The organism is Kurthia sibirica, assembly GCF_003143975.1.
Classification (GTDB): domain Bacteria; phylum Bacillota; class Bacilli; order Bacillales_A; family Planococcaceae; genus Kurthia; species Kurthia sibirica.
Map to the genome: position 1 here is coordinate 1 of NZ_QFVR01000025.1, position 49,691 is coordinate 49,691.

At 36.6% G+C, this 49,691-nt stretch carries 43 protein-coding genes, 1 other RNA gene and 3 pseudogenes; 12 read left to right on the top strand and 35 right to left on the bottom strand.

Features of this window, described 5'->3' with window-relative positions:
* A partial coding sequence (locus DEX24_RS17380) for a hypothetical protein (RefSeq protein WP_211310123.1) occupies positions 1–181 on the top strand: 181 nt, incomplete at its 5' end.
* A gap of 82 nt (positions 182–263) precedes the next feature.
* Here the strand turns inward: DEX24_RS17380 and DEX24_RS14435 are convergent.
* The 8 genes from DEX24_RS14435 to DEX24_RS14470 form a co-directional block, all read right to left on the bottom strand.
* Positions 264–2,165, bottom strand: a complete 1,902-nt coding sequence (locus DEX24_RS14435; RefSeq protein ID WP_109307125.1) for an ATP-dependent DNA helicase — start codon at positions 2,163–2,165, stop codon at positions 264–266.
* A gap of 88 nt (positions 2,166–2,253) precedes the next feature.
* Entirely contained in the window at positions 2,254–3,387 is a 1,134-nt protein-coding gene (locus DEX24_RS14440) for a THUMP domain-containing class I SAM-dependent RNA methyltransferase (protein ID WP_109307126.1), read from the bottom strand.
* A gap of 2 nt (positions 3,388–3,389) precedes the next feature.
* On the bottom strand, positions 3,390–5,126 hold the full coding sequence (locus tag DEX24_RS14445) for a putative bifunctional diguanylate cyclase/phosphodiesterase (protein ID WP_109307127.1): 1,737 nt from the start codon (positions 5,124–5,126) through the stop codon (positions 3,390–3,392).
* Positions 5,127–5,229: 103 nt separating this feature from the next.
* Positions 5,230–5,620, bottom strand: an RNA gene (rnpB, locus tag DEX24_RS14450) — RNase P RNA component class B.
* A gap of 77 nt (positions 5,621–5,697) precedes the next feature.
* On the bottom strand, positions 5,698–6,021 hold the full coding sequence (gene gpsB / locus DEX24_RS14455) for a cell division regulator GpsB (RefSeq protein ID WP_170112960.1): 324 nt from the start codon (positions 6,019–6,021) through the stop codon (positions 5,698–5,700).
* A gap of 83 nt (positions 6,022–6,104) precedes the next feature.
* Entirely contained in the window at positions 6,105–7,358 is a 1,254-nt protein-coding gene (locus tag DEX24_RS14460; protein WP_109307129.1) for a ribonuclease H-like domain-containing protein, read from the bottom strand.
* A complete protein-coding gene (locus tag DEX24_RS14465; protein ID WP_109307130.1) occupies positions 7,358–9,640 on the bottom strand; it encodes a DEAD/DEAH box helicase in 2,283 nt (760 codons plus the stop codon). Before DEX24_RS14465 ends, DEX24_RS14460 begins: the two co-directional genes overlap by 1 nt.
* A complete protein-coding gene (locus tag DEX24_RS14470; protein WP_109307131.1) occupies positions 9,633–9,995 on the bottom strand; it encodes a YppE family protein in 363 nt (120 codons plus the stop codon). Before DEX24_RS14470 ends, DEX24_RS14465 begins: the two co-directional genes overlap by 8 nt.
* A 264-nt stretch (positions 9,996–10,259) precedes the next feature.
* Between DEX24_RS14470 and recU the strand changes: the two genes are divergently transcribed.
* Both recU and DEX24_RS14480 read left to right on the top strand, forming a co-directional pair.
* Positions 10,260–10,871 carry a Holliday junction resolvase RecU gene (gene recU, locus DEX24_RS14475; protein ID WP_109307132.1) on the top strand — a complete coding sequence of 204 codons (612 nt, stop codon included), beginning with the start codon at positions 10,260–10,262 and terminating at the stop codon, positions 10,869–10,871.
* 28 nt (positions 10,872–10,899) lie between these two features.
* Positions 10,900–13,485 (top strand): transglycosylase domain-containing protein, encoded by a 2,586-nt coding sequence (locus DEX24_RS14480; RefSeq protein ID WP_109307133.1) that lies wholly within the window; start codon positions 10,900–10,902, stop codon positions 13,483–13,485.
* Positions 13,486–13,775: 290 nt separating this feature from the next.
* Here the strand turns inward: DEX24_RS14480 and DEX24_RS14485 are convergent, their stop codons facing one another.
* The 4 genes from DEX24_RS14485 to DEX24_RS14500 all read right to left on the bottom strand — a co-directional run bounded on the left by DEX24_RS14485 (position 13,776) and on the right by DEX24_RS14500 (position 16,437).
* The gene (locus tag DEX24_RS14485; RefSeq protein WP_109307134.1) at positions 13,776–14,120 is read right to left on the bottom strand and encodes a YpoC family protein; all 345 of its coding nucleotides are present in this window, start codon (positions 14,118–14,120) and stop codon (positions 13,776–13,778) included.
* Positions 14,117–14,776: an endonuclease III gene (gene nth / locus DEX24_RS14490; protein ID WP_109307135.1), complete on the bottom strand. Its 660-nt coding sequence runs from the start codon at positions 14,774–14,776 to the stop codon at positions 14,117–14,119. Before nth ends, DEX24_RS14485 begins: the two co-directional genes overlap by 4 nt.
* Positions 14,776–15,501 (bottom strand): DnaD domain-containing protein, encoded by a 726-nt coding sequence (locus DEX24_RS14495; protein WP_109307136.1) that lies wholly within the window; start codon positions 15,499–15,501, stop codon positions 14,776–14,778. Before DEX24_RS14495 ends, nth begins: the two co-directional genes overlap by 1 nt.
* A gap of 201 nt (positions 15,502–15,702) precedes the next feature.
* A complete protein-coding gene (locus tag DEX24_RS14500; RefSeq protein ID WP_109307137.1) occupies positions 15,703–16,437 on the bottom strand; it encodes a glucose 1-dehydrogenase in 735 nt (244 codons plus the stop codon).
* 477 nt (positions 16,438–16,914) lie between these two features.
* Between DEX24_RS14500 and DEX24_RS17385 the strand changes: the two genes are divergently transcribed.
* The 3 genes from DEX24_RS17385 (at position 16,915) to DEX24_RS14515 (ending at position 22,868) form a co-directional block, all read left to right on the top strand.
* Entirely contained in the window at positions 16,915–18,645 is a 1,731-nt protein-coding gene (locus tag DEX24_RS17385) for a methyl-accepting chemotaxis protein (RefSeq protein WP_109307138.1), read from the top strand.
* A gap of 63 nt (positions 18,646–18,708) precedes the next feature.
* Entirely contained in the window at positions 18,709–22,287 is a 3,579-nt protein-coding gene (locus DEX24_RS14510) for a non-ribosomal peptide synthetase (RefSeq protein WP_170112961.1), read from the top strand.
* Positions 22,278–22,868 (top strand): 4'-phosphopantetheinyl transferase family protein, encoded by a 591-nt coding sequence (locus DEX24_RS14515; RefSeq protein ID WP_109307140.1) that lies wholly within the window; start codon positions 22,278–22,280, stop codon positions 22,866–22,868. Before DEX24_RS14510 ends, DEX24_RS14515 begins: the two co-directional genes overlap by 10 nt.
* Positions 22,869–22,960: 92 nt before the next feature.
* Here DEX24_RS14515 and ahpF read toward each other — a convergent pair whose 3' ends face one another.
* The 16 genes and pseudogenes from ahpF to DEX24_RS14595 all read right to left on the bottom strand — a co-directional run bounded on the left by ahpF (position 22,961) and on the right by DEX24_RS14595 (position 40,212).
* The gene (gene ahpF / locus DEX24_RS14520; protein ID WP_109307168.1) at positions 22,961–24,514 is read right to left on the bottom strand and encodes an alkyl hydroperoxide reductase subunit F; all 1,554 of its coding nucleotides are present in this window, start codon (positions 24,512–24,514) and stop codon (positions 22,961–22,963) included.
* A 231-nt stretch (positions 24,515–24,745) separates the two neighbouring features.
* A complete protein-coding gene (gene ahpC, locus DEX24_RS14525; protein WP_109307141.1) occupies positions 24,746–25,309 on the bottom strand; it encodes an alkyl hydroperoxide reductase subunit C in 564 nt (187 codons plus the stop codon).
* Positions 25,310–26,220: 911 nt separating this feature from the next.
* Positions 26,221–26,979, bottom strand: coding sequence for a DUF817 domain-containing protein (locus DEX24_RS14530; protein ID WP_109307142.1), 759 nt, complete (start codon positions 26,977–26,979; stop codon positions 26,221–26,223).
* Positions 26,980–27,041: 62 nt separating this feature from the next.
* On the bottom strand, positions 27,042–28,040 hold the full coding sequence (locus tag DEX24_RS14535) for a hypothetical protein (RefSeq protein ID WP_109307143.1): 999 nt from the start codon (positions 28,038–28,040) through the stop codon (positions 27,042–27,044).
* A 282-nt stretch (positions 28,041–28,322) separates the two neighbouring features.
* A pseudogene (locus DEX24_RS14540) lies at positions 28,323–28,493 on the bottom strand (transposase); the annotation flags it as partial.
* 227 nt (positions 28,494–28,720) lie between these two features.
* Positions 28,721–30,013, bottom strand: coding sequence for an asparagine--tRNA ligase (asnS, locus tag DEX24_RS14545; protein ID WP_109307145.1), 1,293 nt, complete (start codon positions 30,011–30,013; stop codon positions 28,721–28,723).
* Positions 30,014–30,145: 132 nt separating this feature from the next.
* Positions 30,146–30,628: a cell wall elongation regulator TseB-like domain-containing protein gene (locus DEX24_RS14550; protein ID WP_109307146.1), complete on the bottom strand. Its 483-nt coding sequence runs from the start codon at positions 30,626–30,628 to the stop codon at positions 30,146–30,148.
* A 25-nt stretch (positions 30,629–30,653) separates the two neighbouring features.
* Positions 30,654–33,431, bottom strand: a complete 2,778-nt coding sequence (dinG, locus tag DEX24_RS14555) for an ATP-dependent DNA helicase DinG (RefSeq protein ID WP_109307147.1) — start codon at positions 33,429–33,431, stop codon at positions 30,654–30,656.
* Positions 33,432–33,641: 210 nt separating this feature from the next.
* Positions 33,642–34,469 carry a pantoate--beta-alanine ligase gene (panC, locus tag DEX24_RS14560; protein WP_109307148.1) on the bottom strand — a complete coding sequence of 276 codons (828 nt, stop codon included), beginning with the start codon at positions 34,467–34,469 and terminating at the stop codon, positions 33,642–33,644.
* Positions 34,469–35,284 (bottom strand): 3-methyl-2-oxobutanoate hydroxymethyltransferase, encoded by an 816-nt coding sequence (gene panB, locus DEX24_RS14565; RefSeq protein WP_109307149.1) that lies wholly within the window; start codon positions 35,282–35,284, stop codon positions 34,469–34,471. The genes panC and panB overlap by 1 nt, the downstream gene beginning before the upstream one ends.
* 90 nt (positions 35,285–35,374) lie before the next feature.
* Positions 35,375–36,355: a biotin--[acetyl-CoA-carboxylase] ligase gene (locus tag DEX24_RS14570; RefSeq protein WP_109307150.1), complete on the bottom strand. Its 981-nt coding sequence runs from the start codon at positions 36,353–36,355 to the stop codon at positions 35,375–35,377.
* Positions 36,333–37,514: a CCA tRNA nucleotidyltransferase gene (locus tag DEX24_RS14575; RefSeq protein WP_109307151.1), complete on the bottom strand. Its 1,182-nt coding sequence runs from the start codon at positions 37,512–37,514 to the stop codon at positions 36,333–36,335. The genes DEX24_RS14570 and DEX24_RS14575 overlap by 23 nt, the downstream gene beginning before the upstream one ends.
* Positions 37,511–38,644, bottom strand: a complete 1,134-nt coding sequence (bshA, locus tag DEX24_RS14580) for an N-acetyl-alpha-D-glucosaminyl L-malate synthase BshA (protein WP_109307152.1) — start codon at positions 38,642–38,644, stop codon at positions 37,511–37,513. Before bshA ends, DEX24_RS14575 begins: the two co-directional genes overlap by 4 nt.
* 17 nt (positions 38,645–38,661) lie before the next feature.
* Positions 38,662–39,069 carry a methylglyoxal synthase gene (mgsA, locus tag DEX24_RS14585; RefSeq protein ID WP_109307153.1) on the bottom strand — a complete coding sequence of 136 codons (408 nt, stop codon included), beginning with the start codon at positions 39,067–39,069 and terminating at the stop codon, positions 38,662–38,664.
* A gap of 12 nt (positions 39,070–39,081) precedes the next feature.
* Entirely contained in the window at positions 39,082–39,876 is a 795-nt protein-coding gene (gene dapB / locus DEX24_RS14590; protein WP_109307154.1) for a 4-hydroxy-tetrahydrodipicolinate reductase, read from the bottom strand.
* On the bottom strand, positions 39,877–40,212 hold the full coding sequence (locus tag DEX24_RS14595; protein WP_109307155.1) for a nucleotide pyrophosphohydrolase: 336 nt from the start codon (positions 40,210–40,212) through the stop codon (positions 39,877–39,879).
* A 178-nt stretch (positions 40,213–40,390) separates the two neighbouring features.
* Here DEX24_RS14595 and DEX24_RS14600 point away from each other — a divergent pair, with 178 nt between their 5' ends.
* On the top strand, positions 40,391–41,260 hold the full coding sequence (locus tag DEX24_RS14600) for a YitT family protein (protein WP_109307156.1): 870 nt from the start codon (positions 40,391–40,393) through the stop codon (positions 41,258–41,260).
* 48 nt (positions 41,261–41,308) lie between these two features.
* Here DEX24_RS14600 and DEX24_RS14605 read toward each other — a convergent pair whose 3' ends face one another.
* Positions 41,309–42,883 (bottom strand): class I adenylate-forming enzyme family protein, encoded by a 1,575-nt coding sequence (locus DEX24_RS14605; RefSeq protein ID WP_109307157.1) that lies wholly within the window; start codon positions 42,881–42,883, stop codon positions 41,309–41,311.
* A gap of 223 nt (positions 42,884–43,106) precedes the next feature.
* Positions 43,107–43,436, bottom strand: coding sequence for a winged helix-turn-helix transcriptional regulator (locus DEX24_RS14610; protein WP_109307158.1), 330 nt, complete (start codon positions 43,434–43,436; stop codon positions 43,107–43,109).
* A 311-nt stretch (positions 43,437–43,747) separates the two neighbouring features.
* Between DEX24_RS14610 and DEX24_RS14615 the strand changes: the two genes are divergently transcribed.
* Complete coding sequence (locus DEX24_RS14615) at positions 43,748–44,377, top strand: nitroreductase family protein (protein ID WP_109307159.1); 630 nt, start codon at positions 43,748–43,750, stop codon at positions 44,375–44,377.
* A 70-nt stretch (positions 44,378–44,447) separates the two neighbouring features.
* Here the strand turns inward: DEX24_RS14615 and DEX24_RS14620 are convergent, their stop codons facing one another.
* A complete protein-coding gene (locus tag DEX24_RS14620; RefSeq protein WP_109307160.1) occupies positions 44,448–44,972 on the bottom strand; it encodes a YfiT family bacillithiol transferase in 525 nt (174 codons plus the stop codon).
* A gap of 96 nt (positions 44,973–45,068) precedes the next feature.
* Complete coding sequence (locus tag DEX24_RS17275; protein WP_170112962.1) at positions 45,069–45,215, bottom strand: hypothetical protein; 147 nt, start codon at positions 45,213–45,215, stop codon at positions 45,069–45,071.
* Positions 45,216–45,647: 432 nt separating this feature from the next.
* On the opposite strand from DEX24_RS17275, the gene DEX24_RS14630 reads away from it, so the two are divergent.
* The 4 genes and pseudogenes from DEX24_RS14630 to DEX24_RS14645 all read left to right on the top strand — a co-directional run.
* A complete protein-coding gene (locus DEX24_RS14630) occupies positions 45,648–45,980 on the top strand; it encodes an ArsR/SmtB family transcription factor (protein ID WP_109307162.1) in 333 nt (110 codons plus the stop codon).
* A 4-nt stretch (positions 45,981–45,984) separates the two neighbouring features.
* Entirely contained in the window at positions 45,985–46,227 is a 243-nt protein-coding gene (locus DEX24_RS14635; RefSeq protein WP_109307163.1) for a hypothetical protein, read from the top strand.
* A gap of 44 nt (positions 46,228–46,271) precedes the next feature.
* Complete coding sequence (locus DEX24_RS14640) at positions 46,272–46,817, top strand: GNAT family N-acetyltransferase (RefSeq protein WP_109307164.1); 546 nt, start codon at positions 46,272–46,274, stop codon at positions 46,815–46,817.
* A 744-nt stretch (positions 46,818–47,561) separates the two neighbouring features.
* A pseudogene (locus DEX24_RS14645) lies at positions 47,562–47,672 on the top strand (IS3 family transposase); the annotation flags it as partial.
* Here DEX24_RS14645 and DEX24_RS14650 read toward each other — a convergent pair.
* From DEX24_RS14650 to DEX24_RS14660, 3 genes and pseudogenes are all read right to left on the bottom strand, one after another.
* The gene (locus tag DEX24_RS14650) at positions 47,653–48,231 is read right to left on the bottom strand and encodes a hypothetical protein (RefSeq protein ID WP_109307166.1); all 579 of its coding nucleotides are present in this window, start codon (positions 48,229–48,231) and stop codon (positions 47,653–47,655) included. The pseudogene DEX24_RS14645 and the gene DEX24_RS14650 sit on opposite strands and share 20 nt — an antisense overlap.
* Before the next feature lie 31 nt (positions 48,232–48,262).
* Positions 48,263–48,745 (bottom strand): hypothetical protein, encoded by a 483-nt coding sequence (locus tag DEX24_RS14655; RefSeq protein WP_109307167.1) that lies wholly within the window; start codon positions 48,743–48,745, stop codon positions 48,263–48,265.
* 227 nt (positions 48,746–48,972) lie between these two features.
* Positions 48,973–49,375: pseudogene (locus DEX24_RS14660) on the bottom strand (DDE-type integrase/transposase/recombinase); the annotation flags it as partial.
* Positions 49,376–49,691 lie beyond the last annotated feature (316 nt).

Here is a 49,691-nt window from a genome sequence, read left to right on the forward strand (position 1 = left end):
TGGAGTGCAGGCGGCGACTTCTGCGGGAACAGCGCGAGCGGAAGCACTCGGACTGAGCGAAGCGAGGGAGAAGGCTGGAGCCGTGCCCGCGAAAAGCGTCCGCCGGAACGGAATCAACGGCTACGAGAAAAAGCGAGGACAGGAACGAATTTCGTTCCTGTCCTCGCTTTTCTGTGCATAAGTGGACTTTTTCAGTGCCCTCGCCTGAGCAATTTCCTTTTTGTCTGAACTGGGCCTACTATATGTCCCAGACTGTTGTTATTTTAAAGTTCTTTTGGTGTTACGGCAAAAATTGGTGCAATATCTTCTTTATATTGTGCCTCTTCTTCATTCAATAAAATATGGATTGCCCCGTGATCACGAGATGTTCGGATTAGACGTCCCATACCTTGTTGTAAACGTAAAAGCATAAACGGTAATTCCACTTCCACAAATGGATCATCTGCAAATGAGCGTTTAGCATCAAATAATGGATCATTTGGAGGGAATGGTAGGTCGAAAACAATGACACGCGTCAATGCTTCCTCTGGTAAATCTAAGCCCTCCCATAGATGATATGAACTCAATACTTCCAGTTTACCACTTTGGAAATCACGTACTAGTGAGGATAGCTCATAATCGCCTTCGAAGCCGTAGCGATGTAATTGATCCGCAGGGACTTCTTCTTTAAAGGCCTGCATCGCTTGATTCGATTTGAATAGCAATAGCGTTTGTTCAGGATTTGAATCCAATAGTTCAAGTACGCGTGCTGCTTTTTCTTTTTGCTCAAGATGATGCAAATTGATGCTCATTACTTCTTCATAGTCAAATGGTGATTCCACAGAAAATGAATCATATTTTTTTATACCTAAACTATAGGCAATATAACTAAAATCTTTATTAATCGATAATGTAGCAGATGAGAATACATATGGCATTTTCTTAGAAAATACTTTTTGTTCTAATACTTCCGTAATTAGATGCGGCATAATAACAAGTGTTTCTTCGCCATCTGTTTCTTCTAACCAATCAACTGCATCGCCCTCAGAAACAAAAATACGCATTGCTGCTTCATACTGATCTAAGAATTCTTCACCCATGCGTAATTCATACTCTGGAATCACAAACATTTGTGATTCAAAAACAAATTCTTCCATTAGACGTTCAATAGTACTCACAACTTCTTTACCTAAGCTAATAAGTTTTGGACTCTTCGTAATACGTTTACGATCTTCATCGGATTCGATAACATCTTCACGCAATTGATCAAAGAATAATTCATGATCATCTTGAAGTTTCTCCATTAGATTCAATGTCACTTCACGTAAACCATCAACCATTAAACGCTCCAATAATTTGACGATTGTATAATCTTGAATTTTATTGGTCATCGCTTTTTGAGCTGCGTATTCCAAAAGATGCCCTTCATCAAATACCATCATTGAAACTTCTGGTAATAGTGGTAGTTGTCCTTCACGTTCACGTGATTCTTTTGTAGCTGTATGTTCCATAAAGAAATCCTGCGAACAAATAATTAAATCTGTCGAATCACGATAATTTTGACGGTGTAAAGTTTGACCGCAACGATTGCGTACATCACAAACTTGACACTGTTGAATTTGATTGTAATTAACATAGCTCCACTCTTCATCCGAAATGGTTGGATAATCGCTACGCGCTCCATATAACTCAAGTGATCCTACTCCATATACACCATCTGGAATAGACATCGCAATTTCATCTAAATATTCACCATCATTAAAGCGTTCTGCTTCTTCATAACGTTTTAAACATAAATATTGATCACGTGATTTTGCTAAACGCACATCAATATTCAAGTTCAACATTTTTTGCAGTTTATAGATATCGCCGCCCTCTTTTACAAGTTGGTCGATTAATGTTTCATCTGCACATGCAATCAATGCCGGCTTTCCTGTATAGCGCGCATACGAAATAGCTGGTAATAAATACGCAATTGTTTTTCCCGTTCCTACTCCTGCTTCTGCAAAAAGAACAGATTTATCTTTTAATACTTTTTCGATTTGATAAGCCATAAAAATTTGCTCATCTCTACACTCTAAGCCTTTATCAGGTAATTCATCATAAAGGACATCGCCCATCCAATCGCCTAATGATTCGAAAAATGATTTTTCTTTTGATAATTCAAATGGTAGTGATTGTCGCATATTAATTGCCCCTCTCCAAGTTCTTTCTGTGACATGAAAAATCGGAAGATGTCGCCTACATCTTCCGTTGTCAATCATTCATTTTTACTTAACGTTTTGGACGTTTACCCCAGAATTGATAGAAATCAGTACGGATAAAACCATTGAATAACTTACGTTTTTTAGTTGTTCTACGACCGTATAAGTTTTCAAAGTTTTCCATTGAAGATAACATATAAACGGACCATGATGGGTATTTTTTCATCATATCACCTAAGCCCATAATCATATCTTCGATTTCTTCGACCTCACCTATTCGCTCACCGTATGGTGGATTACCGATCATTACGCCATTTTCAGCATATGTCGCGAAATCCAATACTTGCATTTGTTTAAATTCGATAACATTACCGAATCCTGCTTCATCCGCATTTTTTTGAGCGATTTCAACCATTTTATGATCAATATCTGTTCCAACAATGTCCAAAAGTTGATCGTAATCCGCTAATTTGTCTGCTTCATCACGTACTTCTTCCCACATTTCTGGTTTCATAAAAGGCCAGTCTTCACTAATAAATTCTCTATTATAGCCTGGTGCAATATTTTGACCAATCATCGCCGCTTCTAGAGCAATTGTTCCTGAACCACAAAATGGGTCAACGAAAGGACGATTTGGCTTCCATTTCGTAATATATACTAAAGCTGCTGCTAACGTTTCTTTTAATGGTGCTTCACCTTGGTCCATACGATATCCACGTTTGTGTAAACCTGTACCAGAAGTATCGATTGTTAACGTAGCAATATCATTTAAAATAGAAATTTCTATTTTAAATTTAGGACCAGTCTCCTCTAAAAAACCTAAACGCATATACGATTTTTTCATTTGTTCAACGATTGCTTTTTTAGTGATTGCCTGACAATCCGGTACGCTGAATAAAGTAGATTTTACTGATTTGCCCGATACAGGAAATTCTGCATCAACTGGTAAAATATCACTCCATGGTAAAGCTTTAACACCTTCGAATAGTTGTTCAAACGTGCGTGCACGGAATGAACCAACGACGATTTTAACGCGATCAGCTACTCGTAACCATAGATTGGTACGTGCAATATCACGTTCATTTCCTTCGAAGTATACTTTGCCGTTTTCTGTTTGTGTTGTATATCCTAATGCCTTTAATTCATCTGCTACGATTCCTTCAAGTCCCATAGCAGATGTTGCTACTAAATTATATGTTGTCATGCTTATTTCCCTTCTATTTCCAGTTTCCAAAACTCTAAAAATGCCAATGCTTCACATATTGGCAACGGTTTAGAATAATAATATCCTTGAATCATATCACAGCCCATTCCTTGAAGCAATTCAACTTGCTCCAATTGCTCCACACCTTCTGCAATTACTTCCATATGCAATCGGTGTGCCATTTGAATAATTGCATCAACCACCGCCTGTTTCTCACTAAGTGACGTCACTTGGCGAATAAAGCTCTGATCAATTTTCAAATAATTGAGTGGGAATTGGACGAGATAGGATAGTGACGAATAGCCTGTTCCAAAATCGTCAATCGATAATTTAAAGCCTAATTGCTTTAATAACACAAGTTTTCTCGTCGTTGTTTTTTCATTATTCATAATTGTACGCTCTGTCAGCTCTAATTCAAAGCTACGTGGTGAACAATTATTGTTTTCTAATAGCTTTAATGTCGATTCTATGAAGTTATCTTGATGAAAATGAAGACTTGAAATATTAATAGCAATTGTTAAATGCCCATATCCTCGCGCTTCAAGAGCAAGCCAATCTTTACAGGCTTGATCAATAATTAATTCACTTAATGGAATAATCAAGCCTGTTTCCTCAGCATATGGAATAAAATCCGCTGGTGACACAAAGCCCAATTGATCGTTCTTCCAACGCACAAGTGCTTCAAAGCCAGTAATTATTTTCTTTTTCGCATTGACCTTGGGCTGATAGTGCAATTCGAACGCTTTACTTTTTATTGCTTGGCGTAATTCATGGTCCAATACAATGCTACGATGCGTATCTAACTTCAGGTCTTCAAAGAAAAAGGCAAATTGATTACGACCATTTTCTTTGGAGTATTCCATTGCTTTAACTGCTTTATTGATAAGAATTTCTGTGTGGTCACCATCATTTGGGAACAGACTTATGCCCAATGATGCCGTGACATATAAGTTATGCTTTTCAATAATAAATGGTTCTTTAAATAGTTCAATTATTTTTTCTGCTTGTTTTACAGCATCTTGAGGTTGATGAATATGCGTCATTGTAATAACAAATTCATCGCCACCATAACGAGCTAATATGTCACGATTTCGAATAAAAGGCGTCAATCGCTCAACAACTTCTACAAGTAACTGGTCACCTATTGAATGTCCAAGTGATTCATTAATTTGTCCGAAGCGATCTAAATCTAAAAAAATGAGGGCATGTTGGAATTTGTTTTTTTTTGAAGTAGCTAATAATGTTTCCATACGTTTGGCAAATGCATAGCTATTGACTGTACCAGTGAGCATATCTGTGTTCGTGCGTTTTTTTATCTCACTCTCCGCAGATTTTTTCTCTGAAATGTCTTCAAAGATCCCACAATAGCTTGTCGTCTCGCCTTTATCATTTACAACTGCAATAATCGTCAACCATTCCGGGTAAATATCACCTGTTTTTCTTCGGTTCCATATTTCACCTGACCAGCTGCCTGTGCTATAAATTTGTTGCCACATGTCCGTGTAAAAATTTTTTTCATGCATTCCAGACTGCAATAAATGCGGTTTAGAGCCAATTGCTTCTTCAGCGGTATAACCGGTAACAAATTCAAAGGCCGGATTGACTAATAAGATTTCTTTGTTTACGTTCGTAATCATAATACCTTCATTTAAATTACTAAAAATCGTATCAATTAGTTCCTTATTATTCAAACCATTTTCTGCTGCTAGCCATTTTTCAATGCCACTTATTTTTCCCATTCACAACGCTCCATATCTATATAAGGCTGTTATATTTCATCTAAAAGAAAGGCTCTCCAGTAATTAGGAGAGCCTGACTAGTCATTTTATATACATCATAAGGAAATATAAGCCATGTTTTGTACCCTTCGTACTCAAACGACAATAATTGCCTCGTACTACTGTGGGTAGTAATCATCTATCTATGCATATGCAAGCATATACATCTCTCCATCCATTCATTTACTTCAGGAGAACGCCCCTACCATAATTTGGGTTGCTCACTCGTGGGGTTTACCTCGTTCCAGTTTATAAGTTTCCTTATAACATTCGTCTCTGTGGCACTTTCAGAAAGTGTCACCCTTATCCGAAGACTTAGGGCTTCCTCCCGCCGTTAGCATTTCAGCTACCTCCGCTTATGACTTCGCGAAGCACGAACACTACGGTCATCTCAGAACCGTGCGAGCATGGACTTTCCTCAACAACGTCAAGCGTTGCAGCGATTACTCATTCACTTATTGATGCTCTGTATAGTATATGCCCAAAATGACAATTTTTCAAGGGCTACAGCTTTTTTTATGAAAAACTGCTTTTAATCGTATAATTTATCACCAAAAACATGTTTTTCAAGGTTTGCGATACGTTTTAAAATATCGTAATTTGTAGCACCTGTTGCAGTCGGTGCCACGGTAGTCGGACTTTCATAACCTCGACGATTACTTACCGCTTGTTCTAATTCTTGTTTCAACAATTGAATTTCTTCCTGTTTTTTCACGAGAACCTTTTCAAAATTTTCATAATCCGAAATAATTTCATCTAAAAACTGATCGACCTCATCTTGGCTATATCCGCGAATCCCCGTCTTGAAATCTTTATCTAATATTTTTTTACTTGATAGTTTAATGTCCATAATCATTGTCCTTTCACATGTAGATATAAGTATTTTTATTATAGCATAAAGCTTTTGAAAACATGACTAAATAAGGAGGTTGCTGACAATTATCTTTCCTTGCGCTTCAATCTTATATAGCGTTTTTCAAGCTGTTTGATTTTATTGATTTTTGCTTCTTTTTTCCATATAGCAGACATCTTTACTTTATTTAGCGCTTGCAATGTATACCGTTGTGCTGTTGCAATCTCACCTAGCTGATGTTCATATAACTTCGCAAGTTCAATGGACGCCTCCACTAACGGTCGTTCTTCTAAGTAGGGTAATGCTGCTAGCCAGTAGTGTGCTGCTTCACTAAATGCCCGATTTTTTTTCTTATCAAAAGCAAGTAAGTAGTTTGCCATGGCTGCTTCTTTCTCGCTATATTGATGCACTACACCCTCTAAAAGTTTCTGACCGCGTTCTTCCTGTTTTAAATCACTATACCATTTCCCAATATTTGTATGAACATTAGCACTATCTTTCGCCGCCGTTGAAAAGACAAGTTCAGTAGCCTGAATGAATAATGTAATCAATGATAATAAATCATATTCATTGTGGCGTAACACTTGAAATAACGAAGTTGATTCACCGCTACGCACTGCATCTAAATAGACGATTGGTGCCAAATATCCAGGCAGATCATCGACGCGATGAAAATCAAGCTTTGCTACTTCAATATTTGATAGTTTCATTCGGCTCAAATCATTTTTCCATATTCGTTTTGAAATATGAAACAAATCAATTTGATGATGCGTTCTAAGTGGGGGTAAAATTTGACGATTAAGTGTCCACCTTGTTTGAAGTTGTGGCCAATCAAAAGATTTCCCATTATATGTTATTACCGCTTTTTCACCTTGCCAAAACTTCGATTCCCATAAAAAAGCCGCCTCATTTGAAGGGTCCGCCAGTACATATTGCTTCAATGTAAAGCCCTCAGCACTTTCCTCTAATAACCCATTCAAAAAAATATGTGTGCCCACTCCTTTTAAACCTGTTGTTTCTGTGTCGTAAAACACAGGCATATCTTCAGAAGTTAGCTTAATTGGGTGGTCATCCTCATAATGATCCCACAGTGCTAGGGCTTCATAAAATTGACCTAACTTATATTTGCCATGCTGATAATCTAAACTGTAGTGGGTTTCCTTCAAAAATACTGTACCCAAATCATTTTGGAGTTGCTGTAAACCTGCTGAAACCCAATCTGCGCTATAAAACGGTTCCTGTGGTTTCTCAAAAGAAACTTGTTGTTCCTTTTTCACCGCATCAGTGGACGTTTTTTTTAGCAACTGTTTCATTTGTAAAATTTTTTTTTCGTAGGACATTACTTTATCAATTCCTCTAATAAAAATGATTGTAAAAATTGAATAACCTTATCCTTTGCATCGCCACTTTGATCTTGTGCACCTATACACGATGGGCAGCCAATTTGACAGGAACAAACCATCACATGTTCATAGACATGCTCAATTAATGGCTGCCATAAATCATAAATCCGTTCACTTAGACCAATACCTCCCGGGTAACTATCATAGATGAAAAACGTCGGTTTGCTATTGTGCAATGCCTTCACTTGCGGCACAACATGCACATCGCTACGATCTGACTGAATATAGAGTGGGATAAAACTATTCATCGCATACGCAACACCGAGCATTGCACCGTTCAAATCATCTTCTGTCCAATCGAGTGGTTGGTCAAAATTCATCCATGTACTCGATGTATGCATCTCTTCCGGTGGTAAATCAATTGGTCCTGAACCGATATTATCATGTGTATTAAAACGTATTTTTTTAAATATGGTTGCCGTTGCTAATGTCATAACATCACCATAGGATACAGTCGCTGCTCCAATTTTTTTTGTTTGATCTTCCGATATCACTTTTAACTCTACAGCTATATTTGCATCCGTAAAATAGTTGACATCAACCTCACGTACAAATGCTTTCTTCTCTTCCCAATCCAGTTTTTCAACTTGATACTGTGTACCTTGATGTATATAAATGGCTTCTTCATGTAATAAGGTCATGGCGCTGTAACGATCCATCTCACCAATGACATTTGCACTCCCCGTATTTGATGTATCGATAATAACGACATTTTCCTGCGAAGCTGAGCGTAGACTAATATTATGCGATGGAAAACTATCTGTCATCCAGTGCCATGTATCCGATGTTTTTAAGAGTATTTTTTCTTCCGTCAAATAGTCTAATAAATCTTTCACGTCAAATTCCGCATAATCCTCCCCTGCTTTAAAAGGTAATTCAAACGCTGCGCATTTTAAATGGTCCATCAAAATTAGCATATTATCTGGGTGAACACGTGCTTCTTCTGGTTTATTACCGAGTAAATAATTCGGATGTTGAATAATATATTGATCCAGGGCTGTTGACTGTGCGACGTAAATAATAAGCGCTTCATCTTGTCTACGTCCTGCACGCCCTGCTTGCTGCCACGCACTGGCAATATTACCAGGATAGCCAGTCATAATACAGGCTTGTAGTTGACCAATGTCGACACCCAGTTCGAGCGCATTTGTGGACACAACCGTTTTAATCGTGCCTTCGCGCAAACCTTTCTCAATTGCACGCCTTTCAGAAGGTAAATACCCTCCTCGATAACCACGCACTGATTCATCGTGAATTCTTTGCTTTGTCAATGATTTCAAATAAGTTACGAGCATTTCCACCCGCACTCGGCTTTTTGCAAAAATAATCGTTTGTATTTCTGCTTCATATAATTTTTTTGCTAGATCTTTCACTTCTAAAATTGCACTCCTACGGACACCAAAAGTAGGATTCACAATTGGTGGGTTATAGAATAGGAAGGTTTTCTTTCCAGAAGGTGCACCATTATCATCGATTAACTCATGTTGCACATGCGTTAGCTTCTCCGCGAGTTCCTTTGGATTTTGAATTGTGGCAGATGTGCAAATGAATAGTGGATTGCTCCCATAATAACGACAAATTCTTTGAAGTCGTCGCAATACATGGGCAACATGGGAACCAAATACTCCCTTATACGTGTGTAGCTCGTCAACGATAATAAATTTCAAGTTTTCAAAAAGAGAAACCCACTTTGTATGGTGTGGCAAAATACCAGCATGCAACATATCCGGATTCGTCATAACAATATGTCCCGCTTTTCGCACCTTTTGACGAATACCGGGTGCCGTATCGCCATCAAATGTATAGCTCAAAATTTCTTCATCCATTGCTTCGATCAAGGTATTCATCTCTGTTTTTTGATCCTGTGCAAGTGCCTTTGTTGGAAATAAATAGAGCGCTCGTGCTTCCTTATTTTGCATAATCGTCTGTAAAACGGGTAAATGATAACAAAATGACTTACCCGATGCTGTTGGTGTAACGGCAGTAAACGATTGACCGTTCATCGCAAAGTCAAACGCTTGACGTTGGTGACAATATAATTGATTAATATTGCGCGCTTGTAGCGCTTTAACAATGGAAGGATGTAGGTCTTCGGGAAAATCTGCATAGGTAGCCGGCTTTTCTCCTATCACTTTGACATGCTGTACGCGGTTTTGCATGACGGCATCCGATTGCCAAGCTGCTAGCAATTCCGCAACTGTTTTACGTTCTCTAATCATCTTGAATTTCCTCATTCAAAAAGCGTAAATATGTTTCACATGTATATTTAACCGACTGAATCGATTGATAAAATCTTTTTTTACTCGTTTTTTGATAAAAGGATTGTACGACAAACTGTTCGATGGCATCGCAAGCATTATTAATTTGAACCATATGAATCCACTTTGGGCGATTTTCTATAATATATTGTTGCGACAAATCTTGCCACTGCTTTAATTTTTCTTGGATGTGATCGGCATAGGGTTTCACCTCTTGAAAGAAGTCTGGTTCTAAGTTTTTCTCTCGCATCATCATGAAACGCTCCCAACTTATATCACATTCCTTGTAAAGCTCTGTTGTTATTTGTTTAAGCATTGAAAGCACCTCCCTATTAATCTATAGTTCTATATTAGCAAATTAAGGTCGATTACACTACATAACAACACGAACGAATATTCTTCTTTTGTTCACAAATTCAAGCGTAGCAAGACCTTTTTATTGCTCAAGTATTTGCAAAAACAAGTCGTTACTGCTAATATCTTTTGGTAGTCTTTTTATTATAGATGCGTTCGTAACATGCTTTTCAGTAGAAATTGCATGTTTTTAATATGGTATGATAATAGCCAATGAGGTGGTAAAATGACGATTCGCTATCCAAATGGTCGTAAATATACGCCCATCAAGCAGGATGCACAACCTATAAAAAAATCGACACCAAAGGATTTATCCTTTAGTAATCGCGGTAAAAGCTTAGAAGACGAGATTGATGAAGCCAACAGTTTTTATTTAACACGACAACTTGCAGTCATTCATAAGAAACCTGTTCCTATTCAAATCGTCAATGTAGAATATCCGTCACGAAGTGCGGCAGTTATTCGAGAAGCATATTTTAAAACGCCTTCAACAACGGATTATAATGGTGTGTACAAAGGACGCTATATTGACTTTGACGCGAAAGATACGAAAAATAAAACATCCTTTCCATTAAAAAATATTCACCCCCATCAAATGACGCATATGCGTGCAGCAGTCGAACATGGTGGTATTTGTTTTTTACTCGTAAGATTTTCAACATTAAACAGGTATTTTGTTTTACCTTTTGACGTTGTCGATTCAACTTGGCATGACATGGAAAATGGCAGTAGAAAATCAATTCCACTCGAAATCTTTGAACAACAAGCAATTGAAATTAAAGTGGGTTATATTCCTCAGCTGGATTATTTAAAGGCAGTAGCCGCTTTGCTTCCGTAATACGAAGTAAGAAAGAGAGGGAATTTCATTGGATAAACGATACAATTCTCGAGAAGAACGTAGAAGAATGGAAGAATTAGAGAAAAAAAGAGGCAATCGAAAATCATCTAAGGGGAAAAAAAACAAGCCGAAGAAATCTTGGTTCAAACGCATTTTCTTAACTGCTCTTACGCTTGGTATGATTTTACTAATAGGTGGTGGTAGTCTTTTTGCTTACTACGCTTTCACTGCGCCCAAACTCAATGAGGAAACACTAAAAGACCCTGTATCATCAAAATTCTTTGATATAAATGGGAAAGAGTTTTATTCGATGGGTACAGAAGAACGCGATCATGTTAGTTATGAAGATATTCCACAAGAAATGATCGATGCGATTCTTTCTACGGAAGATTCACGATTCAACTCCCATCATGGCATTGACTTTTATCGCCTAGGTGGTGCTGTTTTAGCCAACTTCAGAGATGGTTTTGGCGCACAGGGAGCAAGTACATTAACGCAACAAGTAATTAAGAACTCCTTTTTAAATAATGGTAAAACATTAAAACGTAAAGCACAGGAAGCTTATTTATCGCTTCAGCTTGAACGCGAATATTCTAAAAATGAGATTTTTGAAATGTATTTCAACAAAGTATTAATGAGTGGTCGTATTTATGGCTTTGGGACTGCATCACAGCATTTTTATGGCAAGAGCTTAGATAAGTTAACATTACCTCAAATGGCTCTGTTAGCAGGTATGCCACAATCACCCAATAACTATAATGCTTTCAAAAATCCAGAACTCGCTGAAAAACGACGGAACACTGTATTAAAACTTATGTACAACAACAAAAAAATTACAAAAGATGAAATGGATGCAGCGATGAAGGTCAGTGTGAAAAAAGGCCTGTTACCTGAAAGTAAACGTGTCGCACGCAGCAGTTCAAAATATGATGCTTTCGTGGATGTTGTATTAAAAGAAATCGCTGAAAACAAAGATGAAAAAGCACTAGAAGAAGGCGTTAGCGTCTATACAACACTTGATCCTGAAGCGCAGAAGATTGTCGAAAAAACAGTTAATAACGATGCAAACTTCCCTACAAAAACAATTGAAACAGGTATTTCTGTAGTCAATACGCAAAATGGGGAAATATCAGCAATCGGAGGCGCACGTAATTACGGACCTGAGCGAGGCTTCAACTTTGCACAAGCTTTAAAAACACGTCAACCCGGTTCAACGATGAAACCGATTATGGATTACGGTCCTGCAATAGAAAATCTTAAATGGAGCACTGGTAAAATCATCAATGATTCACCGATGACCTATTCTGGTTCTTCACAACAAATTAATAACTACGATAATAAATTCCGAGGAAATATTACAATGCGCGAAGCTTTATACAACTCACGTAATATTCCTGCGATTAAAGCATTCAAAGAAGTCGGTACTTCTAAAGTAAAAGACTTCATCGGTAATTTCGGCATCACGCCGGATGAACTGTATGAATCAGACGCAATCGGTGGTGGTAATGTCAATCTGTCGCCAATTGATATGTCTGGTATTTATGCTTCATTTGGTAATAATGGTATTTACATTAAACCACATGCGATCAAAAAAATTGTCTATCGTGATGGTAATACAGCTAAAACCTATACGCCTGAGCCAAAAGCTGCGATGAGTGACTACACCGCGTATATGCTTACAGATATGATGCGTGATGTAGTAAGTTCAAAAGCTGGTGCATCAGGTAGTTTAGCAGCCGTTTATGGCGTTGATATTGCCGGTAAAACAGGGACAACTAACTACACTGCAGAACAATTAAGAGAATATAATTTACCGGATGGTTCTGTACCAGATTCTTGGTTTGCTGGTTACTCGTCGAAATATTCAATCTCAGTTTGGACAGGTTATGCTAAACGTTCAAATGGTATTTCAACACCACCTGAGCGTCAGTTAGCTCAAAATCTATTCCGGAATATTATGACGCAGATTTCAGCTGGTAAAAATACGCCTAGCTTCGTCAAACCAAATTCTGTGATCCAGTCAGGCAATGAACTATTTGTACGCGGAACACAGGTACCGGCTACACCAACACCGGAAAAAGAAGATAAAGAAGAAGATAAAACAGTGGCAGCTCCAACTGGCTTAAATGCGACCTATAATGCGGATGCTAAATCTGTTTCTCTCTCATGGAATAAGAGTTCAACAGATGGTGCAAACTATCGTATTGCTGTAAATGGCAAAGCCATCGGTTCTACCGAGGGAACAACGGCATCTTATAATGTGCCACAAGATGCCACTTCATTGACCTTTACAGTTGTTGCTGTTGCGAATGGTAAGACGAGTGCTGCCGCTTCTGCCACAGTGAAAATTTCTACTGTACCTACAGAACCAGAAATTGACGAACCTGAAACAGAAACACCCGTTGAACCTGAAACGGAGACACCTAAGCCCGAAACAGAAACACCTAAACCTGAAACGGAAACACCTAAGCCCGAAACAGAAACACCTAAGCCCGAAACAGAAACACCCGTTGAACCTGACGAACCCGAAACAGAAGAACCTACAAAAAAACCACAGGGTACGACAAATAATGGAACGACAACTAATAAAAATGATGATGAAGTCACAACCTAACAATACTATAAAAAACACGATGAAACTTTTCTTCTCGAAAAGTACTTCATCGTGTTTTTTTCTTATGTGATTTACTTAAGTAATGAATCAACTCGTATTTCTCGTACTTTCTAATGACCAAGCTATAGTCCACCTGAATTTTGTAGCAGTTGCCGCTGGATCTAACAGCGATTTAGAAAGCGTTTCATTACGTGATTCTTTCACAGTATTTGCTTGGAACGAGCGAATACAAGCACAATCATGATGTAAAATAACCAGTATTCGCTAATCGAACGAATACTGGTTGGTTACTATTTTTTGAGTCTTAAGCGTGCACAGCGTTTTTTTGTTTCAATAAATAATTCATCTAATTGTCTATAACAAGCATACTGTCCTGGTTTTTTATCAATAAAAGCTAGTCTTTCCATCGCATTGATTGGTAACAGCTCATACTGTTGCGTAGTATCAAATACGTTGGAATCAGATGCTTCAGCTATAAATTGCTTATACAACAGAATGCCCGCTTCCATCATCGTACCTGCTGAACGATCACGTCTCTTATGTGCCGCTTCTATTTGTGGTTGCAATCCCCCCCACTGTTCTAGCCATTTATCTACCCTATCTTTAGTAATAGCCTCTTTCATACATACAATCATTGATTTACTAACCCCTTTTTAAGTCGTTTTTGCCCTTCGCGACATGTTCCAAGTAATGGGCAACTATCACAATTAGGCTTTTGTGCCTTACAAAAATAACGACCAAAAAAGATTAGTTGATGATGTGCCTTTGACCAGCGTTCAACCGGTGTTTTTTTCATGATTGTTTCTTCTACTTGCATAACATTATCCTTCCAACGACATAAACCTAAGCGCTTTGTTACACGTTCGACATGCGTATCAACAGCCATTGCCGGTACACCAAAAGCTACTGATAAGACAACATTGGCTGTTTTACGACCAACGCCTGCTAACGTAATTAACTCTTCTCGATCAGCTGGAATTTCTCCATTGTAGACATCTATTAATCTTTGACATAATTTTTGAATATTATTCGCCTTACCACGATATAATCCAATAGAACGTATATCCTGTTGCAATTCTTCTAAGGAAACAGCTAAGTAATCTTCCGGTGTTTTATATTTTTGAAATAAATTTTTCGTTACTTTATTGACGAGGACATCGGTGCATTGTGCCGATAATAATGTCGCAATTGTTAATTCGAAGGCATTGTCATGCACCAGCTCACAATGAGCGTCTGGATACATACGATCCATTTCGTCTAAACAAGCCAACCATTGTTTTATCGTTAACATTATTCCCTCTCCTCTAACCAATTGTAAAACGGTGGTTTTTTCGTAGTTTGCGACATATCTGCAGCATTAATACCTGCTACAGGCTTCACTGTATGCTCTCTAAAATTTTTAGATTGCTTCATCGCTTCTTTTGATGTTTTCACATTTTTCTTTTTCCACTCAAATAAAATTCGATCAATATATTTCAAATTAATCTTATCGCTTAAAACAGCTTCTTTTAAAGCTTGGCGAATAAGTTCTGGTGAATGTTGATCTTGATCAAGCCACATGGCCACCATTTCAATTTCAATAGGTGACAATAAACGTCCAAATTCCTGTTCAAACATTTGGAAAAGTTTTCCTTCGTTTAGATGATCCTGTTTTTCTTCTTTGACGATTTCTTCCGTCTGATCACAATCCAATAAACGCATCCATACTGGGTATAAACTCATTTTTTCATATAATACATTATTTTGATTAACGCCCTGTTGTATATCTACAAAACCTTTTTTCAATAATGCTTGTAAACAAAACATGACCTGTTGCTCGGGAATATCCATGCGTATGGCAATATCCGTATGTGAAGGGAAATCAATTCCTTGTTCGATAAATGAATGAATTTGCAATAATAGCATCGCTTCTTCATCTGAAATTTTTAGTTTTTTATAATATTTGAAAAATAATTGTGGAATGGCTACATTCCCACTACTAATCCATACTTGGAGCCTTTCTTTATCTGATTGCATCGCTATATGACTCCTCCTCTTTCTCAAGCTTCAGAGTGTATTATACCATCTTTAGATACGAGAGACATGGAGAAACACTCACATTTCACTTCCGACATTCAACAGGTTATATTTCACTTTATTTTGTTGATTTTTCAATAAAAAAAGGCATTATATAACGTCTCTCAACGTCATACAATGCCTTTATAATAAATCGAAATATTATTGAGCGCTTAATCCACCATCAATAACAAATTCAGAACCAGTTGAGTAGCTTGAATCATCAGAAGCAAGGAATACGATCATATTCGAAACTTCTTCTGGTTGAGCTACACGTTTAAGTGGAATATGTTTTGCGAATGCCTCAACCTGTGCTTTAGTATCTTCTTGAACAACCATTGGTGTTGCGATAACACCTGGGTGAACTGAGTTTACACGGATGCCGTAGTTAGCGCCTTCCATAGCAGCCGCTTTTGTCATGCCACGTACAGCGAATTTAGTATCTGTATAACCAATTGCACCAGCAACTAAGCCATTTAATGATGAAATATTTACGATTGAACCATTCCCAGCTTTTTGCATTGAAGGAATAACTGTTTTCATTCCTAAAAATACGGAAACTTGGTTAATATCAACAATACGACGGTACTCTTCTTCAGTCGTTTCTAAAATTGATTTAGCCATTGTAATACCCGCATTATTTACTAGTACATTTACAGGTCCGAATGTTTTTTCAGCTTCAGCAACTACTGTTGCCCAATCAGCTGCACTTGTAACATTTTGTTTTACAAAAATAGCATTTTCACCTAATTCAGTTGCAAGAGCTTGCCCTTTTTCTTCATTTAAATCAGTCATTACTACTTTTGCGCCTTCTGCAACAAATTTGCGTGCGTGAGCTGCGCCCATTCCTTGTGCCGAACCTGTGATAATTGCTACTTTACCTTCTAAACGTGCCATAATAAAATTCCTCCTTGATTAATATAACTTGAATATTTAACAATAAATTGTTTAACGTTAAATATTCTATCGCTATAAATTTAACCATTATTTTAATATAAGTCAAACAATATGTTCAGTCTTTCACAAATAAAATCTTCCTTTTCACTAATTACCGTATTCCTATATTTCAAAACATACCTCATTACTTGATATTTTCCATTTTCAGAAATATTTTTTAGAATAAAAATTTAGAATAAATTTAAAGAAAATTATTCCATTAATGTATTTTTGTATTAGTATAAATGATAAATTTAAATTCTTTTATACCACTTATTAATAATAAAACACTTTATCAGAATATTTAAATTATATTATTGGGTATATATATGCATCGAAAAACAGCTTTTAGTATGACTAAAGACTTAACTACAAAGGAATATTATGCTATGTTTATAGATGTAAATAAAAGATTTTATAGTATAAAGGAGAAAAAAATTGAAAAAACTATCTTTAAAAACAAAAAATATACTGTTCGCATCTGTAATCACAATTGTTGTTGCTTTAATTATCACAACAATTAACTACTTCATGAGTATGAATGCCACGGTTAATCGTTTAACAACTGTCTCACAAGAAACAGTTGCTGCTTGGTCTGAGGATATAAACTCGAAAAACGTCGAAACAATTATGGCAACAAAAGATGACAAATTACAAAAAGAAATGATTGCACACTTTGATCGCTTAAGTGAGTACCAGCCACAGGTTGCTCAAGGTTACCTTTTTGGTACTGAATTAGTTGACGGTGCTGGTACTAGCGTTATTTCGGGTCCACAATCGCTCATGGATGATTTTGCCAAAGGTGATTTACATGTTGGCGATATTTACACGCAGCCTAAAGTAATTGCAAATGCAATTACAGAAATGTTAGCTACAAAGAAACAAACGATTTCTGAGATTTATTCAGATGATTTTGGTACATATCTGACGGTTTTGAAACCTTTAATCAACTCAAATGGTGAAATATTTGCGTATTATGGCGTAGATTTTGATGCTGGATCGTATTTAAATGGCGAATATAAAAAAATCAAAACTACCATTCTTATTCTAATTGTTTTATTAGCTATTGTTTGTGCAATTCAATATTTATTTATGACAAAATTATTTAAACCAATTGGTCATATGCAAGAAAGTATGAAAGCCATTACAGCTGGTGACTATTCTGTGCGCTTAAAAGAAGGCGATGATGAACTTGGTCAACTGTCTCACGAGTTTAATACGTTAACGAAAACAATAGGTGGAATGCTTGATTCAATAAAAGAAACTTCTATAGAAACAAGCCTTCGTGCTAATGAATTATCTCGTGAAACAGATGAAGTTGAACAAGGTCTACAACAAATCACAACGAATGTTCAACAAATGTCTCTACGAATGAATGATCAAACAGAGTCTACCAGTGAAGTACTTGTTTCGGTGCAAGAACTCTCTAAAACGGTCGACTCCATTACTAATAATGTGATGAATGTGAGTGAATTATCTATCACAACAGAAGAGCATGCAAAATCTGGTACTGACTCTATCGAACATTTAAAAAATCAAATGCTTAAGTTGAGTAATTCATCACAAAAATCCGAAAAAAATATTTCCTCTTTAAAACAACGATCAGACGAGATTAATAGCATTGTACAACTAATTACTGACATAGCCGATCAAACTAATTTACTCTCGCTAAACGCAGCAATTGAAGCGGCTCGTGCGGGTGAACATGGTAAGGGATTTGCAGTAGTAGCCGATGAAGTGCGTAAGCTAGCTGAACAATCCTCAAAATCAGCAAATCAAATAAGAGGTCTTATCCAAGATGTCCAACATGAAACAGATAAAGCAGTCCAATCCTTCCGTACGGAAGCAACCTTAGTAAATGAAAGTACATTACTAGTGGATGATATGGGTTCAACCTTCCGCGATATATTATCGCAAACAGCGAATGTCTCTAGTAGCGTTCAAGAAGTTTCTGCTGCACTGGAAGAAATCGCAGCTGAGAACGAAGAAATCGCATCAATTTTTGAACAACTAAGCGATACATCGACTGAAAATAATGATGCATTAGAAAAAATAACAACGAATATTGAAGGGCAACAAAATTCCTTTGAAAACATTGTTAATTCTACTAAACAAATGAACGACATTGTTTCTGAACTTGAACAATTAGTTTCAGAAGTAAAAGACTAAAAATAACACATGGCTCTTCAAGTAATATTGAAGAGTCTATTTTTAAAGAAGGAGCTATTTACAATGACAACTGAGTTACGACAAACCGCTTCACTAACTGAACTACTAGGGACGCAACCACTCCCTTTCACCTTGATTGATTATGAAAATACGCCCCTACATATATCACCAAGTATTAAAACAACCGCTTCACTGCGAGTATTAATAGCAAGCTACGCAAGTTTCCTACATCGTCAATCCAATGAAGCTACGATTGAATTTTCTATTCACTTAGAGGACCGTGTGAACTTATTTAACTATACCTTTACACCAGACAGCATTGTCGGTGATGTGTTAAGACAAGCTGATCTCGCTATGACAACAGTACTACCCGCCAACTACCCTGCACTTGCATTAACATTTGCTACTGGTCCGATTAGCAATGAATTTGCGTTAGCCCTTATTGTAGAAAATGACGCGCTATACTTCCAATCAACACCTGCCATAATCAACACCAAAAATGAAACTCTTTTTAACACGCATTTCGAAACATTATTAAACAGTTTTGACCAACTCAGTGAACTGCCGATTATGGCCATTCCTATTGTAACCGATGCAGAATTGGAGACGTACGCTCTACTGAATAATACCTCTTCATTATTTAATAATAGGCAATGTATGCATACTATTTTTAGCAATACAGCGAAAAAGCATCCACATAAAGCCGCTTTTTTATCAGTAGATCATACGATTACTTTCTCAGAATTGGATGAACAATCCAATTCTATCGCCAATTCACTCATCCATAAAAATATTATGGTTGGTGATTATGTTGCGGTCTATATGGAACGGAGTATCGACGCGATCATTGCGATGTTAGGTGTAATGAAAGCAGGGGCTGTCTATGTTCCTATTAGCCCTGATAACCCCCAAGAACGCAATGAATTTATTATGAATGACACACAAACTTCTATTATTTTGACAGATGACAAAACTAATTCACTTGCAAAAATAATTGCGCCACCCTTGGCAAAGGTTCTTTTATTAGAGCAGATTAAAAACGATTCCTTCACTAGACCAATAGTCGATGTTACTGCCCTAGATATAGCTTATATTATTTATACTTCAGGATCTACGGGACGTCCAAAAGGCGTTAAAATACCGCATAAGAGTATCGCAACTTTTGGATATGCAGAAACACAAATTTTCAATTTTTCAGCTGAAGATGTTCTCACACAATTCTATACATTGACCTTTGATGCTTCGATGCTAGAGCTTTGTCCTATGATTTTTTCCGGTGCCACTTTATATATGTTGTCTAAAGAAGAACGTTTAGATATTAGCCTTTTTGCTGCTGCAATCGACAAACATAATATCGTCGGTGTACCGATGGTGCCTGTCAGTGCCATGAAACAATATTCCTTATTTGCAACTGCTGAAGACAAAAAGAAAATGGCTCAATTACGCTATTTTGGTGTCGGTGGTGAGGCTTTACCTGCTGAAGTAGCAAGGTTATTTCAAAAATCATTTGGTCTTATTCCCCTCATAAATGTTTATGGTCCAACAGAATGTTCAGTACTAACTACAACATATCGTATTGACAAAATAGTTGAAAATCATATAACGAATATTCCAATTGGAACACCACTAAGTAATTATCGCGTCCATATTTTAAATGAGGCGCAGCAATACTGTCCTGTAGGTGTAGCGGGAGAGATGTATATTGAGAGCGAGGGACTTGCGGAGGGGTATTTAAATTTACCACTTAAAACCGATGAAGTTTTTGTGCATACAGCATATTCTTCCAATAAAATGTATCGTTCTGGTGATATTGTGCGACTAAGTAATGACGGATTATTAGAATTTGCTGGACGTAAAGATTCCCAAGTTAAAATACGTGGTTTCCGTGTAGAACTCGGTGAAATTGAGGACCACCTATTAAAAGCGAATCACATAGTAGATGGTGCAATTGTGACAACAGAATTACAAGGTGAGCTCACATTAATAGCATACTATCAAAAAGAAAAAAATTGTCAGTTGAACGCACATTCCTTAACAGCTGATTTAAAACAACAATTACCTAGTTATATGATTCCAAGTTATTTTATAGAAGTAGAAAATTTCCCATTATTACCGAGTGGTAAAATTAATCGAGCAGAGTTAAGCAACCGCCCTATTAAGAGTGAAAAGTCATCTAAAGTGATAAGCGTATCCAATGCTACAACACCTACTGAAAAAAATATCTCGCAAGCATGGTGTGATGTTTTAAACATTACATCCGTTGGTATTAAAGAAGATTTCTTTGAAATTGGTGGTCACTCTTTAAAAGTGCTAGCTCTCTTATCTAAATTAAAGAAAACATATCCGATTTTCAAAATAAATGATTTCTTTCAATATCGTACGATTGAAGAACTTGCAAATTATGCCGATCACGCTAACTTAAATACAATGGTCGAAAAAATCATGACGGTGCATACTGATTTAGTGGAGCACCCAATCTCACTTGGTGCAACAGCAACTGCGGCACACTATGAGCAACAACATATTTTATTAACTGGAGCAACAGGCTATTTAGGTGCTCATTTATTACTACAACTTTTAAAATCGACTAGCTGTACACCTTATATTATTGTTCGTGCTAAAAATAAAGCTGCGGGTCTTGCACGCATCATTGATACTTTACGTCAATACGATCATGATTTTGTTGAAAAAAACAGTGCTTTAATTAATAACTGTTCGATTATTATTGGTGATTTCACCCAAAAAAATATTGGGATGTCTTCAACGGATCTCCAATTTGTACGAACAACTATCCAAGCCATTATTCACTGTGGAGCAGATGTACGCCACTTTGGTAATAAAGAGCAATTCAAAAAAAATAATATTGAAAGTACTTCTTATTTAGCTGAATTTGCAAAAACTTGTACGAATGCTCGCTTCCACTATGTTTCTACTTTAGGCATTCAAGAAGATTTAGCTGTTGAAGGTAAATGGGATCCGTTCTTACAACAGGAAAAAATAACAGATGCTCCATTAATCGATAGTTTATATACAAACAGCAAATTGGAATCTGAAAAATTGCTCCAACGCTACTTCGATGATGGATTGCCGGTTACTATATATAGACCGGGTAATATTACATGCCAAGCATCTACTGGCATATTCCAAAAAAATATTGACACAAATGCAGTCTATCGCATGTTTAAAAGTTTTATTTTATTAGGTAAAGCACCTGATGTTTCTTTTGCAATGGACTTTACAATGGTTGATTATGCAAGTGAATTAATCACGAAACTTGCCCTTAACGATTCAACAGTTGGCGGAATTTACAATATATGTAATACAACTCAAATTGACTTTAAAGATGTGATCCAGCATTTTATCCAGTATGGATATACGATTGAATTAGTGGATGAATCTGAATTCATTCGCTTTGTTGGAGACGATACGCCCAAAAATATAGAAGGTGTAGAATTAGCAATGGCTGGTATTGAAGGCGATGGTGCAAAAAATTCACCGCTCGTGTATCGCTGTCCGCAGTCAACTAAATTTATGCAAGCTGAGCATTTAGTATGCCCACCACCTTCCGAAGCTTTTTTCACGAAAATGATTGATTATGCTGTCTCTATTAATTATTTCCCGAAACCAATCACATGCATTTAATTGCAACGCCGATTTCTTATAATCTGAATTTATATAGTAGGTTATTGCCTCTTCTTACGCAGCAAGAGAGAAAGTATATTCGGCACTATACATCATTTGAAAGAGCTTATGAATCCTTGATTGCTCGTATTCTATTCAAAAAAATTCTTGGTACTTCCAATATAGTATCTCTACCATCCGGACAACCCTATATAGCTGATCGAGCTTGTCATATTTCGATTGCTCATTGTGAAGGGCATGTATTAATAGCCATTGCTGATAAACAGGTTGGCATTGATATTGAACCGATTGATGATACACTACCAAAAGAATTATTTATGTCGCCTACCGAATTGGACCATTACAGTCATATCCCTACGACCATTTGGACAATGAAAGAAGCATATATGAAATTTTCTGGTCGTACACTCGATGTTATGGATCCACAAATGATTAGTTGTAAAATGAATAATCATCAGTGGACAATAACAGACTGCAGTATTGCCGTAACGGTTTTATACTTAGAACAATTAGCTATTGCCATTGTTTCAGAGAAGTTGGAACCTTACAGTTTTCAAGTAATCCCTGAAAAATACTTATAAGAGCTTATTCTCCAACGGTATTTAGCGTAAAAGCGACAAAATCAAAAAAGGACTTCGACATACATATGCCGAAGTCCTTTTTGTATGAATATTTATGCTTCAACCAAAGTTGGAGCTGCCTGACGCATCATGTAATCAAAAGCACCAAGCGCTGCGGTAGCACCTGAACCAAGCGATATCACAATTTGTTTATATGCCGTATCTGTACAATCTCCCGCTGCGAAGACACCTGGAATATTTGTCGCGTTATGACGATCCACAATAATCTCACCATGTTCGTTCATATCAATTACGCCTTGTAAAAATTCTGTATTTGGTAATAATCCAATTTGAATGAAGACACCTTGCAATGCAATTGTATGTTCTTCACCTGTTGAACTATCAATATAACTCAAGCTGTTTACTGTGCTATCCCCAGTAATTTCAGTCGTTAATGCATTTGTAATGACAGTGACATTCGGCAAGCTTCTTAAACGATCTTGTAAGACTTGATCAGCCTTTAGCTCTGCATTACGCTGTAAAAGCGTAACATGATTGACGATGCCAGCTAAATCAATGGCGGCTTCAACACCCGAGTTACCGCCACCTACTACAGCAACATCTTTCCCTTTAAACAATGGACCATCACAGTGTGGGCAATAAGCAACCCCTTTATTCTTAAATTCTTGCTCGCCTTTTACACCTAGCTGACGGTAACGAGCACCCGTTGAAATAATAACTGTTTTACTTTTTAAAATAGCACCATTTTCGAGTTCTACTTCGATTAAATCTTTCTTGTCAATACGCGCTGCACGTTGAGTATTCATGACATCAATAGGATATTCTGCTACATGCCCTTCAAGAGCTGCCACAAATTTCGGACCTTCTGTAGCAGTCGTGCCGATTATATTTTCAATTGATAATGTATCGTTTACTTGACCGCCAAAACGATCAGCTACGATACCTGTACGAATACCTTTACGTGCCGCATAAACAGCTGCAGAGGCACCTGCAGGTCCGCCACCTACTACTAATACATCATAAGCTTCTTTGTCATTAAATTCATCTGCATTAGATGAGCTACCTAATTTATCTAAAATTTCTTCTAGTGTAATACGACCACCCTCAAAGAATTCTTTATCACGATAAATTGCTGGTACTGCCATAATTTCTTTTGCTTCGACTTCTTCTTTAAATGTGCCACCTTCAATCATCGTATGCGAAATATTAGGGTTTAATACCGCCATAATATTAAATGCTTGTACGACATCAGGACAATTATGACAAGTAAGGCTGACATATGTTTCAAAATGCATTGGTTCTTTAATGGCTTTAATGCGTTTGATGATACTGTCATCCACTTTTGGAGCGCGCCCCGAAACTTGTAATAACGCTAAGACTAATGAAGTGAATTCATGACCTAACGGTAGGCCTGCAAATACGATACCTGAATCTTCGCCCACACGATTTACACTAAAACTTGGCGTGCGTTCTAATGTTACTTTTTCAACCGAAATACGAGAAGACAGCGTATCTAATTCTGTCATTAATTCCATCATATCCTGCGATTTTTTGCTATCATCAACACTGACTTTGAGTACTAAATCACCTTCAAGCATAGCTAAATATTGTTTTAATTGCCCTTTAATTTGATTATCTAATGCCATCTGCTTCACTGCTATATTATCTCCATTAGCCTGTAGTAAATCACTAGCGACCTCTGTCGATGCTTTTTAATATAGCAGTTTGTCACCTCACTTTTAAGTAGTTTTTTATTATGACTATAAAAAGCAATTTGTCTTTTTAATCTCTTCATAAACAGAGCGACAAACACCAATCTGGAGACTGATTTTTGTCGCTACTGTTACAAATTATCTGATTGGTTGAAGAAAGTTAAATTAGATTTTACCTACTAGGTCTAAGCTAGGAGTTAATGTTTCTTCGCCTTCTTGCCATTTAGCTGGGCAAACTTCACCTGGATGGTTACGCACGTATGTTGCTGCTTTAATCTTATCGATTAATTGAGAAGCATTACGACCGATACCACCATTATTGATTTCCATTGTTTGCACGATACCATCAGGATCGATTAAGAAAGTTGCACGTTGAGCAAGACCATCTTCTTCTTCTAAAACGTCGAAGTTACGAGAGATTGTATGAGTTGGATCACCAATCATTGTGTATTCGATTTTAGAAATAGCATCTGAATGATCATGCCATGCTTTGTGAGTGAAATGAGTATCAGTAGAAACTGAATATACCTCAGCTCCTAATTCTTTTAATGTTGCATACTCAGCTTGTAAATCTTCTAATTCCGTTGGACAAACAAATGTGAAATCAGCTGGATAAAAACATACTACAGCCCATTTACCTTTAAGTGTTTCGTCCGTTACTGTTTTGAACTCACCGTTTTGGAAAGCCTCTGCTTTAAATGGTAGGATTTCTTTGTTTACTAATGACATAATTATATTCCTCCTAGTTGTTGTGTAGTTATATTATTAATAATTATTTCTTAATTAGAATAATTATTGTTTACAATTAAATTATCGTACAAAATGATTATCTTGTCAACCCCTTACTGTAATAATAACAAACTTACACGTCGACTGTCCAAGAATATAGTAAAATCAAGACTTTTCCTCATACTTTATATTTTATTTATTAATTAAAGGGACTACTGTCTTTACATAGTGAAATAATTCACAATATGCTTTTAAATACATATATATTATGCTTTACGCTGTATTTTCGGTTATTATATCATATATTCCACAACAGTCAAGACAATAGATTTTTGTTGGTATACTTGACTTACATGACATATATTATTCAAATTTCACATAAAAAAACTAGCGATTTACAGCGATTTTCTTGACAAATTATATTTTTATTATTGAATTATCTCATTTACGTCGTATTTTTACTGTAATTGAGAATTTATAAAAAACAAGCCTCTATAGATTTCTGCTCAATATTATATTTTTTCACTCATTATGACTTGTCACGCCTCAAGAATCCATTGTGAAGATTGCTCGTAGTAATGATTGAAAGTAGCCCGCCCATTAACAGTCGTTCAAAAATAGATGGTGGTCTACAACATCCGACCAAAACAAACCATCAACTTGTAGAATGCACTTTCCTAGAGAAAAGTTCAGAAAAACAGGTGATATATATCGCAAAAATAGCCGCCCATTCGACACGATTATGTAACATCGCCCATTTGCTTTAATTACACCAGAGATTTGTTCTTTTCATGAAAAAGAGCGAATCTCTGGTGTAGTAAGACCATCAGCAATTCGCTCTTTTTCATTTACCTATTCTTATTTTCAAAACAATGACAAGTAAAGTTGTATGGCCGAGTCATGTCATTTCTTTATGTTGTCGATCTGTTTTCCCTTCGTTTTAGCTGTGCCACAATGACTATGCTAATAATGACAAGTAAAAACCAAGAGCTAATCTTTCCAATCGAAACAAGATGCCAAGTCACTTCTTGGTTTGGGTATTGCCATGCACCAAAGTAGGTAACAATATTTTCTGCAAGCCAAATAAAAAAACCGACAAGGATAAAAGATAAAATAATCGGCATATTGAAGACCCGGTCCAATAATGTAAAATACACTTTTGTCTGATAAAAGACAATACATAGTAGCAGCATCAACAACCATCTAACATCATAGAAAAAATGATGTGTGAAAAAATTGACATAAATAAGTGCAGCTACAGTAAAAGCTGCATAATGTTTAGGCCAGGGTGTCATATCCATATTCAAGTGTCGCCAACTTTGGCAAATAAAACTAGCTACACTTGCATACATAAACCCACTATATAATGGTACGCCATAAAATTTAGAATACGCGTCTTCTGGGTATGCCCAAGAACCCATTTGTGTTTTATACAATTCGAGAGCCAAACCAATAATATGAAAGATACAAATAACTTTTAACTCGTTTAGTGTTTCTACTTTTGTTGCCACCAATACGACTTGAGCAATAATACATAAAATCAAAATGACATCATAGCGTGGAAGCAATGAAATAGGGACAATTTTTGAAAAAGCTAAAGCTCCAAAAATAATGACAGGAAATATACAAGAGATCGCCATAACATATGTAAAACGCCAAAAATACTTCATCCTTCACCACCTCGAGTATAGAACGTCAGCTAGGTTAGAAAGTTGCTAACTCGATTACTTCTTCAGTCAAAGTAAGGTCTCTCTCGCTTCCAATCAGCTAGGTTTTTAAGTGCGGGGTACACAACTGCCTCACCTTCAGGATAGAGATAAAGTTTACCTTCAACTGCATCCAATGCGACGACTACTTCATCATCTTTGAAAAAGCTGATATACTTTGGTGTACGATCTTGCCCCCAACCATTGCTACGATCTATAATCTGTTTGACTATAGCTAATGTTTCTATTGTTGTATCATATTGAAAGGCATGTAGTTTCCAATACGGACCAAAATTCATATAGGTATTATTCGTCGTAGAACGAGAGGCCCGTAAAAATAACTTCAACGGTTGTAAAAATTCTGCAAAATACTTTTCTGTTTTTTTATGATCAAAAGCATTTTCCAACAGGAGGCATTCGAATGAATCTGTTTCATGAAAAAGCGTTTCTAACAATCGTTCATAGCGTTCCCCACGCAAATTATTCTTTGTCGATAATCCTGTCGGTTTGCCATCCAAGTAAGCAATTAAATCTTTGTACTTTTCCTTCGCTCTATAAACTTCCACCGCTTCACTTTCCAAAACAGCATAAATTGTCGTCACTTCACCGTCATAAAAATCAAAAATATCTTGTGACATCCAATCTTTATAACCATTAAATAGTGCGGTGCGATATGTTGAAAAAGGCATTTCAACTAAGCAATTATCTTGCAAATACAATCCTACTCTATTTTTTGAGTGTTCTATACTAACAATAATCTCCAATTCTTCTTCACCACTATAATAAATCATAGGGTTTTCCGTATCTTCCGTCGTCCGTACTGACTCCAACCAATCCCCCCATGTTTCAAAAACATTGTCTGTTGTCATTTGCATAGTAAAAGGTTGTCCATCCACCATAACCGCTACTGTACCAAAAAAAGGTTTTTTATATTTTTTGAAATGCTGTGAAAATTCCTCATAGCTTGTCAATTGTTTAGTAGTATTCTTCAATGAATCAATCATCGTCTCAAAAGTTAATAACATCTAATTCCCCCTTTATTTCCCTTCTATTCTAAACAAAAATTAAATCACCTGTCAATTCACGAGTGACAAAAAAAAGACCCTACCCTGTAGCTTTTCTAGTGTATGAATCATTGGCATTATACTTTTTCATACGTAAAAGTTCACCTGCTCGCATCTCCCGTCAAAAATAGTATATAGTTTGGCTCTGTGTCAAATATTGGGGTGAATGAAATGGGCTATTTAATTTCATTCACCTTTTTTTATTTAGCCCAGATGTAAACCCACTTCTTTATACTGTACTGTTCATAAGATCTTCGCTCTCAATCGATCCAATCGTTTATATCCATATGCATTTCGTTTCATTACTTTCATTTTGTTATTAATCCCTTCTAAAAAGCCATTTGAATAACCACAAGCGAAACGATTTAAAATCTCGGTTTGCCCATTCTTCATCGTTTTAATCACTCGATTAAATGCGGAGATGGTAGCCTATTTTTAGTTCATTTATATGCGCGCTTGATCGAATATTTCACTCATTATAACCACACAAGAAAATAGTGGACATTAAAAAAGATGACTCCGGCAGCTTACCGAGGTCATCTCATTTCAGCCTAATTAAAGGCTATCTTGCTTTTTATTAACCTGTTCACAAAATAGGGTTCCATTCACCGAGCTAGATCGGCAGTCTCCTATTAGATTACTTATGGATAAATACGGTTTAGAAGACGTGGGAATGGAATTGTTTCACGAACATGTTCAGAGCCTGTAATCCAAGCCACTGTGCGTTCAAGACCTAAGCCAAAACCTGAGTGAGGAACAGAACCATATTTGCGTAAATCTAAATACCAAGCGTAAGCTTCTGGATCTAAACCATGTTCAGCAATACGTGCTTTTAGTAAATCGTAATCCCATACACGCTCAGAACCCCCAATAATTTCGCCATAGCCCTCTGGTGCAATTAAATCTGCACAAAGTACCACATCATCACGATCTGGGTGGGCTTGCATATAGAATGGTTTGATTGCTGTCGGATAGTTTTTAATGAATACTGGTAAGTCATAATGATTGGCAATTGCTGTTTCGTGAGGTGAACCAAAATCATCGCCCCATTTAATATCATCAAAACCTTGTTCATTTAAGAATGTAATCGCATCATCGTATGAAATACGTGGGAATTCACCTTGAATTTTTTCTAATTTTGAAAGATCACGTCCAAGAACTTCTAACTCTAGTTTACAGTTTTTCAATGCTGATTGTACAACATATGTTAGGTATTGTTCTTGCATTTCTAAACTTTCATCTTGTTCTACAAATGCCATTTCAAATTCTAACATCCAGAATTCGATTAAGTGACGGCGTGTTTTAGATTTTTCTGCACGGAATGTCGGTCCAAAAGAGAACACATTACCAAGTGCCATTGCACCAGCTTCTAAATACAACTGACCTGATTGCGAAAGGAATGCATCTTGATCGAAGTATTTCGTATGGAATAATTCAGATGTCCCTTCTGGAGATGATGCTGTTAAAATTGGCGAATCAATTTTAGTGAAGCCACGATCGTTTAAGAATTCGTAAGTTGCACGAATTACTTCATTACGGACTTTCATATTCGCATGTTGTTTTTTAGAACGCAACCATAAGTGGCGGTGATCCATTAAAAATTCTGTACCATGCTCTTTTGGTGTGATTGGGTAATCAGTTGCTTCCGCAATTACTTCAATCCCTTTGACTTGTAGTTCATAGCCAAATGACGAACGGCTGTCTTCCGTTACTTCGCCAATAATATACATAGATGTTTCTTGGTGTAAACCTTTTGCTGTAAGGAACATATCCTCATCATCTGCTTTTACGACTACGCCTTGTACAAAGCCTGAACCATCACGTAACTGTAAAAACGCGATTTTACCGCTTGAACGTTTATTTGCAAGCCAAGCACCAATTTTTACTGTTTCGCCAAGATGTTTTGGCATTTCTTGAATTGTAATTTTTTTCATAATATCCTCCATCATACATAGTGAACACAGCGACATATTCGGTTTGTCGCTGCAAAATAATTTGCTACTCTATTATATACAAAATAACGAAGAAAAACGTAGTATTTCTATTTTCGAAATATTCAAATAGTATTAGAGGTTTGTGATTTTTTTCCACCACTGGCCATCATCGAACATAATGTACACATAATTTAATTTATCATCTGTACTTTTGAATGTTACTTCCCAAACAATACCAGGTTTTTCAACACCCAAACGTGCATGCATAACCTTCTTCACTTTTTGATCTTTTGTTGCAATTTTAATGGCTTCTTTTTTAGAAATACCCTTTTTCAATTCAACTTTTTGCATTTTAGCCTGTGGATCATCTTCATTTTTGAAGACAGCTAGTTTCTTATTGTCCTGATCTTTCCCAATAACGGTCACATATGATGTTTTACTATTATAAACATATGAGTCGCTTACTTCAGTTATTAGCTGATCGCTTAATACCGCTTTTTCAGCTTTGCTCGTCGCACTACTGAATGGTAAATAAGCGATAAACGTAATGATTGCTGTCAAAACAACAGCTAAAATCACGAGAAAGACGGAGAAGAATTTTATCCAATTTTTCATTCAATCACCTTAGACTTCTTATTTATCATTTGTTATTATACCAATCTTCTAAATCGAACACCATATTTTCCAAAGTCACCTTGCGAATTTCAACATTTGGTAAAGCTTGCAAAAAGTCGCGACCATAAGATTTCGTCTCAATTCTTCTGTCAAGAACGATGAAGGCACCCTTATCCTCAGAAGAACGAATTAAACGACCAAAACCTTGTTTAAAACGTAAAATCGCTTCTGGAAGTGATAGTCTATAAAATGAATTTAACCCTTGCTGTTGCATTTTAATAGACTTCGCCTTGAATAATGGTTCTTCCGGTGCAGAGAACGGCAGACGAACAACGATGACTGCTGATAAAGCATCACCAGGTACATCTACACCTTCCCAAAAGCTGTTTGTTCCAAACAGGACGGAATGTTCAAAACGTTGGAACATCTTCAATAATCGCATACGACTACCGGAGGACATCCCCTGTGCGAAAATCATATAATCTTCTAATGCACCAATTTCCTGTATGAGAAGAACGGTCTTGCGTAACATATCTTGTGAGGTGAATAACACAAAACAACGTCCAGCAGTAGCTAGTACTGTCTGAATAACCGCTTCTGCTACCGCCTCAATATATTCAGCTTGCGATACTTGTTGAATATCTGGCATATCTTCTACCACATATACATTCGCCCCTTTATAGTACTCTGTTGGCGCTTGGAATTGGAATAACGGTACATCTTGCGCTAACCCAAGTTGGTCTGCGATAAAACGACGGTTCCCTGGGACAGTAAGTGTGCCAGATGCCCAAATAATGCTTTGCTTTGCACGATAACGGTCGAAAACTTCCGTAATATGATCTGCAATTTGTATCGGGCGATTGTATATTTGAATACTATTTGGCAAGCTACGGGCATCCGCCTCCGCCCAAGATGTCATTTCATCGTTTGGTACAAGGAAGATTGCTGACCATTTAGATTCCATAATTCGAAGCTCACGCAACCAATATTGCCAATCTGCCAATGCTGCTTTTTGAGATACCGCTAAATCATCATGATAGCTAAGGAAAACCTGTGTCGATTGCTCTGCAAGTTTTAACCATTCCATAATCATATGACTAACCTGTTGTAATAAAGGTTTCTTCAATAAAATATCTTTTAACATAATCGTTTTCTTTTGATTTTTACGATTTGTATAGGGTAAATTCATCGAACTTTGTACATGTGCAATTGCATCTTCGAAAAGATCGGTCATTTGGAAAAATTGATTTTCTAATTTTGTTAATGTACGCAATGGTACACGATCAGAAGACTTCATCAATTGATAAAATAAATGCGTCATTTGTCGCTCATCAAAATGACCAAGCTGACCAAATAAATATTTCCAACTGCGATACGTAAATGTTTTCTCTTCACGCATTGTAGCTGCTTGTATCATCTGATGTCCCTCATCTAATACGAAGCCACCAACATGATCCAAAATCGGTGTTGCCCGTTCTAAATCTGCAATAAGCATCGCGTGATTCGTAATAATCAATTCCGCATGCTCACATTGCTTTAACGCTTCCAAATAAAAATCAAAGACATTCTTATTTTTTGTATCTGCAGTTGTTGACGTGCGACGAATACGATCGATAAGCAGACGTCCACCACCTGATACATTCACCTCATTTAAATCACCAGTAGCTGACACTGCAAGCCAAACGAGGATTTGCATCTTCAAGAAATTTTCATCATACGTATCATCACTCACCGCAAGAGAATCGCAAAAGCGATCGAGATCAATATAATGCTCCATCCCTTTTAATACGGCAATATTAATTTTACATTGTAGCAATTTTTCCGCTTTGGGTAATTCATCTGATATTAACTGGTCCAGTAAATGAGATGTATACGTACTAATAACAACCTGCTCTTTATGCTGCTTAGCATAAACGATACTTGGTATTAAATACGCTAATGTTTTACCGATCCCTGTCGACGCTTCAGATAGTATTTCCGTATGATGTTTCAAACTATTCCATACGGCATCCATCATTTGGAATTGGCCTTCACGTACTTCAAAACCTGTAATTGCACGAGAAAATAATGCCTTCTTTTCCTCTGTACTATGCGGATATTTTATTTCCGCGTTGGCAATTTGTTCTGTAATTTGTAATTTAATTGGTACATTTCGATAATCAAAATGCGTATCCAGCAGCTCTACTTTTTTTCGTTTTTCTTGCACCGCCTCGAAGAACAAATGAGACAGACCTGATTTCAACTTAAATGATCGTGTATGAAGTTGCTGTACTGTATCCAAAGGCAACTCCATTAGACGCTCCCAACATTTTTTCAAGAGCAATGCTGTCGCCATCGCATCATCATCTGCGCGATGAGCATTCGTCAGTAAAATTTCTAGCTCTACAGCAATTTCTTGCAGCTTATAGCTAAATGCGCTCGGGAAAATAATTTTCGCAAGCTCCACGGTATCCATGCTTTTCCCTAACCATTTGGACAACCCACAACGCTTAAATTCTTCCTGTAAAAAAGGCAAATCAAAATCAATATTATGTGCGACAAAAACACAATCTTGCAGCATATCATATACTGTTGAAGCTATCGTTTCAAACGGTTGTGCATCTTTAACATCTGCATCATGAATATGTGTCAAATCCTGAATAAAGAAAGGGATTTTCTTCCCTGGATTGACGAATGTTGTATACGTATCTACGATCTGCCAATCTTTCATAAAAACGATGGCTAATTGAATGATACGATCTCCTTGTTTTGGAGAATGTCCTGTTGTTTCTAGATCGACAATCGCGTACATTTGGCTTTCCATTTGCTCACATCTTTCGAATCAATTTATACTGTCGATTTTATCATACTTTTTCCCCCTTGAATAAAGACAACCCTATCTTTGCGAGATATATCGTAAATAATAGGGGGAAATCGAATTCATGCACTTGAAAAATGCTGTCTATCCATTTTTCTCATTGCGTAACCAAATTAGTTCTCAGTAATAACAAGCTGAATAGTGGATGCCTAGCAATCAAAAAATAATATTATCAATCAATCTCACAGTAGGAAATTGAACAGCCACTGCCAATACTTTTTTCGTGGCATCTGCTATTTCTCTCGTAAGGTCTGGATAGCTGCGTAATTCAAAATACTCGACCTTGCCATCCGTTGCATTTATGGCTGCAATCGCTTGTGCAAAAACGCTAGCAAGTGGTTGTTTGGTTTCGACTGCTTTTTTTACAATTTGCAATTGTTGAAAGATAACGGCCGCTTGAAGGCGCTGAGATGCTGTGAGAAATACGTTGCGTGAACTACTTGCTAAACCATCTGATTCGCGAACGATGGGTACCGCAATAATCCTAATAGGAAAGAAATAATCGCGTACAAGCATTTCAATCAACGCTACTTGCTGAGCATCTTTTTGACCAAAATAAGCTCGTTGTGGTTTGATAAGCATAAAGAGCTTCGACACGATTTGGAGAACACCATTGAAATGGCCTGGTCGTGAAATGCCACATAGTATTTCGGCCGCTGGACCAGCATCAAAAGTGATACCACCCGCATGTCCGTATATCTCTTCTACAGATGGTGCAAAGATGATAGTGACACCAACTGTTCGACATTTCTCAGCGTCTCCCTCAAGTTCACGTGGGTAATTGACATAGTCCTTTTTGTTGCTAAATTGTGTGGGGTTAACGAATATGCTAACGATGACGAGATCATTTTGTTCCTGTGCTAATCGCATAAGCGTTAAATGACCATCATGTAATGCACCCATCGTTGGAACAAAACCAATTTCTTGATTGCTATATCGTGCTATTTCTTGTTGTAATTCTGGGATTGTCTTGATGATTTTCATTATTTCCCTGCCTCCTTTTTCAAATGGAAGCTATGTATTTCAGCAGGAAAATCACCTGTTTTAACAGCGTCTTTGTATAGTTGAATGCCTTTAGCAGCTTCCTTTCCAATATTGCTAAATTGTTTGACAAATTTGGCGATATGATGGGAACCATATGCTAGTACATCATGATAGACGAGTACTTGACCATCTGCTGTTGGACCAGCCCCTATACCAATTGATGGCACAGTTAAAATTGCTTGTAGCTGCGTCATAACTTCTGTAGGAATGCATTCAAATACGATGGCAAATACGCCTACATCCTGTAGTTGATGCACTTCGTCAATTAATTTTTGAACGCCTTCCTCCGTACGTCCTTGTACTTTATAACCACCCATATTTGCAGCTTGCTGTGGTTGCAATCCTAAATGACCCATTACTGGAATACCCGCCTCAATCATTAATTTAATGGTCGGTAAAGTTGTTCCTACCCCTTCTACTTTTAATGCGTTTGCCCCAGTTTGTTGGAAAATATCCACTGCTGTTTTTAATACGTCATATCGATCACCATGATAGCTACCAAAGGGCATATCTACGATGACAAAGGTATTTGGGGCCCCTCTTCTAACTGCCTTGCCATGATGAATCATATCAGCAACCGTCACTTCGATTGTTGAATCGTACCCAAGTACGACCATACCAAGCGAATCACCAACTAAAATCATATCTACATTTTGTTCCTCTGCTAGTTTTGCAGACGGATAATCATATGCCGTAAGCATAACGATTTTGTCATTACTGTTTGCCATTTTTGGGAAATCGATAATTCGTTTCATCAAAAAAACCTCCTAGTGTATAGATAGATGTCAAGACATATAGAGTTAAAAAAAGGACATGCTTTGCTCTAGTCCTTTTAATTAGTACTACTACGCTAATTCAATGTCTGCTGAATAAACACTTTTTGTTTCACCATCAGGTAGTTGTACTTTAAGTACGCCATCATTTGTAATACCAACCGCCACACCGTGGAATACTTCTTTTACGGTCGTCACTTTTATTTTTTGACCAATCGTACAAGAATAATTTTCCCATTCTTTTTTTATAGGGATAAAACCTTCTGCGACATATTTATCCGAGTAAAATTCTAAATAATACAGAATACGTGCTACGAGATGCGCACGGTCAATTTCTTTACCACTTTGAATTTTCAACGATGTCGCAATGTCTTTGATATCATCTGGGAAATCGTCTGCCATATGATTGACATTAATACCAAGTCCCATAATCAATGCATTTACATAGTCTGGGTCTGCCTGAAGTTCCGTTAAAATGCCTGTAATTTTCAACGAATCAATAAGCAAATCATTTGGCCATTTAATTTTAGGGCTAATGCCTACTACATCTTCAATTGCTTTAACAATGGCAACAGCAGCAACGAGTGTAAATTGGGGAGCCTCATAGGGTGGCACATCTGGGCGTAGTATAACACTCATCCAAATCCCCTTACCTTTTTGAGATACCCATTGGCGTTGCATTCGACCACGTCCTGCTGTTTGTTCTTCACAAATAACGACTGTACCTGCTGCTGCTCCTTCTTGTGCAAGTTGATGTGCGACTGGTTGTGTTGATGGTAGCGTATCAAAATAATGAATAGCTTGACCAAAAGTCGGTGTATCCAATGCTGCTTTAATACGTGCTGCATCGATAAGATTAGGTTCATTTTTTAAAATATAGCCTTTTTTATGAATGGTTTCAAACGAATAACCGTCTGCTTCCAGTTGCTTAATGTATTTCCAAATAGCTGTGCGTGATACGCTCAATTGATCTGCCAATGCTTGCCCAGAAGTTGGTTCAGTACCGGCATGCTGCAATTTTTTTAAAATTTCATGCTTGATTGTTCCACTCATGTTTAAACCAGTCCTTTATTTGTTGTTCATCATTTTGTAGTCGACCCATAACGACATTTACAATAATCGACTCCAGTGCTTCCTTCAACCAAGGACCACCCTTTTTCCCCGTCCACGCCATAAGATCGCGCCCAGAAATAGCGAGTTCTTGTCTACTTTGGATAGGTAAAGCCTTTTTTTGTGCGCGGATATTTTCAAAAAGCTGCGGTTTTTGCTGCGGTGTGACAGCATTGCTACATGCACTTGCAACTTGCCAAATAGATTCATCATAGAGAAATAACGCCATTTTACTTGGATCACCTTGCTGTAAAATCTCCATACATATAAGCGCTTGTGCAACCTGCTTTTTTTCTTCATTAGAGCAGCGATAATCGTCTAATAATTGACGATTACCTGTCGTATATACCCAAAAAGTCCATCCGATTATTTCATTGCCGGCTGTCTGTAATTTTTTCCATAATGCTAATTCCATAAACTCACCATGTAAATAGGTGGCGATTGGGGTATCATTTATCGCTGAAATAGCATTACTCGGATAAGTGCTTTTGAAGATTTTATCAAATTCAATTTTCATGCGTTCACGAGCAATTTTTTCAAGAAAGGCTGCGCTATCATACATTGCTTGCTGCGTTTTTTCTTCTATTCTAAAATCAAGTTGCGCACTAAAACGCAACGCACGTAAAATACGTAGTGCATCTTCTGAAAATCGTTCATGTGCATTACCAACAGCACGAATTATTCGCTTGACCAAATCACTACGCCCATTAAATAAATCGATAATATCGCCATTTGGACGCATAGCCATAGCGTTAATCGTAAAATCACGACGTTTTAAATCTTCCTCCAAAGATCGTACGAAGATGACCTCATCTGGTCGACGATGATCTGTATAATCACCATCTGTGCGAAATGTTGTCACTTCGACTGGTTCTTTAAAATCAACGACGAGAACCGTACCATGCTCTATTCCTACATCGAATGTTTTTGTAAAAACTGCCTTTGTTTCTTCGGGTAAAGCACTCGTTGCAACATCGACATCATTCGCTTCTTTACCTAGTAAAAAATCACGAACTGCACCACCAACAATAACCGCTTCAAATTGTTGTTCTTCGAGAGCTTCTATTACTTTTGAAGCTGCTTGCCAGGATGAATCCGTCATTTTTTTCGAGCCACCTTTTCATAAATCGCTTCATATTCTTCGACAATTTTAGTCGAACGAAAGCGTTGTTTTACACTGCGGATTGCTGCTTCTCTGAAAGATTGTAGCTTTTCTTCATCTTTGAAAAGTTCAATCGCATAGGTCGCCGCTGCATCAGTATCGCCGACTTCTACGATGTAACCATTTTCACCCGCGATAATAACTTCTGGTATACCGCCAATATTTGTACCAATACCAGGTACACCACAAGCCATCGCTTCGAGTAACACGAGACCAAATGCTTCTTTTTCAGACATAAGAAACTTCAAATCAGCCATAGCATAAAGCTCAGCAAGATTTTCTTGCTTCCCTAAAAATAATATATCATCGGCATATGGCGTTGCTTTTGCTTGTTGCATCGCATCATGCTTATCAGGTCCATCGCCAATTAATAGTAGTTTAGACGGAATAGCTTTGCGCACCTTTACAAATGTTTCAATAATATCAGGAACATGTTTTACTTTTCTGAAATTCGATACATGGACCATTACTTTTTCATCTTCAGTAATAGAGAAAGCTTGACGTAACGCTTGACCATCTCTCGGATAATACTCTCTTTCATCGACAAAATTATGGACAGTTTCAATATCCTTATTCGGATGGATCAAGTCGATCGTCTGCTCGCGTAAAGAATTGGATACAGCCGTGACAACATCGGATTTATCGATACCATATTTAATGGCTGTCGTTAATAGCGAATCATCACCTAACACTGTGATATCCGTACCGTGTAACGTCGTAACAATTCCAACATCTTCGCCAGACATATCGCGACCTAATGCAGCGCAAACCGCATGTGGTATTGCATAATGAACATGAAGTAAATCCAGATGTTCATCACGAATCACATCTGCCATGCGACTTGCTAATGCAATATCGTATGGCGGGTATTGAAATACCGAATAATTATTGACTTCCACTTCATGAAAAAATATATTTGGATACACTTTATTTAATCGAAAAGGCATGCTTGATGTGATGAAATGAATTTCATGTCCGCGTTCAGCAAGCATTTTACCCAACTCAGTTGCCATGACACCAGAGCCTCCGACTGTAGGGTAGCAAGTAATGCCTATTTTTAATTTTCTCATCTGCTGAAAACTTCCTCTCATTTGCCTCGTCGTTGTGCTAATAATCTAAAATCAATAAAACCATGCTCTAGACCCTTTAATAATACTTCTGCCGTACCCATATTTGTCGCTAATGGAATTTGATAGACATCACTTAATCGCATTAAAGCTGAAATATCGGGTTCATGTGGCTGTGCGGTTAATGGATCTCGGAAAAAAATCACCATATCCATATTATTTTCTGCAATCATCGCACCTATTTGTTGGTCTCCACCTAGGGGACCAGAACGAAATCGAGAAATTTCCAAACCTGTCGCATCCATGATTCTTTGACCTGTTGTACCCGTTGCAAATAACTCATGTTGTTGTAATATATGCTTGTATGCAATTGAAAAAGTGACGAGATCGTCCTTTTTTTTATCATGTGCGATTAATGCAATTTTCATCCAATTCTCTCCTTAAAGTATGTTCTCTAATCCGTAAACAAGTTCTTCCATATCAACAACCTTCTCAACACATAATTTGACACCTGACATGAATGATCCTCGATTATATGAATCATGGCGAATTGTCAGCATTTGCCCCTCACCGCCAAATAGTACTTCCTGATGTGCAACTAAGCCCTGTAGTCGAACACTATGAATACGCATACCATCAAAGTCTGCGCCACGTGCTCCCGCAAGCGTTTCCTTTTCATCTGGATGTCCTTGTTTATGACTCGGGCGATTTTCTTGAATAAGCTGTGCTGTTTTTAATGCCGTTCCTGATGGCGCATCTAATTTTTGATCGTGATGTAATTCAATAATTTCAACATCTGGCATGTACTGGGCAGCCATTGCGGCAAATTTCATCATCAAAACGGCTCCTACTGCAAAGTTAGGGGCAATGATGGCTCCAATTCTATGCTCTTTTGCATAGTTTGTCAGTTCAAGCAACTGTTCATCGGTAAAACCTGTCGTACCAATTACTGGACGTACGCCGTATTCCAATGATAATTTCGTATGTTTGTACACCGTCTCTGGCGTCGTTAAATCGATAATTACATGTGGTGTCGTTGCTTCAAATAATGTTTTTAAATCTGTAAAAACAGCAACATTATATGTAGTTGGAAATAGCTCGTAGTCCGCTAAATTGCGCGCAATTTCACGGTGGTCTAATACTGCTACCAATTCCATTTTGTCATGTTTCATAATTGTATGTACGGCTTCTTGCCCCATTCTACCTCTTGGTCCAGCAATCGCTACTTTAATCATTTATTGCTCCTCCTTTTTAGTCCAACGATGTTGATCGCGTGTTTCAAATTTATGCATAACAGTTTCCAATGCTTTGTTCATAGAAATCCCTTGCGCATTTGCAAAACAGATGGCAACGAACAAAAAATCTCCAAATTCTTCTTCCAATGATTTGATGGCTTCCGTCGGTTTTTTCTTTTTCATACCGTAAACATTTTGAACTTCTCGTGATAGCTCGCCCAGTTCTTCTGTCAAGCGCGCAAGTAGTTCAAATGGTGGGAAATAACCTTCTTTAAATTGACCAATATACTGATCTACTCTTTCTTGCATGTGAGTCATCGTTACTTCATCTTCCATTTTCTACATCCCCCTCTGGCAAAATGACTTATGAACATGATAATATGATTCTATGGGCGAATTTTATTAGCTGTCATTTTACCGAACAATATTCTATTACCCATTATACATTATGCGAAAAAATAGTAACGTTATAAAACACTAGTTTTAGCATTTTCATTTTAAGGGAGGTCTATATTTGCGTTTAATCAAATTGAAAAATACGCTCTTCATTTTACTAGGTACTGCTATATTTAGTTTTGGCCTAGTCAATTTCAACCTAGAAAATAAGCTGGGTGAAGGCGGTATTACAGGTATTACACTTATTTTATACTTCATGTTCAAATGGGACCCTGCTCTTATGAATCTAATACTCAATATTCCGATGTTCATCATCGGTTGGACGATACTTGGCAGACGTGCTTTTGCCTACACCGTCATCGGGACACTCGGTGTTTCCTTTTTTTTGAAAGTGTTCCAAATATTAAATCTCCATATTGAGTTGCATGATGATTTATTACTTGTCGCACTGTTCGCCGGTGTTTTCTTAGGAGGAGGACTTGGTATTGTCTTCCGTTATGGCGGTACGACGGGCGGTTCTGATATCATTGCTCGACTCGCCGATAAGTACTTTGGCTGGAATATGGGGAAAACGATGTTCCTACTAGATGCCATTGTACTCATCGTATCCTTCCTTACTTTCCTCGATGCTCGTTCGACAATGTATACACTCGTCGCGGTATTCATTGCTGCTCGTGTGATCGACTTTGTCCAAGAAGGTGCCTATGCTGCACGTGGCGCGATGATTGTTTCTGACCATTATGAACAAATCGCAGCCAAAATCACGACCCAAATGGACCGTGGCGTCACTTATTTACACGGGGAAGGCTTTTATAAAAAAGAAGAACGTAAAGTTATTTACTGCGTCGTTTCTAAAAATGAACTTTTCAAACTAAAAAGTTTAATCCATTCTGTTGACCCACACGCATTTGTCTCCATATCCGAAGTACATGATGTGACAGGTGAAGGCTTTACACTCGACGACAAAAAACAACCGATTGATCGCTAGATATATCAACAAATGCGCGCACAGTAAACATACTGTACGCGCATTTTTTTACTTCTGTGATACTTTAAATGTATGTTTAAGAATTTTACCTGAGGCACTCATTGGCATACGATCTAAAAATTCATAGTTTGTTGGGATTTTGAATTTCGCTAAACTTTCAGTACAAAAAGCAGTCAACTCTTCCTCTGTTGCTGTTGTGCCAGGAGCCATTACAATAAATGCTTTGACACTTTCTCCAAATAGCTCATCTGGTTGACCGATAACGGCCGCAGCATGAACATTCGGATATTTGCGTAGTGTATCCTCTACTTCAATCGAGTAGACATTCTCACCACCGCGAATTATCATATCCTTTTTACGATCGAGAATAGCTACATAACCCTCCTGATCAACTGTCCCGATATCTCCCGAGCACCAATAACCATCTTTAAAGCCATATTCATTCGCTTCATCATTATTCCAATATGCTGGAATAATTGTTGGCCCACGCAGATATACCTCACCAATTTCACCAGTAGCTACTTCCTCACCACGTCCATCGACAATTTTTAAATCGATAGTATCAAATGGTATACCAACCGTAATTGCTTGCGCATCTTCATAACTCATCGGCAAAATCGTGGCAGCTGAAGTCGTTTCTGTTGCACCATATGAATTATGTAAATTGGATGTTGGAAAAGCCGTTTTCAATAAATCGTATGTATTACGATAGGTCGGTGCCCCACCATAACCAACTGTTATGACACAATCAAAATTGCTCTCTTTAAAACGTTGGGTTGTAGCTAACATGCTGTAAATTGTTGGGATATTCGTCAGATTTGTCACTTTATGATTTAAAATCAAATCTAAATAAGCATCATTTTGATACTGTCTCATCGAATAGATTGTACCCGCATTATAAATTGTCGATAATACCTGTGAAACCAAACCCGTAATATGGAACATGGGTACCGCCACAATTGACGACATAAAACTCACCTTTCGGAAGCGTCCATCCAATCCCATAATGACATGAATCGTATTTACATGTGCAACAAGGGCTCCTTTAGGTAAACCTGTCGTTCCAGATGTATACATAAGAAATAATGGATCTTCTTCTGCAATAATTGTCGTGAAATAAACAAGGGTATCCGATTGAGATTGAATCGCCGAAAATGGTATTGAATCATCTGTTGTTTCATCACCAACAACAATCAGATTAGGTACAATTTGACGGTCTACTTTTTCTACTTGAACATCATCACAAATAATGACTCTTGGCATCGAATCTTTCAACTGATAGGTAATTTCAGGTTTCGTTAGACGCGTATTTAAAGGCACCATGACCGCACCTAGTCTTGAGCAAGCTAACATCGTAATAATAAATTCCACATCATTGGCTAAAATTGCCGCAACTCGCTGGCCTTTTCGGATGTCAAAATCAATATAGAGCAAATTGGCAAGTTGATTGGATTGCAAATTCAATTCGGCGTATGTCAGCGCTGTTTTTTCACTTTGGATTGCGATAATATTTGGTCTTTTCAACAATGCTGCGGCAAATACATCATTTATAGTAGACGGACGATTTTTATATACTTTAACACCAGGTCTTCCAAAGAGCGTAATTTCTTCAATTTCGTGCATATTTATTACCCCTCTCAAACTATTTTTCCCGCGACGTAAACATCAAACATCGTGACTATTTTTGTTAGGGCAAATCGATACAATCATTTTCGAAAAAATGCTACGCCTCCTTTTCAACTAGATTCTATTCATTATACAATTTTAAACATTTTTTGTATATATAACCTATTTGAGTGTTTGAATAAAAAAAGATGCTGCCCAAATTTATTGGCAGCACCTCAGTTTATTGATCATTTGATTTACATATTTGCACCCATTTTTGAATGGATAAAATCACTTCACGAAAAGCCAAACCATTATTCGTTAGCTTATACTCTGTCTTTTTGATTGATTCATCTATAAACGTTTTTTCAATCATATTCGACTCGATTAATTCATTTAAACGTTGTGTCAACAAACGATCTGAAATACCCGCTATACGTGCATGTATCTCACTATAACGAAGAGGTCCATCGACCAAGCAATATAATATAGCACCCACCCATTTTTTTCCGATAAACTCTACCGCATGATGATAATTTTGACAAATATGGCCTACTTCTTGTTTTTGCATTTGGTCACCTCCTACTTATAAATATTGTAGCATAAATCTATAAAATAGTGTTTTAAACCTTTTGTTCAACTTTTTTTGCTGAATAACAAACAGATCTATTACTTAATAAGCAATATTATAAAATCCATCTTATGCCCCCTATTGAACAATAAAACAGTAGATAATTATGCATCTATATTTTTTGAATAGCGTTTATTTATTGATAAATTGCTATTGGAAAATTATGATTCAAACAACTCATTTGACAAATACACCTTACTTAAAGTAAGATACTTTTTAGTAAAACTATATTATTTGGAGGAATTCATCCCATGTCAACAACAACTAAATCAGCAATAATCGAAACAATGTACGCACGTAAATCTATCCGTAAATATGATCCGGATTTTAAAATCTCTCGTGAAGAGATTTCAGAAATGTTGACTGACGCTATGACAGCTCCTTCTTCATCAAATCAACAACCATGGCGCTTCCTTGTCATCACAGATGATGCTGTGAAAAAAGAAATTCGCTCTATGTCATTTAATCAAGAACAATTGGAAACATCGTCTGCAATCATTGCAGTTTTAGGTGCAACTGATTTTTATAAAAATGCCAAAAAAATTAATGAATTAAGCGTAGCAACTGGGGCAATGTCACCAGAAATCGCTGTAGCTCAAACAGCTGGTTCAGAAAAATTATACAGTGGTCTTCCTACTGAAATTCTGAAAAATGTTGCATCATTTGATGCTGGTTTAGTATCTATGCAATTGATGTTAATTGCTAAAGATCGTGGTTTAGACACTGTAGCGATGGGCGGCTTTGATAAACAAGCCTTCGCTGAAAAATTCGAACTTCCTGCAAATGAATTCCCAATTATTTTATTGGCAATCGGTAAAGGAATTGGCCCAGATCGTGGCACTGAGCGTCTGTCTGTTGCAGATGTTACAACATTCATCTAATCCCCTCATCCCAATTAAAAAGATGATTTTGGCTATTAAGCCAAAATCATCTTTTTTTGAATAAAAATCTTTATTTTGTTAAAGCTAATCGAATATGAGCGATATGATGTTCACCATGCCAAGCATATAATCCAATCGCTTGTTCCACTGTCAATTCGCCATCTACTGCATGTTCATATGTCCGCTTCAATTGTTGCGCTGTTAGATTTTTTAATAGATATACCCAGCGATTATGAATCCCCTCAATTATCATCAAAGAACTAGCGATAGGTAAATCATAATCTGCCAACTCTGACCAACCTTGTTCATCATATATTTGAATCGAGGGTATATACTCTGTTAAAGCTGTTCGGATACGATTATACGCCTGTGAATGACTATCTGCTAAATGATGCACAAGCTGTCGAATCGTCCAACCATCACTACGATATGTGCTGCTCAGCTGCTCATCATTTAAATTCACTGTTAGCCTTTTCACTTCATACGGTAACTGCTCAATCGATTCAATCCAATCACTCAGTGTAGTGGCATCAATCCTCTTCATAATTGTGCCCTTACCAAGTGGATAACGCACCTGTTCATCTACAACTGTCATCTATATCCTCCTATTTCACCAGCCGATTTTCATCCATTATATGACAATATTCGGTAATAAGTAAAACTTTAAGCCCTTTTTTCTTCTCGCACACTTCTAAATATGCCAAGATTCTTTCTCATTCTGTAGCATTACTTGTTTGGGATCAATCGCCTGTAAAATCTGACAGTAGATGTTTTTAACGATGGCTAATTTCTTCATTTTTTGTAGAGCCATTTCGACTTTTTCACGGATATCCGTCACCGTCTCGCCCGTTATACGTTTCCTTTGATGATTGTATATGAACCGACATAGCTTTCTAAGGCTTCTACTTGATTGATTGATCGATATCATTATTGTATTCATCTTAAGTAACAAGTGCTTCATAGAAATTACTTAGCTCTTGGAATGCTTTGACAAAGTCGATTTGTTCTTCTAATGAAGAATATTTATCAACTGCTGATAGATCTTTTTATGCATGTCAGTTCAGTTGTCGAAATATGTTAAGTGGCGGAATTTCAATATTTGTACAAAATTGTATACATGATAGACAGAAGGAAACGCGTCAAACCATTTTGTAGAACATCTGACGCATTTTCACTAGATTCCCAAACTTTGATTTGGCAACATTTATTTGAACGTCTATTTATTTACTGATATTGACAAATCGATTTACCTGTAATAAAATACTTGCATATGAAACATATTAATAATGGCAACGAGTTACTTTTGTTTTTAGAAGCTTTATCGAATCCTCATCGATTAAGAATTATTAGCATTTTGTCTAACGGTAAACAATATGTTAGTCAACTTGCTAGAGAACTTGGTATGAGTAGAGCTCTTTTGTATTTGCATTTACAAAAGCTTGAAGAGGCAAATCTTGTTTCAAGTGATATGGAGCTACTGGAAAGTGGTAAAGCTGCGAAATACTATAGACTGAATTCCTTTGATTTGCAGCTTAATGAGGAACTTATTTCGAGGTTAGAAACAACACTGACTTTTAAAAAAAATAAAAAGATGGAGGATTAAAGCAATGTCTAATGGCACTACAAGTATAAATATAGGAGATATAGTGGCAACAATCGTTATGTTAGGATTTATAGTAGCTGTAATTATTTTTATAGTTTCTATTTATAAAACATATAAGAAAAATGTAAGGCATGTAGAGGAACGACTACATGTTGAAAAACAACAAACATTTAATCTACAAAAACAAGTGGACGAATTAAATGACCGCATAGGAAAAATCGAAAAATTATTAAAAGAAGTAGATTAATAGTCAAGAAAAGCCTTTATACGCAACTAATTGGAGGGGTCAGGTTGTTCATATATAAGATAAACGATGATTTATCGTTAAAATTAATAGAATTAAGAGATAGCCAAAGGGTATTTGAATTAACAGATAAGTCAAGAGACTATTTACGAGAATGGCTACCATGGTTGGATTTTACAACAAAACTCGAAGATACCACAGAGTTTATCAAAGGATGTTTAAAAGACTTTGCAGAAAATAAGAGCTTAAATTCAGTTATTTTATTTAAAGGAGAAGTTGTTGGAGTTGCAGGCTACAATAACATTAATTATGTAAATAAGACTGCATATATTGGTTATTGGCTTGGTGAAGAATTTCAAGGAAATGGAATAATGACCGCGGTGGCTAAAACATTGACCGATTATGCTTTTGATGAATTGGTCCTAAATAAGGTTGAGATAAGAGTTGCTGTTGGCAATAAGAAAAGTAGGGGTATCCCTGAGAGGTTGAACTTTGTAAATGAAGGATGTATTAGACAAGCAGAGTGGTTATATGACCATTATGTAGACTTTGTTGTATATGGGATTTTGGCAGGAGAATGGAATAAAAAATAAGTTAAACTTGTTCAACTAACGGGTACTTTAGTTCCACAAGAGAAGATCGTCTATTGACGGTCTTTTTTATTTGGCCAGAGGGAAAAATAAACGGGAAGTGTCAACGATAAATGTTTGACTGGAGAAAAGCAGAAGGAATTTAAGGAGTTGATACGAGCCACGGATTTTCCACCCTCTTGGCTTTTCCAAATGCACATGTAGTTATCTAACATTAGGTAACGACTATTTTTTTATTTTCGTGTGTTGTAAAAATACAACACACAAAAAACTCTATAAACACCTATATATCAACATATATAGCACTTTTAAAAGTACTTGCCTTCTCACTCTATATATTAGGGGCTTTTCCAGATATAATCCTTAAACGTAAATAAAGACATTCTGTCGGGTTTCGCTCCCGCACGACGAGCCAATTACTCCTTTCAAACTTGAAGAACGTTAAAAACCCTCTAGATGCTCTATTTTATTGATTTAATATATTTTTTCTTTTTTTGATAAAAAATGCTTTAATGGTATTATTAGGTTATAAACTTTTTTAATGAAAGAAATATTTCATATAAAATATAAAAGAATTATCTTGGTTATTAGTTCTCTTATTATTTCTTTTTTTGCTTTACTAATCATGTTAAAATCGCTCTTTTAGATTCAGGTTTATCAAAAAAAAATTATAGTGAAGCAATTATAATATCTTCTGGAAAATCAACAGATGCTCACGCTGATGTTATGTTAAAAGCTATGTTAATTGAACAGCTCGCTCTTGAACTTTGGGATTACGTACACTGGTTTAACAACCTACGAATTCACGGAACACTAGGTTATTTAACGCCTGTGGAATTCAAGCAACAGCCCCTATAATTTTTGTCCAGTTTAGTGTTGACATTCCATTTGGATCTATAGCAAAAAGCTGTAAATCCTTCGTGTTTTTAATTACAACGTCTTCATTTAATCCCAAATCTAAACTTTCGATTTGTTCTGCATACTCTTTATCTTCTTCCTCAATTTTATTTATTATAGAATTTTTCTTTTTTTCTAACTGGATATTCAAAGAGTTTACATCTGTGTCAAAGAAAATGGCTTGATAACCTAGATAATATGCATTTAAATTATTATTACTAAGTAAAACCTCACCATAATGAGTATCTTTCTCTCCTATAAGTTGTCCATACTCAAGAATAGAATCTAAATTGGGATCTACAGAAGCTAGTACATACCCTTTTAAAATTTCATCTTCTATAATGTTATAATAAAATGCAATTACATCATCATTTAAATCGTATAACTCCCTAACCTTTAGTAATTTTACATTTGAAGAATTAATATTAAATTCTTTCTTTTCTTTAATGAGTAATTCATTTATATTTTCTTCCATTTCTTTTTTGGATAACTTACCTCCGTCGATTTTAGCACCAAACACATCACCATTAACAATAAATGTAAATAAATGGTTAATTTTTATTTTTACTAAAGTTCATCACGCCACTAATAAATAAACAAATAGATACTATTACCAAAAATGTAGAAGTGTTAAAAAAAATATCATTAGAATACATGGTAAATAAAGGTATATCTTCTCTACCTTGATATATAGGACTAATTTCAAATAACAATGATTTTAATTTAAACGCTCTTTTAAATGCAATACCTATAATCAATACAATTACAAAAAAACTTGAACATGTAATTATTCGAATCGTTTTATTCAACAATTTTTTATACATATACTTGTCCAAAAAATTAATCGTCATGGTCATAAAAATAATAAGAAATGGGAATAAATAAAAGAAACCAATTAAACCAAAGTTACCATTTCCTCCTATCTTATGAGTCGGAGAAACAGATGTCAGATTCGCGAAAACAATTACACCAATCGTTATAATCGCACTCAGTATATAAGTAATAAGTTTTAAAAAAATATTCATATTTTTCATTTATCGACGCTCCTTCTAACTGATTTTTAGAACAAAAACAAAACCATTAAATACCATATTTTAGTTTATCATACATTTGAAAGACAAAAAAATTCATTATAACATTTTTTACCATTATACTTCATATATCCCATGAATTATAAGTTTTTCCTATCTTTTCGTATGTTCCTGGTGCAAACACTTGAAGAAAATATAAAAAAGCAACTGATCTCTAGTGACCCCTGGTCTTAAGCAACTAATCCAAACAATTGATAGATGAATTCTTTTTGATGTTGGACGGACTTCTCCCCTTGGAGAGTCTGTCCTTTTTGGATTATGTGCATAGTCTCTATCCCAGCAATAATTCGATTGGCAGTCCGAAAGGATTTTAATCCAAGCATCGGGCGAATTCGTTTCTTAATAAAGCGATGATCTTGCTCTACGATATTGTTGAGCTATTTAACTTGCCTTGGTTCGATGCCTTCGGGTATTCGCTTTTCTTCTTTTAATTCTTGGATGGCGATGGGATAAGCTGGGTTCTTATCTACTGTTATCACTCGAGGCTTAGACACGTGCGAAAAAGCGCTTGGCTGCTTGTTTATCTCTTGATTTACTTAAATAAAAATCAATGGTATTCTCTTTTGAATTGTTTCCCCTTAAAATGAGTCATTTGAAATCTACTAATCATTTTCCGATTTTAACTTAAACTTTACAAAAAAACCAAATAATGTATAGTTATAACTGTGTTTTATATTGGTTTGTTGATTTAGAATCAATTGTTTAACTAATTCCAACTAAAGGAGAGTTTTAAATGAATAAAAGAATATTTCCCGTTGTATTGTAAGCCCGTAATATAAAAAAGCGCACCTTTTCGGTACGCACGACGAATAGCCAACTATCCTAATCTTTTTTCGGATAGTTGGCTATTTTGCACAAGACAATTGAATATTTTTCGACCAAGGTAGGT

Bases quoted from the DNA above. Each gene is read 5' to 3' on its own strand.
- panB (WP_109307149.1), bottom strand. From the start codon at position 35,284: ATGAAACGAATTATCGATTTCCCAAAAATGGCAAACAGTAATGACAAA.
- gpsB (WP_170112960.1), bottom strand. From the start codon at position 6,021: ATGATTATGGACATTAAACTATCAAGTAAAAAAATATTAGATAAAGAT.
- DEX24_RS14465 (WP_109307130.1), bottom strand. From the start codon at position 9,640: ATGATTAGAGAACGTAAAACAGTTGCGGAATTGCTAGCAGCTTGGCAA.
- DEX24_RS14620 (WP_109307160.1), bottom strand. From the start codon at position 44,972: ATGACAGTTGTAGATGAACAGGTGCGTTATCCACTTGGTAAGGGCACA.
- DEX24_RS14485 (WP_109307134.1), bottom strand. From the start codon at position 14,120: ATGATTGTATGTATGAAAGAGGCTATTACTAAAGATAGGGTAGATAAA.
- panC (WP_109307148.1), bottom strand. From the start codon at position 34,469: ATGAAAATCATCAAGACAATCCCAGAATTACAACAAGAAATAGCACGA.
- nth (WP_109307135.1), bottom strand. From the start codon at position 14,776: ATGTTAACGATAAAACAATGGTTGGCTTGTTTAGACGAAATGGATCGT.
- DEX24_RS14500 (WP_109307137.1), bottom strand. From the start codon at position 16,437: ATGGCACGTTTAGAAGGTAAAGTAGCAATTATCACAGGTTCGGCACAA.
- DEX24_RS14575 (WP_109307151.1), bottom strand. From the start codon at position 37,514: ATGACGGATTCATCCTGGCAAGCAGCTTCAAAAGTAATAGAAGCTCTC.
- DEX24_RS14445 (WP_109307127.1), bottom strand. From the start codon at position 5,126: ATGGGAAAAATAAGTGGCATTGAAAAATGGCTAGCAGCAGAAAATGGT.
- DEX24_RS14515 (WP_109307140.1), top strand. From the start codon at position 22,278: ATGCATTTAATTGCAACGCCGATTTCTTATAATCTGAATTTATATAGT.
- DEX24_RS14530 (WP_109307142.1), bottom strand. From the start codon at position 26,979: ATGAAGTATTTTTGGCGTTTTACATATGTTATGGCGATCTCTTGTATA.
- DEX24_RS14435 (WP_109307125.1), bottom strand. From the start codon at position 2,165: ATGCGACAATCACTACCATTTGAATTATCAAAAGAAAAATCATTTTTC.
- DEX24_RS14655 (WP_109307167.1), bottom strand. From the start codon at position 48,745: ATGAAAAATATGAATATTTTTTTAAAACTTATTACTTATATACTGAGT.
- ahpC (WP_109307141.1), bottom strand. From the start codon at position 25,309: ATGTCATTAGTAAACAAAGAAATCCTACCATTTAAAGCAGAGGCTTTC.
- DEX24_RS14595 (WP_109307155.1), bottom strand. From the start codon at position 40,212: ATGGAAGATGAAGTAACGATGACTCACATGCAAGAAAGAGTAGATCAG.
- ahpF (WP_109307168.1), bottom strand. From the start codon at position 24,514: ATGGCATTAGATAATCAAATTAAAGGGCAATTAAAACAATATTTAGCT.
- DEX24_RS14460 (WP_109307129.1), bottom strand. From the start codon at position 7,358: ATGTCCTACGAAAAAAAAATTTTACAAATGAAACAGTTGCTAAAAAAA.
- DEX24_RS14635 (WP_109307163.1), top strand. From the start codon at position 45,985: ATGTCTAATGGCACTACAAGTATAAATATAGGAGATATAGTGGCAACA.
- dinG (WP_109307147.1), bottom strand. From the start codon at position 33,431: ATGGAAAGCCAAATGTACGCGATTGTCGATCTAGAAACAACAGGACAT.
- DEX24_RS14495 (WP_109307136.1), bottom strand. From the start codon at position 15,501: ATGCAATCAGATAAAGAAAGGCTCCAAGTATGGATTAGTAGTGGGAAT.
- DEX24_RS14630 (WP_109307162.1), top strand. From the start codon at position 45,648: ATGAAACATATTAATAATGGCAACGAGTTACTTTTGTTTTTAGAAGCT.
- recU (WP_109307132.1), top strand. From the start codon at position 10,260: ATGACGATTCGCTATCCAAATGGTCGTAAATATACGCCCATCAAGCAG.
- bshA (WP_109307152.1), bottom strand. From the start codon at position 38,644: ATGAGAAAATTAAAAATAGGCATTACTTGCTACCCTACAGTCGGAGGC.
- DEX24_RS14610 (WP_109307158.1), bottom strand. From the start codon at position 43,436: ATGCAAAAACAAGAAGTAGGCCATATTTGTCAAAATTATCATCATGCG.
- DEX24_RS14470 (WP_109307131.1), bottom strand. From the start codon at position 9,995: ATGCTTAAACAAATAACAACAGAGCTTTACAAGGAATGTGATATAAGT.
- DEX24_RS14550 (WP_109307146.1), bottom strand. From the start codon at position 30,628: ATGAAAAATTGGATAAAATTCTTCTCCGTCTTTCTCGTGATTTTAGCT.
- asnS (WP_109307145.1), bottom strand. From the start codon at position 30,013: ATGAAAAAAATTACAATTCAAGAAATGCCAAAACATCTTGGCGAAACA.
- mgsA (WP_109307153.1), bottom strand. From the start codon at position 39,069: ATGAAAATTGCATTAATCGCACATGATAAAAAAAAGGACGATCTCGTC.
- DEX24_RS14570 (WP_109307150.1), bottom strand. From the start codon at position 36,355: ATGAGTGGAACAATCAAGCATGAAATTTTAAAAAAATTGCAGCATGCC.
- DEX24_RS14510 (WP_170112961.1), top strand. From the start codon at position 18,709: ATGACAACTGAGTTACGACAAACCGCTTCACTAACTGAACTACTAGGG.
- DEX24_RS14605 (WP_109307157.1), bottom strand. From the start codon at position 42,883: ATGCACGAAATTGAAGAAATTACGCTCTTTGGAAGACCTGGTGTTAAA.
- DEX24_RS14615 (WP_109307159.1), top strand. From the start codon at position 43,748: ATGTCAACAACAACTAAATCAGCAATAATCGAAACAATGTACGCACGT.
- DEX24_RS14535 (WP_109307143.1), bottom strand. From the start codon at position 28,040: ATGTTATTAACTTTTGAGACGATGATTGATTCATTGAAGAATACTACT.
- dapB (WP_109307154.1), bottom strand. From the start codon at position 39,876: ATGATTAAAGTAGCGATTGCTGGACCAAGAGGTAGAATGGGGCAAGAA.
- DEX24_RS14440 (WP_109307126.1), bottom strand. From the start codon at position 3,387: ATGACAACATATAATTTAGTAGCAACATCTGCTATGGGACTTGAAGGA.